Consider the following 55,931-nt stretch of genomic DNA (forward strand, 5'->3'; position numbering starts at 1 on the left):
AGCGCGGCCAGCGCCAGCCAGGCCACCGCGATCCGGCCGCACACGGCGGGCAGTTCGTCGAGGATCCCCGGCAGCGCGCGGCCGGAGCGCGGGCGCAGCAGCACCGACGCGGCCACCAGCAGGGCCACGATGAGGGGGCGGCGCTGGGTTCCGGTCAGCGCCAGGGCGCCCAGCAGGGCGGCGAAGGCGTCCGCGGCGAGCAGCGGGAGCGGCGAGGCGGGCCGGAGGGGAGGTCTGCGCGCCGGGAACCGGAAACCGGCGGCGGCGCGCGCCGGCATGACGGAGACGGGCGAGAATCCGGGATCCCGTGGCTGCCCGCCGGGCGGGGGGACGGTGCTTTCCGTGCTTTCCGCGGTCACGAGTGGAGGGACTCCCTGTACTCGGCAGGCACGACGGGCGTCACGGCAGGCGTCACGGCAGGCGTTTCGAGCCCGTCGTCGAGCAGTTCGCGGTACAGGTCCGCCACCGCTTCGGCCGCGTGCCGCACGTCGTGCGCGGACAGGACGTGACGGCGCCCCTGACGGCCGAGCGACTCGCGCAGCACCGGATCGAGCAGCAGTCCGGCGACGGCCCCGGCCAGCGCCACCGGGTTGTCCGGCGGCACCAGACAGCGCGGTGCGAGACCGGGCGGCAGGCTCTCCCGGGCGCCGTCCACGTCCGTCAGCACCACCGGCCGCCCGCACGCCATCGCCTCCAGCGGGGCGAGCGCCATGCCCTCCCAGCGCGAGGGCAGCACGACCAGATCGGCGGCCTGGTACCAGGGGGCGGTGTCGGCGACGGCGCCCGCGAACAGCACGGACCGCGGTGCGTGGGCGAGGAGTTCCTCCCGCTCCGGCCCGTCACCGACCAGCACGAGCCGGGCGTCCGGCACCCGCCCGAGGATCGCCTCCCATGCCGTCAGCAGGACGTCCTGCCCCTTCTGCCGGCACAGCCGCCCCACGCACACCACGAGCGGAGCCGCGGGGTCGGCATCCGGCAGGAGCGCGGCCCGTACGGTGGCGACGGCGGCGGGGTGGAAGCGCTCGGGTGCGATGCCGTTGGGGATCACGCTCCATCGCCCGGCGATCCCGGCGCGCACGCCGCTCGCGCGCTCCGCCGCGCTCACACACACCACCCGGGACGCCCAACGCGCCCCCCACCGCTCCCACCGCAGCGCGAGCGCCGAGGTGACCCCGCCGACCGCCTCGAACGACCAGGCGTGCGGCTGGAACACGGTCGGAATCCGCCCCCGCACGGCCAGTCGGCCCGCCAGCCCGGCCTTCGCGCTGTGCGCGTGCACCAGATCGGGCCGTACGTCCTCGATCAGACGAGCGAGCCGGCGTACCTCTCGAACAAGCGTCGGCCCCGGCGACCGCGTCGCCTGCCAGTGCCGTACCTCGGCGCCGAGCGCGCGCAGTGCGGGCGCGAGGGGACCGTCCGGGCAGCCGACCGTCACGTGCAGACCGGCCGTGAGCTGGGCCCGCGCCAGCTCCGTCACCACGCGGGCGACCCCGCCGTCCACGGGCTGGGTGAGATGCAGGATCCGCGGCGAAGGGCCGGGTGGTGACTGGTGCATGCGCGGTTTCCTCGCTCACGGATGACGCTCGGGTCGGGCGGGAACGCGCCTGCGTGCGGGCGTCCACGGCGACCAAGAGCGCACCGGCCATGCCGCGTCCCGCTGGGAAACGAGCCGGAAGGCCTGCTGGTCACCGCCGGTTCGCGGCACCTTGCCGAGATCGAACACATCGGTCGGCGTGATGAATGCGACTTGCTGGCTGAGGGTGCGTCAAGAGGTCCGCAACACTAGCCGCAATCCGTATTTATTCGTCGAAACCTGACAACTGTGTCGGAATGGTGAAACAGGACCACGGCGAGATCACCCCATTGGCGGCACAACTCGCGCGGATGGCGCGCGTTGACACAGCGCCGGGCATCCCCGCCCGGATGTTTGCGTCAACCCCAAGGAGCACCTCTCCATGTCGCGTATCGCGAAGGGCCTGGCCCTGACCACCGTTGCGGCCGCCGCCGTTGCGGGCACTGCCGGCGTCGCCGCTGCCGACGCCGGCGCGCTGGGCGAAGCCGCGCACTCCCCGGGTGTGTTGTCGGGCAACGTCGTCCAGGTTCCGATCCACATTCCGATCAACGTCTGCGGCAACACCGTCGACGTGATCGGTCTGCTGAACCCCGCGTTCGGCAACGAGTGCGAGAACGACTGACGTCGGACGGAAACCCCCTTTGCCGGCCGCCCGCCCGTGGTTCCTTCGCGGGAGGGCGGCCGGTTTTGTGTTGCCCCGAATGGAGGGAGCGGGCGGCGAACCGGGTGTCGGCCCTTGATATGCCCTCCCACCAGGCACGACGACGGCGGTACGGAGGTCGGCCGGTCACCTTGTGCGTGCGCTCGGTTGCAGAGCGCGGTGACCGCTTTCACGGTGGGCTCAAGATCCGACGCTCACCGAAAGGAACACCCATGCGTGGTCTGCCCGCACGGCGTATCGCCTCCTCCGCACTCTGCGCCACCCTCCTCCTCGGCATCGCCGGCCCGACCGCGGCGGCGGCCGAGCGGGACTCGGCCGGTGAGAGCACCCAGGCGGCGTCCCGTGCGCCCGTCCCCGACGCGGACGCGCTCCTCGCCCAGGTCAGCGGCTTGGGCGACCTGGGCGGGGTGCTCACCCCGGTCACCGATCTGCTGAACGCCCTGCTCAAGGCCGACGACGGCCAACTCCCCGCCGACGAGGCGACCAAGCTCGGCGACGCCGTGAAGGACGCCATCGCAGAGGCCACCGCGACGGCTCCGGCGGCTCCGGCGACCCCACCGGCGACCCCGCCCGCGACCACTCCGACGACGCCGAGCACCACCGCGCCGGCCACTACGTTGCCTGCCACTACGCCGCCTGCCACTACGCCGCCTGCCACCACGCTGCCGGCCCTGCTCGCGCTCATCGAGAGCGACGATGACGAGGGCGACGAGGGCGACGAGGGCGACGAGGGCGACGAGGGCGACGAGGAGAGCGACGTCGACAAGGCGTCGTCCGCGCAGGTCTCGGCCGACCTCACGGACGACGCGCTCACCGCCCTGCAGAAGGCCATCGACGCCCTGGTCGACGCGATCGTCTCCACGAACGCCGGCCAGGTGACGACGGCTGTCAACGGCACGCTCAGCGACGTCGTCAACCTCGTCGCCGCGACGCTGGTCGACAGCGGACTGCCGGCTCCGACCCTGGCGGGTCTGGGAGGGCTGCCGAGCGCGCCCGCTGTCTCTTAAGGGGCCCGGCGCAACGGCATTTTCATGAAACCCCATTTCTGCGGACGGAGTTTCCGCTCCGGCCGGGAATCGTTAGGCACGGCGTCAGAAATTCCCAGGAAAGGAACACGATGAAGTCCCTGAAGGCTGCCGCTGTAGTTGCCGGTTCCGTGGTCCTCGCAGGTGCCGCCGCGCCCGCGTTCGCCTATGACGCCGCCGACCTCACGCCCACCAGCCTCAACGGCGCCGTGAACACGCTCACCAAGGGCGACCTCCAGCCCGCCGACGTGATGCCGTTGCAGCACCAGTCGGACGCGCTCGACACCGAGAACAAGGATTCCGTGCTCAACACCGTGAAGGGCGCGACCACCACACTGAACTCCAGCGGACTTCTCGGTGGCCTTCCCCTGCAGAAGTGACAGCAGGCCGACATCAGTTCGACTGCCGTAAGGGCCGTTTTCGTACCGGCGGATGTGATGCCGTACGGAAACGGTCCTTCGCGCTGTTCGAGGCGCATCCCTCGTTCGTGTGGACAGGCCGTGGTCGATCGCCCGGTCGAGTGAGAACACGGTCGGCGGTATTCCGGTGCGTCGATAAGGTCACGCGGTGACCTCAACCCCAAGCGAAACCCGCCCTTTCCGCGCGACCGACCTCGGTACGCTCGTCGTGATGGCCTGGAGCGGCGAAGCCCCCGACGGCGACATGCCCTACCTCCTCGCCTACACCCTCGGGGACGGCGCGAACGGCCCGGAGGCATCCACGGCCGCCGTCGAGGCGCTGCTGGAGAACAACGGCCTGCCCGTCGGCGGAGACCTCGTCGACGGCAACGCCAAGCCGAGCCTGCCGGTCAGCCTCCTCGTCGAGGGCGACCAGGCCGTCGTCTACATGCCGGGCTCCAACGCCCAGTGCACCCCGCCCCCGGAGTGGCTCGCGGCCGTCGCCGAACGCGGCTTCGCCTACTTCGTGTTCACCACCCGCCCCTGGCCCGAGGCCGAGCCCGGCAAGCCGGTCGACCCGAAGGCGCTGGCCGCCTTCGCGGGCGCCGACGAGACCCTCGACGCGGCGGCGCATATCGTCCTCCCGGCCCGCAGTCTGCGCAGCTGAATGCCGATCTTTATGCATTGGTGGGAATTCCGGACGAGCCGACTGCCGTAGGTCTTACTACTGCGGCACTCGGGGGAATCTTGCGCTGGTGGCTGTCCCAGGATCGTTACGCGGTACGGGCGCTGAGTTCGCCGAATTGTCGAACCGCCAGAATCGCCGGAATTCTGAAAGGGACCGTACCTGACATGAAGTCGACCAACCGAGGAACCCTTGCCGCCGTCATCACGGGCGTCGCGGCCGCGATGGCAGCCACCGCGAGCCCTGCCGCGGCGGTGGACACGGTCCCCGTACCGGTGCCGCTTCAGGGCGTCGAGAACTCCCTCAACGTGGAGCTGCCGAAGCTCGGTGGGGAGATCCCCCTGCCGAAGCCGGGAGCGCCCGAGGGACCGCAGTACGTCGAGGGCCGCCTCATCCCCGAGCGCGTGATCCCGCAGCTGCCGGTCAGCGGCGGGCTGCCCGGTGTGGGAGTGCGCGCGCCCCTGCCGCACGTCCTCGGCGACGACTTCGACCACGTCGCTGTCGGCGCCCCCGCCTCCGACCTGCGCACGCTGGCGCCCGGCCTGAGCGTGGACGCCCCGCTGACCGCGCCGAACCCCGAGAACTTCGGCCTGCCGGAGCTGAAGCTCCCGCAGGCGGGCGTCCTCGCGCCGGTGCTCCAGACCGTGCCGGCGGCGGACCTGGGGATCGGGCCGGGCCTGTAGGGCGTACCGGAGCACCCTCTCGAGGGGCCCGGGCCGTGTCGGTGTCGGTCACCGCACGGCCCGGGCCCCCGGCTTTCCGGGTGCGGTTTTTCATCTCTTGGACCGCTGGACGGTGACCGTGCGGGTCGCCGGGCGGTTACCGCTGCGGACAACCGAAGCGGACGGAACGGGACGAGGAGCGGACGATGGTCGTGAGCACAGGCGGAGTACCGGTGGGTGCCAAGCCCCCAGCGGCAGGGCCTGGAGGGGGTCCCGCGCGCGGGACCCGGCGGGAACTTCTGCGCGGGCTGCTCGTCCCGGCCGCCGCGCTGGCGTTCGCCCCCGTCGTCGCCGCCTCCGGCCCGTCGCGCTCGGCCGAGCCGCCCGCGGACGTCGCGTTCGAGGAGACCTACCGGGGCCGCCGTATCCGCGGCATCAGGATCTCGGCCGCCGCCGCCGGACGAACCTTCGCCGACGACGGCCAGTGGCACGTCACCGTCGACGGCCGGCCGCTGCACCTGATGCGCCGGGCCGACGGCACCTGGCTGAGCATGGTCGACCACTACCGGTCGTATCCGACACCGCTCGAAGCGGCCCGCGCGGCCGTCGACGAACTCGGCCCCGGCGGGCAGCTGCGCGACCCGGGCCTGGCCGGCGGGGGCCCCGCACCCGAGGGGGGACCTCATGGCGTACACGCGTAAGGACGTCAGCACACTGACCGGCGCCGAGAAACGGCGGTTCGTGAAGGCGCTGCTGGAGATCAAACGGCGGGGTGAATACGACGAGTTCGTGCGCACGCACATCGAGTACTACGTCGCCGACGGCGAGAACGGACTGCGCGCGGCCCACATGACCCCGTCCTTCCTGCCCTGGCACCGCCGGTTCCTGCTGGAGCTGGAGCGGGCGCTGCGCCGGGTGGACTCGTCGGTGACCGTGCCGTACTGGGACTGGACCCGCGACCGTACGACGACCTCGGCGCCTTGGACGAAGGACCTCCTCGGCGGCACCGGGCGGCGCTCGGACCGCCAGGTGACGACCGGGCCGTTCGCCTACGCCGAGGGCAACTGGACCCTCAAGGAGGGCGTGACCGACGGGGAGTTCCTGACCAGGGACCTCGGACGGGTCCGGGACCCGATCACACTGCCGACGAAGAACGATCTGGAATGGGCCCTGAAGGACCCCGTCTACGACACCTCGCCCTGGGACTCGACGGCCGCCAAGGGATTCCGCAACAAGCTGGAGGGCTGGGGGACCGGGCGGGGCAGTGCCGCCTGGCGCAACCACAACCGGGTGCACCGCTGGGTCGGCGGGGCCATGGTCGGCGGCGCGTCCGTCAACGACCCCGCCTTCTGGCTGCACCACGCCTTCGTCGACCTGTGCTGGTCGCGCTGGCAGCGCCGGCACGACGGCGCCCGCTACCTGCCCGCGAAGCCGCCCGGACAGGGCAGCGACCAGCGCGGGCGGATCGTCGCACGGCACGAGAAGCTGCCGCCGTGGGACGTGACGCCGGACGAGCTGGAGGACGTCAGCAGGATCTACCGGTACGCGTAGGCCACGTCCTGGGCCGTACGGACCTGGTCCCGCACGTGCGAGAGCCCCGGCGCTCGGAGATGCCGGGGCTCTCTGGTGCGTACGACAGTCAGCTGCCGTAGCCCTTGCCATCGTCGTGGCCGCCGTTGTGGTCGCCGTTGTGGCCGTCGTCGTGGCTGTGGCCCGGGCCGGGGTTGCCCTTGTCGAGGTCACCCTCGTTGGTGCACTCGTTGCCGAACGCCGGGTTCAGCAGGCCGATCACGTTGACGGTGTTCCCGCACAGGTTGACCGGAATGTGGATCGGAACCTGGACGGCGTTGCCCGACAGGACGCCGGGCGAGTGGACGGCCGCAGCCTGGGCGCCGGAATCCGCCATGGCCAGACCGGCGCCGCTGAGGACCACGGCACCGGTCCCGAGGGCGACACCGGCTGCCTTCGCGATGCGAGACATCACGTTCTCCTTTGACTCGGTGAGCACGACGGCAGGGGGCGCCGTCGCACTTCCCGTTCAACGCCGCCGCTCACGGCTGGTAACGGTGACCATGCGCGGATCACCCTTTTTGAAGAGGGGGCCCGGCGGAAAATCACTTCGGGTGGGGGCGGGGCGTCCACTAGCCTCCCGGCATGGAATCCGACCCCATGACCCTGATCCGTCTGTTCGCCGAGGAGAACCGGGTGCGCGCCTTCGCGGCGGTGGCCCTGGGCGCGGGCAGTCCGGCGGAGGTCGCACAGGCCGCCGGTCTGTCCGCGAAGGAGACGGCCCTGGCGCTGTTGCGACTGCGGGAGCAGGGTGCGGTGACGGCGGGCGACGACGGGGAACTGCGCGTGGCGTACGGCCTGTTCAGGGAGCAGGCGAAGGCCGGACAGCGGGCGGTGCCGGCCGAGAGCCCCGGTACCGGGGACGAGCGGACCGACATGATCCTGCGGACCTTCGTCCGGGACGGGCGGCTGCTGCGGCTGCCCGCGCAGTGGACCCGCAAGAAGCTCGTGCTGCGGTACATCGCCGAGCGGACCTTCGAGCCGGGCGTCGCGTATCCCGAGCGGACGGTCGACGAGAAGCTGCGGGCCTGGTGCGAGGACGGCGACGGCGACCATGTGACGCTCCGGCGTTATTTGGTGGACCTGCGTCATCTGCGCCGGAGCGAGGGAATCTACTGGCGGCCGGTCGTGACGGCTGAGGCCGACATCGCCTGACTGCCGCCCTTCACGGCAGCTGTCGTACGGGAGAACCCGCCAGGAAGGCCTGGATGTTCTCGACCGCCTGGCCGTAGTACGTCTCGTAGTTGGCCCGTGAGACGTAGCCGAGGTGGGGTGTGGCGAGCAGGCGGGGGGCCGTGCGCATCGGGTGGCCGGCGGGGAGGGGCTCGGTGTCGAACACGTCGACGCCCGCGCCGGCGATGCGGCCTTCGTGCAGGGCCGCGAGGAGCGCGTCCTGGTCGACGATCGCCGCGCGCGAGGTGTTGATCAGATAGGCGGTCGGCTTGAAGAGGGCGAGTTCGGCCGGGCCGAGCAGGCCGCGGGTGCGGTCGCCGAGGGCGAGGTGGATCGAGACGAAGTCGCTGGTGGCGAGGAGGTCGTGCAGGGAGGGTGCGAGATCCGCGCCCACCTCGTCGGCGCGCTCCTTGGTGAGGTTCTGGCTCCAGGCGCTGACGTTCATGCCGAAGGCGAGTCCGACCTGGGCCACCCGGCTGCCGATCTTTCCGAGGCCGAGCAGTCCCAGGCGCCGGCCATGCAGGTCGGCGCCGACCGTGCTCTGCCAGGGGCCGTCGCCGCGCAGGGCGTTGCTCTCCTCGACGATCCCGCGGGCGAGGCCGAGCAGCAGGGCCCAGGTCAGTTCGACGGGCGGGGTGGAGGAGCTGGCCGTACCGCAGACGGTGACGCCGTGGGCCTCGGTGGCGGCGTAGTCGATGACGGTGTTGCGCATCCCGGAGGCGACGATCAGCTTCAGCCGGGGGAGACGGGCGATCAGCGAGCCCGGGAAGGCCACGCGTTCGCGCAGGGTGACCACGATGTCGACGTCCGCGAGGGCCGCGGCCAGTGCGTCCTCGTCGGCGAAGTGGGTGTCGTGGACGACCACTTCGACCTCGTCGGCGAGCGGCGACCAGTCGGCGAGCCCGGTCGCCACGTTCTGAAAGTCGTCGAGCACTGCACAGCGGAGGGGCACGCCGGTTCCTTTCGCTCGCTGTCCGGGCCAGATCGACTTTACGCGGCGTTCGACGGAGAGAACGGGGAGAGGGGAGTCAGGGTGCCTGCGGGCGGATTTGCCGAGTGGACACGGCGGTTCGAGGAGGAGCGCGAGCGCAGGGGTGCCGAGGGCGACCCGGACTGGGCACAGGGCGCGACCCTGCCGCCGGCGGTGTGGGCAGGTATCCAGCGGTTTCAGGTCGGCGAGGACGGCGACGGAGCCAACCTCATGGCCAAGGCGGACCGGGCCGGCGACCCCGACTACGCGCGGGCGGTCCGGCTGTTCGTCGCCGAGGAGCAGAACCACGCGCGCCTTCTCGCACAGTTGCTGGCCGCGGGCGGCATGCCCACGTTGGCCGGTCACTGGAGCGACGAGGTCTTCGTACGCCTGAGGCGCCTCATGGGCCTGCGCGTGGAGCTGCTGGTGCTGATGGTCGCGGAGGTGGTGGCGCTGCGCTACTACCGTGCCCTGCGCGACGGCAGCGACGACGCGCTGACCTCGGACGTGGCGGGCCGCATCCTGGCCGACGAGGAGCGCCACGTTCCGTTCCACTGCGAGCGCCTGCACGCCGCTCTCGGGGAGCTGGCCCGCCCATGGCGCCGCCCGGTCATGGCCCTGTGGCAGGTCCTGCTGTGCGCGGTCTCCGGCGTGGTCGCCGTGGACCACGGCCGGGGACTGCGTCTGCTCGGGGTGGGGCGTGTGCGCTTTCTGACCGATGTCGTGGTGTCGTCCGGTGCGGTGGTCTCGGCGGTGCTCGGGCGTCGGTGAGGTGCCGGTGAGGTGCCGGGGCGTGCGTGCTCAGACCTGCGGGGCCTGTTGGGCCTGCTTGTCGAGTGTGGTGCTGTCGCCGGATACGGCAGCGGGGTTCTCGGACGCCGTGGCCGCCGCCGGGGCGGAGCGGCGGAGCAGGTCGGGCAGCACGGTGGCCAGGCCGATCAGGGCCATGACGGCGCCGAGCCAGAGCGGGGCACGCAGGCCCCAGGTGCCGATCACGACGGCGCCGATGGAGGAGCCGAGGATGATGCCGAGGGTAATGAAGGAGGAGTGGATGGTGTTGACCAGCGGGCCGGCGTTGCCGGTGCGCTGGACGCGGGTCGCCATGGCCGGGTTCATGGTGACCCCGACCAGGCCGATGCCCATCATGCAGACGACGGCCAGGGCGGGCACGTCGGCGAAGAGGGCGAAACCGCTGAGGAAGACCACGTTGAGCACGAGGCCGATGGCGAGCACGGCGACGGTGCGGCCGTCGGCGAAGCGGCCGACGACGTTGTTGCCGACGACGGTGGCGGCGCCGTAGGCGATCAGGAGCAGGGGGACGGTGCCGGTGGAGAAGCCGGTGAGGTCGGTGAGGATGGGGTTGAAGTAGCTGAACGCGGAGAAGGTGGCGCCGATGATGAACATGCTGGTGGACAGCACCAGCCACAGCTTGGGCTGCTTGAAGACGCCGGCCTCCTGACGGAAGCCGCCGCTTTCGGCGCGCTCGACGCGAGGCACCCCGAACACGGTGGCCACAGCGGCGATCACGGTGATCAGGGTGATGATCCAGAACGCGGCACGCCAGCCGAACCGCTCGCCGACCAGGGTGGAGAGGGGCAGTCCGAGCAGGGTGCCGAGCATGAGGCCGTTCATCGCGGCGGCAATCGCACGGCCGCGGATCTCGGGACGGGTGAGCTGGGCGCACATCGAGATGCCCACGCCGAAGAAGGCCTGGGAGGCGGTGCCGGTGATGATCCGCGCGGCCATCATCGTGGCGTAGCCGGTCGCGGTGGCGGCCAGTACGTTGCCCGCCAGGAAGACGGCGAACAGCACCATCAGCGCCGTGCGTGGCGGGAGCTTCATGAGCGCCACGGTCAGTAATGGGCCGCCGATCGCCATGGCCGCCGCGAACGCGGTGATGAGGTATCCGATCTGCGGGATGGTCGCGTCCAGCCCGTCGGCCATCTGGGGCATCAGCCCGGCAACCACGAACTCGCTGGTCACCATGGCGAAGATGCCGAGTGCCAGGACGTATACGGCACGAGGCATGGTTGGTCTCCTTCTGTTGAGCAGTTATGGATTGATCGGTTCAAAACTGGGGCGTGCTGAAGTACCGCACGGGTGCGGTGCACCAGGTCAGTGGGTGAGCGCGTCCATGGTGACCTCGGCGATCGACTCCAGCGTGGTCCGGTCGGCGCCCCCCTGGCTGGAGATGCGCATGCCGCCGATCGCCGCGTTCACGAAGCGGGCCAGCGCTCCGGTGTCCCGGGGGGAGGTGATGCTGCCGTCCCGTCGGCCCGCCTCGATCGCCGCGCGCAGGGCGGCCAGCCGGCGGGCCGTGTCGCGCTCCAGCATGCCCGCCGCGCGGGCGTCGCGTGCGGCCAGCTCGACCGTGGTGTTCACGCCCAGGCAGCCGGGGCCGCGGCCTCCCGCCCGGTGTTCCGTCTCGCCGTCGACGACCATGACGAGCAGCGTGCGGATGCGGTCGGCGCCAGTGCGCTCCATGTCCTCCAAGACGGCCAGCTGGGCGGTCGTCATGGTGTCGATGTAGCGGGCCAGCGCACGCTCGAACAGGTCGTGCTTGCTCTTGAACGTGTTGTAGATGCTGCTGCGCCCCAGCCCCGTGGCCACGCACAGGTCCTGGGTGGAAGTGGCCTCGAAGCCCTTCTCCCAGAAGGTGTGCATCGCCGCGTCCAGGGCCCGGTCCTCGTCGAACATCCTCGGTCGGGCCATGAGGTGAACGTACCAGGTTTTGGATAGGTCGGTCTAATAGCTGATGCCCCGAGCAGTGCTTCGCCCGGCGGAATCGGGAAACGTGGAGGGCACTCGCATCCGTCAGTGATCAGTGAAGGGAGTGGCTGACATGGCCACACAACCGTCGCGGATCGAGCAGCACCCGGACCTCGTCGCCCTGCGCGCCCGCTACGCGCAGGCATCGGCGCGGCCGAGCGCCCAGGCCGTTGAGGGCTTGAGCCTGCTGGCCGGTTTGTACCTGGCGATTTCTCCCTGGGTGGTCGGCTTCAACGCAAGCCCCACGCTGACCGTGAGCAACCTCGTCACCGGTATCGCCCTCGCGGTGCTGGCACTCGGTTTCGGCTGGGCGTACGAGCGCACCTACGGCATGGGATGGGTCGCGGCCGCGATCGGCGTCTGGGCGATCATCGCTCCGTTCGCGGTGTCCGGCGCCCCCGACACCGCGAAGGTCGTCACCAGCAATGTCATCACCGGAGGCGTGGCCGTGCTGCTCGGTATGGCGACGACCGTCATGGGAAGGATGCAGCGCACCTGAAGAACCAACCGGTAGCGCACCTGAAGAAACCACCCGGTTGGCCGTAGCGCTCACCGGCCGTAGCGCTCACCGCTCGTCTGTGGCCGTCCGCCGCGCCGCCTCGGGTTCGGTGGCCCGAAGGATGACGCGGGCGAGCAGGTCGGGTGCGTCCAGCATGGGTACGTGGCCGCAGCCGGGCAGGGGCACCAGTCGGGCACCCGGGATCATGGCATGGGCCCGGGTCGCCTGTATGGGCGGCAGCAGACGGTCGCGGGTGCCCCAGGCGATGGTGACCGGCACATCCGGGATGTCGCCGGTGAACAGGTCCGGCGCTCGGCCGGCCCGCAAGGTGGCCTGGAAGGCGGTCGAGTCCCGCAGCATGCGCAGGGCGGAGGCCACCGCGTGCGGCGGGCACAGGGCGGCCTGCCCGTACAGGGTGCCGGTCAGGACGGCGCGGGCGAGCGCGGTGTCGACGAGCACCTCCAGGGCCCGGTCCGGCAGCAGACGTACGCTCTCGTGGGCCGCGGTCAGCAGCGCATAGGTGTACCGCCGCTCGACAGGCGTCCAGAAGCCCGCCGGGGCCAGCGCGGTCACACTGCGCGCGAATCCGGCCTGCCCCAGCCGCAGCGCGATCAGCCCGCCCAGGGAGTGGCCCACCACGTGCGGCCGTTCCACGCCCATCGCGGTGAACACCGAGCCCAGCCAGGCCACGGCCGTCTCGAGATCGTGGGGTACGTCGGGGTCGGGATCGGGGGACTGCCCGAAGCCCGGCAGGTCCATCGCGATGATCTCCCGCCGCTCGGTCAGCAGCGGTACCACCGCGTCCCAAGCCTGCCGGTGGCAGCCCAGTCCGTGCAGCAGGACCACCGGTTCTCCGGTCCCTTGCCGCTCGTAGGCCACCGTCACCGGGCCGAGGCCGGCCGCCCGTGCCTCGACGAACCAGGCCGCGCGTGGCTCGACGACCACATGTCCCCGCTCGCCGTCCTGCGTCGGGGCGGCCTCGCGCCGCAGTATCGGGCGGCCGCTCAGAACGGTCCGCAGACCGGCCACTGCCTGCGTGGCACTGGCGTTCCGGCCGACGGAGAGAAGAGCAGAGATCCAGGCCATCGTCGGACACCTCACATGCTCCGCGCCCGGGGCCGCCGAGCTACAGACGGTGCATCCGTATGAATCAACAGCCTACGAGCACCCCATATTTCACGCGCCTCGACAGGGGGAGGGCCACTGACCATGGATTGGCCCTTCCTGCTCGGAATCCTCGTCCCGGACCTGCGCCGACCGGGCGGCCCGGCGCTTGCGGTGGCACAGTGGCGGTATGTGCGGTCGGTACGTCGCCACCCGCAGCCCGGAGGACCTGGTCCAGCTGTTCCGGGTCACCGACTGGCGCCCGGAAGAGACGCTGGCGCCGAACTGGAACGTCGCTCCGACCGACGACGTGTGGGCCGTCATCGAGCGAGCCCCTCACGACGAGCGGGACACCGGGTCGGTGCGCAGGGAGTTGCGGCCGCTGCGCTGGGGCCTCGTGCCGTCCTGGGCGAAGGACACGAAGATCGGCTCCAGGATGATCAACGCGCGGGTCGAGACCGTGCACGACAAGCCCGCCTTCCGCCGCGCCTTCGTCAAACACCGCTGCCTGCTGCCGGCCGACGGCTTCTACGAATGGCAGCAGGTCAAGGCGGAGGACACGGGCAAGACCCGCAAACAGCCCTACTTCATCCATCCGGCCGACGAGCAGGTGATGGCGCTCGCCGGGCTGTACGAATACTGGCGCGACCCGGCGGTGCGGCGGGACGACGACCCCGCCGCCTGGTTGATGACCTGCACCGTCCTCACCACCGAGGCCACCGACGCGGCCGGCCGGCTCCACCCCCGCATGCCACTCGCCCTCGCCCCCGACCACTACGGCGCCTGGCTCGACCCGCACCGCCAGGACCCCGATGAACTGCGCGCACTGCTGACCCAACCCGCGAACGGTCACCTACGGGCCCGACCCGTCTCCACCGCCGTCAACAAGACCGGCAACAACGGCCCCCAGCTTCTGGACGAGATCGCCGTCTAGGGTCGGGCGGGCGCGAAAGCGCCCGCTGCACAGACAGACCTGAATCACTACCACCCGGCGGAGGGACAGCCGGCCGGTTGCCGAAGATCCGGTAAACCTGCACACCCGATCACTGACCGGCTGTGCGGAAACTCAACAGCGGCCGCGGCCGCGCCGAATTACGGCGGCCTCGGCGCGGGGCGTCCGTCTCGGGAATTGTTGGCAACCGTTGTGCGTGCAGCGAAGAAGCAGGCTTTGTGAAGGAGTCGGCGAGGTCGGGTCACCGCGCTGCCACACCGGTGAAGTCGGCCTCGCGGTGCGCCCCGTTCGCGCCTCGGACGGCTGGCCGCCCCTTGGCGGACGTGCTTTGATCCTGCGCGTGACGCAAGTCGCCGTAAGAGTTCCCGTTTTCGTGAATCGGGCGAACTCTGCCATTCCGAAGTACCTATTCGAAGGGAACCGCGCGCAATGAACCTTGCCTCCCCGGTTGAAACAGCCGAGATCTCCGACGCCGACCTGGACAACGTCTCCGGCGGCCTCGTGCTCGGCGGCTCCGGCAGCCTCTTCCTCCAGACGCCGCTCGCGACCGTCGGTGCCGACCTCACGGCCGTCGCCTCGACCGAGGGACTTGTGGCGGGAGCGGGCGTCAACGCCGCTCTGTGACGAAGGCGTGTGCCCACCACGGCCCCGGATCGGATGATCCGGGGCCGTGGCGCGGGAGACGGCCGTTCGGCATCGACTAGCCGGCGGCCCGGGCGGCCAGTGGACTCTTCGCCCCGCTCACCGCGAAGTAGATCGCCCCGGCGACCAGCACGCCGATGAACCAGGAGTACGGGCCGAGCGTCGCCCCGTACCCCGAGGGCCCGTACACCGGCAGGAGGCTGGAGAAGACGGCGCCGATGCCCCCTGCCACGAAGGCGCGGATGTTCCAGCCGCCCTGGAAGCGGAACTCTCCGTGCTCCTTGTAGAGCTCGGGGACGTTCAGCTGGGCCTTCCTCAGCAGGTAGTAGTCGACGACGATCACGCCGAAGATCGGGCCCATCGTCGAACCGATGGCGTTGACGAAGCTCGGCGCGTTGTCCCATGGGTGGAGGGGGTAGAGGCACAGCGCGATGACGGCGGCGATGAGGCCGCCGCGCCGGAAGGTGATGTGCTTCGGAGCGACGTTGGCGAAGTCGAAGGCCGGGCTGACGAAGTTGGCGACGACGTTGATGCCCAGGGTCGCCACCGCGAAGGTGAGGGCGGCGAGCAGGACCAGGAACGCGCTGTCGAACTTGGCGGAGATGGCGGCCGGTTCGAGGATGACCTCGCCGTAGACCTTGCTGGCGGAAGCCGTCGTCATGGCGGCGACCAGTGAGAACAGGATCAGGTTGACCGGCAGGCCCCAGACGTTGCCCTTGCGCAGCGCCTTCTCGTCGGGCGTGAACCGGGCGAAGTCGCCGAAGTTGAGGAAGAGCGCGGCGAAGTACGTCACCCAGGTCGCGGCGATGGCCGCTATCGCGGCGAACGAGCCCGGGGTCACGTCCAGGCCGGTGGCGTTCTTGGCCAGCGCGGCCAGGTCCTTGGCGGGCATGTCGACGGAGAAGGAGAGCGTGCCGGCCTTCACCGACAGGGCGACGGCCATGATCAGCATCATCACCCAGACCGCCGGGCCGGCGAAGTCCTGGAAGCGGCGGACCGTCTCCATGCCCTTGCTGATGATCAGCAACTGGGCGGCCCAGACGCCGAGGTAGCAGATCACCTCCAGGCCGCTGTGGTCGAAGAGGCGACTCGTCTCGTGCAGGTTTTTCGGGCCGTCGTAGCGGACGAGGAAGGCGACGATGGCTCCCGCGGCCGCGCTGGTCTGGGCGCCGTACCAGAAGGTGGCGACGACAGCCCGTACGAGAGCCGGGACGTTGGCGCCGAAGGTGCCGAAGGAGGCACGGGCGAGGACGGGGTAGGGCACCCCGGTCTTCACGCCCGCTTTGCCGATGAGGGTCATCAGCCAGTAGATGATCAGCGAGCCGACGCCGATGCCGATGAGGAACTTGAAGGTGTTCCCGGCGACGAGGAACAGGCTGGCGGCCAGGAAGTAGCCGTACAGACTGTGTACGTCGGAGGTCCAGACGTTGAAGATGCTGAAGGCGCCCCATGTGCGCTCGGTGGCCGGGGCCAGGTCCTCGTTGTAGAGCCGGGGTGAATACTCCTCGGGGACCGGCACGGCCGTCGTCCCTCTGTTCTCCGTGTCCGTCATCGCGTTCTCTTCCTGCGCGGGCCGCCACAACGGCGCTCGATCGCGTACAGAGAACGGGCAGGGCGTTGCTCCGTGATGCCGCGCAGGTAACGGGCTGGTCAACGGACATTCTCTTCCGCTTGGCGGATTCTGGCGTTCATTGGCGCGTGCAGTCGGCGCACACGCCTGCCCTCCAGCGGCTGGCGAACGAGGAACACGTCGAGCACCGCGGCTCGAAGAAACGCCCCAGGACAGGCAATCCGGGCAGGAACTCGGGTCCATAGGTCACATCGGAGGAAGGGACCGACCATCCCGGCGGCGAGGGACCACCGCCGGGGCCTGTCCTGAGGAGCCGGAGGCCACTTGTCGGACATCGGTGTCCTGGCCGGGACGGGTGACTTTCTGCGGTTCGGGGATCAGCAGGTCACCGATCTCGCAGCTCAGGACGACGCAGATCACGTCCAGGTCCTCCAGCTTGAAGGAGACCGGCTGCCCGGACCACAGCCCCGTGGCTTGGTCAGGAAGAGGCGCTGCTCGGGCACGTGCGCGGCCCGGCAGCGATCCTGATCGTCCGTCTATTCCCGCGGCAGGTACAACTCCCGGTCGATCAACGCCTGCCCCGCACCGGTGGCCCACGCGCACATCCGTCTGATCTCGGACGACGAAGAGGCGGCCCGGGTGACCGACACCCGCCTTCTGCGGGCCTGGACCCGGAAAGAGGCCGTCGCCAAGGGGATGGGAGTCGGCCTGGGCATCCCGCTGCCGTCTCTGCCGGTACGCCCCGAGTGCGACGGTCCCCTCGTGGTCCGTGTACCGCCGGGGCGCCGGCCCGGCGTCTGGCGCGTGGACGACCTGCGCTGCCCCCTCCCGGGAGCGGAGCGAACGACGGCGGCACTCGCCACGCCGCTGCGCTACTGACAGCGTCGGCGTGAGGCCGGCCGGAGGAACGGATACGGACGGTGCGTCCGTCCAGTGCGGTGCGACCGAGCCCCAGGTCGGGCCACCGCCGAAGGCGGTCAGCGGGATGCGGGTACCGGGCCGTACACGGTCTGTCGCGACGGCTGCGGCGAGGACGAGGGGGATGGACGCGGCGACCGCGTCGAGGACGCGCCGACTGGCCTGGTGGGCGATGAATGCCCCGAGCGTCGAGCCGGTCCGGCACACGCCGCGCGCAGCCGGTCGTCCGGCGTACGGCTTGCCCGTCCATCTGACGCCCTTTCCCGCGCGGGAAGGCGTGGACCGGGTCGACGGGAACCCCCGGCCTCGATGAGCTCCTCGTCCACGCGGAAGGGGGCCTCTCCGCGACCGGCGCGGCGCACTGGTTCTCACGGTGCGGGGCCGCCGAAAGTACTCACCCGATCGACGAACGTGGCACCGGGGCGCGGTGACGGCGGCCGAGCCGGCTCGGCGCGGCCACGGGGACTTCTGCGACGCTGCCGTGGAGATGCTCGGGCAGGTCGATCAGATGGACGCCCTCTTGCTCATCGGGGTCGGTGCGGGCGACGACAGCGATCATTTCCTGGTCGTTCCAGTTCACCGGAAGGTGAGGGGTGTCCGGGGGAATACAGATGTAGTCCCCCGCGACCAGCACCACCCGCTCCGACAGACCGTCGCTGTGCCACACCTCGACCTCACCCGCCGCGACGAAGATCGCGGCGGCTACCCGGCGGGTCGGCTGACGGAAAGGGGCTGCCCTTCGGCGGTCGGTCATCTCATTGAGTGCGGAACCGTCCCCAGGGCGCCGGGAAGGGCTCTCCAGGCCACGGGATCGCGCGGTCCCGAAGGTGCCCGGCAGTGCAGGGCCGCGTTCGAGTCGATGTCCAGGAGCCAGGAACCCGGTTCCTGGGCGGAGGGGCGCGGTGATTCCTCCAGGGCGATGCCGGCCCCTGGTGCGCACAGGTCACGGTCCGCCGCCGGGTGCCAGACGAAGCGGCGCACGCTCGGTTCGGCGAGCCAGTGTGGGCGGGCCGCGGTCCAGAAGTCCGTCAGTGCCGTCGGCGGCGCCGCCCAGAGGGCGTCCCGGTCCCGGAGGTCCCGCCACAACCAGTACACACACAGCCGGGTGGCGTCGGTGGCGTGGGTCAGGACCTGGAAGCGCAGCAGGCCCTCGGCGTCCAGCGCCTCGCCGAGCCGCAGGTTCAGCTCGGCGAGGCGCGGGTCCGCGCCGGGTCGGGCGGTCTGGAACCCCAGAACCGCGCAGGTCCGGAAGTCTGTCGGCATGGGCACCCCGGTCAGCCCGAGAAGCGTTCCAGCCGGCCGATGGGCTCCGTGGGCGCCCAGGACAGCAGCGGGATGTGGTAGTTGACGGTCTGTCCGTCCTTCAGATGGCCCGAGCTCGGATGGTAAAGGTGCAGCATCTGGTCGTCGTACTGGTCGAAGGCGGTGGCCAGTTGGATCCGGAGCGCGAAGTCGATGTCCTCCCGGCCCCAACCCTCGAACCGCTCGTCCATGCCGTTGACGGCGTCGAAGACATCGCGCCGCAGCCACACGCACAGGCCCGGCGATCGCTGCACCCCGAACCACCGCAGCCGGTCCGTGTCCGCCTCGGGCTTCCCTTCGAGGCAGCGGTCGCGCACCGCGGCGGCCGAAGCGGGCGCGTCCATGTACAGCAGGTCCCGGAAGCACATCAACGCGCCCGACCCGGCGCGCCGGAACCGCTCGGTGTTGCGCCGTACGAAGTCCCGGTCCACGAGCGCGTCGGCGTCGAGCAGGCACAGGTAGGGCGCCTGGCGCCCGGCGCGCAGCACCCCGCAGTTGGTGCCCCAGGACTTGTTGAAGGGGCGGTCGGAGAACGCGAAGAGCCAGTCGTCCGCGTACTTGAGGACCGTCTCGCGCCAGCGCGGGGTGGTGTCCGACTCCACGACGGTCACGTGATACAGCTCGCGCGGCAGGGTCTGGTCGCTGAGGGCGGCCAGGCAGGCCACCAGGTTGCGGGCGCGGGTGCCGTCCGCGCTCTGGTCCCGGAACGTGATCACGATGTGGGCGACCGGCTCCACCGAGGTGGGCGCGGGCGGATTCGCGGGCCAGGACCGCCAGTCGGCATCGGCGGTCACCTCGCGGTCGTACGCGTCCCCGACGTGGTAGCCGAAGCGGGACCTGTCCCTGATGTCGAACGCCACGTCGACGAAGGGGGCCTGCGCCGCCTTGGCCGCCAGGTCCCGAACTCGCCGCCATCCCCGGGCACTTCCCGGGTCCTTCACCAACTCATCTGAGGCCGCGATGAGTTGGGAATCGCCGTGGGCCTGGATCTCCTTGAGCAGTTCGGCTGTCCGCTCCTGGGCGCGGTGCCAGTAGTAGGGGTTCGCCTCGCGGGCGCCGTGATCGGCGTGGATGACGAGCGCGTCGGCGACGGCACTTCCACACGCGGCGGGCTCTTGGCTGGGACGGGTCATCATGGGCGTACGGTCCTCACGTCTTGGGCTGGGACTTGGTGTCGACATGACGGGGGAAGCGGGTGCGCAGTGCGGCGAAGACGAGGGCGGCGGCCAGCATCAGCGCGGCGAACGCCCCCCACAGCACGAGCAGCGACTTGCTGAGCAGGTAACCGATCAGGGCCGGGCCGGAGACGGCCGACAGGGCCCAGGACATCTGGAACACCGAGACGTACCGGCCCTGGGAGCCGTCGGGTGCGGCGGCGACGGCCAGGCTGGTGGTGGCCGGTGCGGCGAGCATCTCACCGAGGGCCAGGAATGCGACGCCGGCGATGACCGCCGTCATCGCGAGGACGTCGGACGACGGCCCGGCGGCGCAGGCCAGCAGCAGGACGGCGATGACGAAGCACGCGGTGCCCGCGAGCGCGGTCGACGTTCTGCGCAGGTGGTACAGCTGGGCCGCGACGGTCGTCTGGAACAGCATGGTGAGCGTCATCTTGAGCATCAGCGCGAAGGCCGCGGTCCAGCTCGCCAGATGGATGTACCGGACCAGGTAGACCGGCAGGACGAGGGTGGAGATCAGCCAGCCGTAGGTCAGCAGCGTGTTGCCGAAAGTGAGGGTGAGGTACGGGCGGTCCGATCTGAGGGCCCGCCAGCCTCCCATGGGTGCCGCTTCCTTGGGGGCCGGCGGGGCAGCGGGGCTCTTGAGTGAGACGAACAGCAGTCCGGCGGTGACCGAGGTGGCGACGTTCAGGGCCAGCATGGCTTGGAGGCCGCCGGTGCCGCCGACCGCGAGTGCGATGGAGGCGATGCCTGAACCGGCGGCCAGGCTGGCGCTCTTGGCCGCGTTGACGATCGCGTACCAGCGGTCGAGGCTGTCGCTGTCGGCCACCTGCTCGCTGACGAACACCGGCCACGCGGCCCAGTAGGTCCGGTCGGCCACTGTGACGACGATGATGCCGACGAGCAACGGCCATAAGGACTGGACCCAGAAGTACAGCGTGTACCCGACCGCCGCCGCCACGGTCTGGGCCACCAGGACGCGGCGCGCGCCCAGCCGGTCGACGAGATGCCCCACGAACAGCGGCACCGGAAGCCCGGCCAGGCTCGCCGTCGTGATGATCACCCCGAGTTCCGCCACGGGGAGGTCGGTCGCGGTCGACAGATACAGGAACGTCAGAGGTATGAACGCGCCGTAGCCGACGGTGTCCACCACGACGGCGATCACCAGCCGCCGGTGCATCGAGGTGCCCGCCAAGCCCGCCTTCCGCATCAGGGACTGACGGCCGACGGTCCACCTCCGGCCCCGCCGCCCCGATGGAATGCTCACGCGCCTCGGTATGGTCGGGCCCGCCGGGGCGGGCAATGGATGAAGCGGAATAATCATGATGATTTACGTTAACAGTGGCGAACCGGTCGCCGCAGCACCGCGAACACGCTGGCGTGGATCAGTTCGAGCTCCGCGTCGGGCCCGCCCAGCGCTCCCTGAAGGAGTTCCAAGGCCCGTTCCCGCCGTGGTGGGTCCGCCTGCCAGGGGCCGCCGCTGGCCAGCCACCAGGTGACGTACGCCGGGACGGACACTGCGGATCGGCGCTCGACCACGAAGACATCGTCCACGACCAGGCCGTTGCGTTCGCAGACCGCTGCGAGTTCGGCGGCGGTCATCCGGCGTCGGGTGAAGTCGTCGGCCGTGTCCTGGCCCAGGAGGCGGCGCACCCGCGCGCCCACCTGCTGGTCGAAGTCGTCGGTCGCCGCGCTGCGTCCGGCCGTGGCCGCGCAGAGCAGGCCGCCCGGGACCAGGAGCTGCCGCATCCGGGCGAAGCAGTCGTCGTAGCGCGGATACATCCAGTGCAGGGCGGCGTTGCTGAACACCGCGTCGAACGGACCCGTGACCGCCTCCGGGTCCAGGAGGGAGCCGAGCCGGAACTCCACCCGCCCGGCGCCCTGTTCGTCGGTGCGGGCGAGGTGGAGCATGTCGGCGGAGACATCGAGCCCGGTGATCCGGGCCGTCGGCAGCCAGGTCAGCAACTCCTCGGTGAGCGCGCCCGTTCCGCAGCCGACGTCCAGGGCATGGCGCACGGTGTCGGGTGTCGGGTGCAGCCTGGCCACGACAGCGGCGTTACGGCGTTGGAGGCGGGCGGTGGCCTCGTCGTAGGAGTCGGCCGCGTGCCAGCGGTGCCGTCGGACCGTCGCGATGTCCTGCGTCATTCGCGGGTCACCGGCTTCAGCCCGATGATCGCCCGTGTCTCCTCCGGGGTCGCCGGTTCACGCCCCAGCTCACGGCCGATGCGGACGGCGCGCTCCACCAACCGTGCGTTGGTGGCGGGGGACTTGCGGCTCCAGTCCTCGTACGGATTGTCCTCGAGGCCGACGCGCACATGTCCGCCGAGCGCGGTGGCGAGCGTGTTCGCCCGGGTCTGGTAGCGGCCGATGCCGGCCAGGGCCCAGGTGGCGCCCTGGGGCAGCGCGGCCAGGACCGCGGCCAGGTTCGCCGCGCTGACCGCGGCCGTACCCAGGGAGCCGAGGAGGATGTTGGCGTAGAACGGCGGTTGCAGGACGCCCTTGTCGGCCAGGAAGGACGCGTAGTCCGCCATGCCGACGTCGAAGATCTCCAGTTCGGGAACGACCTCATGCTCCCGCATGGCGCCGGCCAACTCCTGAATGGTCTGGGGAGAGTTGACCGAGGGGCCGGTCGGGAAGTTCATCGAACCGAGGGTCAATGAGGCCATCTCCGGTTTCCCGGGGCCGGTGACCGTGAGCGAGGCGGACCGCTTCGGTGTCTCGGACCAGTTGCGGCCGCTCGTGGTCACCACGACGACGATGTCGGGCGCCTCGGAGACGACCGCGTCGCAGATCTCCTGGAACCGCTCCGGCCGCCAGGTGGGTTCCTCGTCGATATCGCGTGCGTGCAGGTGGACCATGGAGGCGCCGGCGTCACGGCAGCGGCGCACGTCCGCCGCGATCTCGGCCGGTTCGACGGGAACGGCCGGGACCTTGGCGCGGCGCGGGATCATTCCGGTGGGGCAGAGGTTGACGATGAGCTTGTCGGCCAAATCCATGCGGAGCCTGCCTTCAAGGGATGAGCTGCAAGAAGCAAGTGGTACGGGGCCGTTGGTCAGCTGCGCGGCTTGCTGGGTTCCGGCATGGGCCCGAGGCTCCCCAGGTGGCCGAGCACATAGTCCTTGGTCTCCAGGTAGCCGGAGTTGTGCGGGGTGACGAAACCGCCCCAGGGGACGCGCTGAACCTCAAGGCCGGCGGTCTCCAACGCGGCGATCTTCAGGGGGTTGTTGGTGGCCAGCCGGAGCCGCGCGACACCGAACTCGTGCAGCACCGCGGCCGCGTCGGTGTAGTCACGGTCGTCCACCGGCAGACCGAGCGCCAGGTTGGCCTCGGCGGTGTTCATGCCCTGCTCCTGGAGGGCGTAGGCCCTGATCTTGTTGGCGAGGCCGATCCCGCGGCCCTCGTGATCGAGGAGGTACAGCAGGATGCCGTGGTCGCTCTCCAGGACGGCGTCGAGGGCGGCGGACAGCTGGCTGCCGCAGTCGCAGCGGAGCGAGCCGAGGATGTCCCCCGTCGCACACGCGCTGTGCAGTCGGACGAGGGGATCGCAGTCCTCGGCGCGCTCGGTCCGGTGTACCGCCGCAATGATGCTCTCGGGACCGTTTCTCCCCCTGCCGAAAACGTGCAACCTCACCTCTCCGCTGGAAATCGGCAATGTGCAATTGGCCTGGCTGACGATATGCGGCATCGGATTCCCTTAAGGGCGCGCGAAAGGTCACGGCGTACGGATCGAGCGCTGCACGTCGTCCCACGTGCACGGCGCCGGGCCATCGTGAAAAACTTCCGCATCCAGGTTACAAGCGGTTTCCTGCAAAAGAATATGACTCGGGTTTCTGACGCGAAACCGCCCGCCGCTGCGGGTGATAAGGAAGATATATCGGGACAGATCTGGCTCGCTTCGCGTAAGTGCCCTCGGTGTGGGGGTATGTTGTTCGGCCAAGATCCCGGAAGCGCTTACCTCGAACGAGTGGTGGCAGTCCGCCAGGTTCCTTCATAAGGTCGTGGTGCCCACCGTCGTTCGACCGAAGAAGGTGGACGTGACCGCCATTCTTCTGCCCCGCCACAGAGAATCAGGTCGTCCGGTTTTCCAGGCCCTCGACCACGCATCGGTGGTGTGGCCATGCGAGTGATTCTCCGGGACCGTCAGCAGTGGGGAAACCGGGGCCTGGTCTCGGCCGGCTCCTCCGCCGCCACCCTGGCCGCGCTGCGCGTGCTGGACGAGGGCGGTACGGCCTTCGACGCGGCGATCACCGCCTCCGCGATGCTGACCGTCTGCATGCCGATGGCCTCAGGTCCCGGAGGCGACGCCGCGGCCGTACTGCACCCGCGGGGCGAGAACAGGCCGTTCGCCCTGCTCGGCCTCGGCCGCGCTCCGCTCGCCGCCGACCCGCAAGCCTTCGAGGAACGGGGGCTGGACGGCGTACCCCGCACCGGCATCCTGTCGGCCACCACGCCCGGACTGCTGGACGCCTGGTACGAGGTCCACGAGCGCTTCGGCACCGTCCCGCTCGAACGACTGCTGCGCCCGGCGGCGCGCGCCGCGTCGGAAGGTGCCGTGATCACCGGCCAGTTCCAGCGCTGGACCAGGGAGAACCTGCGGGTCCTGGAGCAGCCGGAGTTCCACGACCTGTACCGGCGGGCAGCCGAACCGGAGTCCGTGGGCAGCCGACTGCCCCAGCCCGGCCTCGCCCGCTTGTACGACAGGGCGGGGCGCTCGGACCGGGCCGCGCTGCGCGACTGGATCGCCGGGCTGACCGACGAGGTGAGCGAGCGGTACGGGGGCATGGTGCGCGGCGCGGATGTGACCGCCACGACCACCCGCCTCGTCCCCGCCCTGGTCGCCGAGGTGGTGGGGCGGCAGGTCGCCGTGGTGCCCGCCCCCACCCAGGGGCCGCTGATGCTCCAGAACCTCGCGCTCTACGCGGCATTGCGCACCGAAGGCGAGCGCAGCGACTCGGCCGCCGGGGTACATCTGCTCGCCGAGATCGTCCAGCAGACCTTCGGCTGGCGCCTCGACCACCTCAGGGACCCGGAAGCCGCCGGGCCGCCCCCGCCCGACCCCCTCGGCGAGCGGACCCTGGCCGAACTCCGGCGCGGCGTCGACCCGGACAAGCGCAGTCCCTGCCGCTACGCCGGCCACTACTCGCACGGCGACACGACCCACTTCGTCATCGCCGACGGCGCGGGCAACGCCGTGACCTGGGTGCAGAGCCTCGGCCTGGGCTTCGGCGCCGGGGTCGGCCCGGCCGAGGCGGGGCTGCTGCTGTGCAACCGGCTGGGCCGCAGTACGACGCTGGATCCCCACCATGCCAACCGGGTCAGGCCGGGCGCCCGGCCCGTCAACACCATCTTCCCCTGGATGATCAGCGAGGGGTCCTCCGTCCGATGGCTGGGCGGGACGCCCGGCGGGGACGGCCAGTGCCAGTGGAACACCCAGGTGGCGGCGGCCCTGCTGTTCGACGACAGCACCCCGCTGCGAGCGCTGTCGGGGCCGCGCTGGACGTACTACCCGGGCAGCGACCGCATCGAGGCCGGCCGTCCCGAGCAACTGCACGTCGACGAGACGATGGCCGCCGAGACCGTGGCAGAGCTCGTGCGCCGCGGCCACGACGTCGTGCGCAAGGCGAGCGTCGGCGGCGTCAACCGCGTGGTGACCTGCGACAGCGGCGCGCTGTACGGCCTGGACGACGGACGGCAGGAAGGGCTGACGGCAGCCCTGTGAGCAGCTCGTACAAGATGACCGACAAGGAGATCTCGTGGACCGAATCGGAGTGGTGGACACCATGTTCGCGCGGATCGACATGGGGTCGATCGCCGAAAGCCGGCTGGCCGGGATGGAGGGATTCGGTGAACATTTCGAGGTGGTCCGGCGGACCGTGCCGGGCTTCAAGGACCTGGCGGTGGCCGCCCGCCGGCTGATCGAGCAGGAGTCCTGCGAGATCGTCATCGCCTGTGGGATGCCGGGCGGCGCGGAGCTGGACCAGGTGTGCGCGCACGAGGCGGCGCAGGGAATCATGCTCGCCCAGGTGCTGACGGGGAGGCACATCCTCGAAGTGTTCGTGCACTCCCAAGAGGAGCCGGATCCGGCCAAGTTCGCCGAGCTGTGTCGCAACCGGGTCGGGTCGCACGCCGTGAACGCGTACTGGTTGCTGTATGCGCCCGAGGAGCTGCGCAAGCGGGCCGGCCAGGGAATCCGGCAGGGCGGCGCGGACGCCGGACCTCTCCCGAGGTGATCGTGGAGCGTCGAATTCCGGTTCCGCGCACGGAGTTCACCCTGTCGGAAACTCACTCATTGCTGACCCTTATCGCGCGCTTGTGCGCTAAACCTTCCTCGGGAGGCGCTCCCGTAATTCACGCCCCCCTTCAGCCTCAACTTCGCTGGTCCGCAAACCGGGTTGCATGACCGGTTTCTTTCTCCCTGGGATATTCGTTGCGAGTATCCGGATGGTGGACTAGTTTGCGTGGAGCGCAACTCAGGCCGAATCCGCCCTGCGCGGTAATTGCGGGGCGTGCCGAAGGGGAACGTCCAGGGGCGGTTGAGTGTTCCGACAAGGTGCCATGCGTGACACGCCACACTCCGAAACAGACGACCGGGAGATCACCGTAGCCGGTGACTTCGAAGGCGCTCGATCCGCAGCGCGAGAGAAAGACACCGAGAAGCGGCAATCACGGCGGCGGCGTTCACGGAGCGGCGGCATCGGCATCCTGGCACCGGCCGCGCTCGGATTGTTGCTCGTCGCTCTCTGGGACGCCGTAACCCGTTTCGGAGCCGTCTCCACGTTCTTCCTGCCCACTCCCCATTCCATTGCGAAGGAGCTGGTAAGCCAACTACAGGACGGTTTCCTGTTCGACTACATCGCCCGGACCGTGGCCGAGAGCACCGCCGGAAGCGCGCTGGGCCTGGCCGTCGCCCTCCCGCTCGCCTATCTCATCGCCCGCAACCGCGTGGCCGCCGCCGCGCTGCAACCGTATGTGGCGGCTTCCCAGGCGGTACCCGCGGTGGCGCTCGCCCCGCTGCTCGCCCTCTGGTTCGGCTACGGGCTGTTGCCCATCGCCGTCCTGTGCGCCCTGCTGGTGTTCTTCCCGATCCTCGTCAGCGCGGTGGTGGGACTGCGCCAGATCGACTCCGACGTGATGAACGCGGCACGCGTCGACGGAGTGGGCCGAGTGCAGATGCTCCGGTACATCGAGTGGCCGCTCGCCCTGCCGAGCACCCTCGCGGGCATCCGGGCCGGCCTCACCCTCTCCATCACCGGAGCTGTCGTCGGCGAGTTCGTGGTCGGCGGCGATGGCCTCGGCCAACTGCTCACCGTCCAGCGCAGCGAGGCGGACACCGTCGGCATGTTCGTCACGCTGCTCGTCCTGGTCCTCCTCGCCGCCTGTCTCTACGGCCTGATGCTGCTGCTGGAGAGGTGGGCACGCTGGTGACCCACCAACACCCTCCCTGTGAGCCCACTTGTCCCTGAAGCCGAATTGACGTGTTATCAGAAAGAGCCTTGTCCATGAGAGTTGTCACCGGAGCCTCCGCCCCACGCCGTACCGCCAAGACGGCCGTCGCCGCCGCCCTGCTGGCGGCGACCCTGATGTCCTGCGCGGAGGAACCGAACGCGAGCGATGAGAGCGACGGAGGTGACGGGAGCACCACCGAACTCACGCTCGGACTCACCTACATACCGAACATCCAGTTCGCGCCCTTCTACGTGGCCGAGGAGAAGGGCTACTACAAGGACGCCGGACTGAACGTGACGCTGCATCACCACAGCGCCAGCGAGGATCTGTTCGGTGGCCTGAAGGCGGGCAAGGAGGATCTCGTCATCGCCGGCGGCGACGAGATCGTGCAGGGCCGGGCCGGCGCCATCCCGGCGGTCAACGTCATGACGCTCTACAAGAGATACCCCGTGGCCCTGCTGGTCCCGGCCGACTCCTCCATCCGCGACGCCTCCGGCCTGAAGGGCAAGACCGTCGGAGTGCCGGGGCCGTACGGCGAGACCTACTTCGGCCTGCTGGCGCTGCTGGCCGAGGGCGGGCTCACCACCGAGGACGTGGAGGTGAAGTCCATCGGCTACACCCAGCAGGCGGCCCTCTCCGCCAAGCGGGTCGACGGAGTGATGGGCTTCGTCAACAACGACCAGGTCCAGTTCGAGCAAGCGGGCCTGGACGTACGCGCCGTCCCTCTGGCGGAGGAGACCGACGGCGCCCCCCTGATCTCGTCGGGCATCGGAGCATCCGAGAGCTTCTTGAAGAAGCGGCCCGACGACGTACGGCAGTTCGTGGCGGCCACCCTGCGCGGTGTCGAATTCACCCTGGCCAACCCCGAGGAAGCGGTCGAGCTCAGCCGCGCCCACATCCCCACGCTGAAGGACGCCAAGAGCAAGGCCTCGGCGCTGGCGGTGCTGGAGGCGTCGGCGCCCCTCATCCGCGGTTCGGGCGGGCGGCTCGGTGAGAGTGACCCGCAGACGTGGAGCCGCATGGCGGACTTCATGAAGGAGAAGGGCCTGATCAAGAAGGAGATACCTGCCGAACAGGCCTACACCAACGACTACCTGCCCGAGGAATGACGGCGAGCCACGCCCTCATTCCGTGAAGTCGAACCAGTCGCAACGGGAAGGATCGAGAAGAATGGCTCTCAAGGCTCTCATTCTCAACACCACTCTGCGCCGGTCACCCAGCCGCTCGCAGACCCAGGGACTCATCGACAAGGCGGTCCCCCTCTACGAGAAGGAGGGGATCGAAACCGAGGTCATCCGCGTCATCGACCATGACATCGAGCAGGAGTACTGGGACGACTTCGACGACTACAACGCCGGTGAGAAGGCGCGCCGCGAGGACGAGTGGCCCTGGCTGCTCGGGAAGATCAGGGAGGCCGACATCCTGGTCATCGCCACCCCGATCACCCTCAACATGTGCACGTCCGCCGCGCACGTCATCCTCGAGAAGCTCAACCTCATGGACGAGCTGAACCCTGACACCAGGCAGTTCCCGCTGTACAACAAGGTCGGCGGGCTGCTGATGTGCGGCAACGAGGACGGCGCCCACCATGTCGCCGGCACGGTGCTGAACAACCTCGGACGGCTCGGCTACAGCGTGCCGCCGAACGCCGCGGCCTACTGGCTCGGCCCGGCGGGTACCGGCCCCGGCTACATCGAGGGCAAGGGCGACCGGCACTTCCACACCAACAAGCTGATCCGCTTCATGGTGGCCAACACCTCCCACCTGGCCCGCATGCTCCAGGAGACCCCGTACACCACCGACCTGGAGCAGTGCGCCCAGGCGGCCCGGGAGGAGAGCGACGACGTGTTCGCGATCAGGGTCAACACGAACACCCCCGCCATCCGCTACAAGCGGTTCCAGAAGCTCGGTGAGGTCAAGGTCGAGGACGGCCAGCTGAGCGGCTGAGGACCCGAGGGCTGGGTGACCGCACCCAGCCCTCACGGCTGGTCCGGACCGGGGGAGGCGAATGAAGATCATCGAGGTACGTGATCTTCGCAAGGAGTACCGGATCCCGGAGAAGGAACCCGGGCTCGCGGGCACGGTGCGAAGTCTGGTGCGCCCTCGCTACCGCACCAAGGTGGCACTCGCCTCGGTCGGCTTCGATATCGAGACCGGGGAGTCGGTGGGGTATCTCGGCTCCAACGGTGCCGGCAAGTCCACGACCATCAAGATCCTCACCGGGGTGATGTCCGCGACCGGCGGATTCGTCCGAGTGAACGGCTTCGAACCCCATCGCGACCGCAAGCGGCACGTCCGTGAACTCGGCGCCGTCTTCGGCCACCGCACCGGACTCTGGTGGGACCTGCCCGTCATCGACTCCTTCCGGGCCTTGAGCAGCATGTACGAGATCCCGGAGGCGGCCTACCGCACCAACCTGGAGGTCTTCACCGAGCTGCTCGAACTGAACGACTTCCTCTCGGTCCCGGTACGCCAGCTCTCGCTGGGCCAGCGCATGCGCGCCGATCTCGCGGGCGCCCTCCTGCACAATCCCCGCCTGGTCTTCCTGGACGAGCCGACGGCCGGACTCGACCTCAACTCCAAAGCGGCCGTACGGCAGTTCGTCCGCCATCTCAACCAACAGCACGGCACCACGGTCTTCCTGACGAGCCATGACATGGCGGACATCGAGGGGATCTGCGACCGGCTGATCATCCTGGACCGGGGCAGCAAGATCCTGGACGACGGCATCGACCGCGTGAAGCACCGGCTCACTACCAGCAGGCACCTGATCGTGACGGTGCCCGACACCGTGGACGTGAACGAGGTGGTCCGCACGGTCCACGACGGCACGGCCGCCTCTTGCACAGTCCTGGGCCGACAACAGATCTCCTGTGAGTTCGACCGGGCGTCGGTGAGCGTTCCACACCTGGTCGGGGTGATCATGCGGCAGCACGAGATCGTCGACTTCGAACTCCGGGAGCCCGACCTCGAAAGCATCGTCCAGCGCATCTTCCAACAGCGTCCGACCATGCCGTAGGAGCGAATTGAGGACTTTCGTCACGCTCGTCGGAACAGCGGTCCAGGAAGCCTTCATGTATCGCGGCCGCTATGTGGTGGGCGTGCTCATCAGCCTGCTCCAGATATTGGTTCTCTTCTCCGTCTGGCGTGCCGTCATGGAGAACCGGGAGAACCCGGCGGGATACACCTGGCCGGAGATGCGGACGTATTTGCTGCTGTCCTTTCTGCTCTCACTCCTGCTGTCGTTCGGCACGGAGGAACGGGTTTCGGCCAGCATCCGGGACGGCAGTGTCTCGATGGAGCTGCTGAAGCCCGTCCATTACGTGACGCTCCGTCTCACCGAGCTGCTGGCGGCCCTCCTCCTGGAGCTGCTGTCGGCCGGGCTCTGCCTGCTGATCGCCGCCCTCACTCTGGTCCGGGCGGTACCGCCCGAGTCCGGTATGGGGGCGGCCCTGGTGCTCTCGCTGCTCCTCGCCGTGGCGCTGAAGGGCGCCCTCGCCGTCGCCACCGGGATCCTCTGCTTCTGGACGACCAACGCCCTCGGCCTCATCTGGTGCCGCCAGGCCATTGCGCTGCTGCTCTCCGGGGCGATGTTCCCCTTGCCGATGCTCCCTGAGTGGCTGCGGGCGTTGGCGTACGCCCTGCCCTTTCAGGGCACCTTCCACACGCCCGTCCTCATCTACTTCGGCCGGGTCGACGCCGACGAGGCCGCCGGTCTCATCGCCGTTCAGGTGCTGTGGCTCGGCATCCTGTGCGCCACGGCCATGCTCCTGCTGAACCGCGGCTTCCGACGGCTGGATACCTATGGCGGCTGACCGAGGGACACCTCACTTCGTGCTGCTCCTGGGCCTCCAGTACCGGGCGAAGTCGGCCTACCGCTCGGACCTGTTGCTCCAGATCGTCGCCGCGCTGCTACGACAGGGCACCTGGCTGGCCTTCCTCCTGGTGCTGCTGCGCCGTGTCCCGGAGGTCCAGGGGTGGAGCACCTGGAAGATGATCCTGCTGTACGGCCTGGCGACCGCACCACTCGGCCTGAACGTCCTGTTGTTCAACGGGGTCTGGAAGCTCGGCGAACTCATCCGCAAGGGGGAGCTCGACACCCTGCTGCTGCGCCCCGTCGACCCGGTGCTGCACCTGTTCACCAGGGACGTGAGCCTGCACGGCCTTGGTGACCTCACCATCGGTGTCACCTCGCTGACCCTCGCCGCCTGTCACCTTCCGCTGCCCTACGGCATCTGGTCGGTGCCGCTGCTGCTGGTCTTCGTCCTGTCCGGCAGCCTGATCTACGGCTCGGTCAACCTGGCGTCGGCCTCCCTCGGGTTCTGGTTCCGGGAAGTGCACAACATCCCTTTCCTCGTCCACCAGTTCACCGACCTGGCCCGGTTCCCGCTGAACATGTACCCGCGCGCGCTGTTCCTGGTCTTCCTCTTTCCGCTGCCCTTCGCCTTCGTCACCTACCTCCCGGCCGACCTGCTCACGGGCGGCGGCTCCCTGTGGGCGGTCCTGGCCGCACCGGCCGCCGCACTCATCACCCACGCCTTGGCCAGGACGGTCTTCCAGTGCGGGCTGCGCCGCTACGAAAGTGCCGGAAACTAGTCAACTCCCAAGGAGGAGTGACCGGATGAAGTTCACCGACGGCTACTGGCTGCTCCGCGCAGGGGTCGTGGCCGCCCACCCCGCCGAGGCGTACCAGATCGTCCCCGGCACGGACTCGCTGACCGTGCGTGCCCCCGTCCAGAGGATCGAGCGCAGGGGCGACCTGGCGATGGGCCCCGTCGTCACCGTCCGCTGCTCCAGCCCGCTGCCCGATGTGATCGGCGTGGAGATCACCCACTTCGACGGGGTGCAGGCGCGCGGACCGGAGCTCGCGCTGAGCGCCGACAGCGGGGCCGGTGTCGAGGTGTCGGTGGACGCTGAGGCGGCGGTGCTCACCAGCGGTTCCCTGTCGGTCCGGTTCGCCCGGGACGACGACTGGCGCATGGACTTCGTCGCCGACGGGCGGGTCCTGACCGGCAGCAGGTCAAAAGCGATGGCGTTCATCGAGGCCGAGGGCCGCCACTATGTGCGCGAACAGCTCGACCTCGGCGTGGGACACCATGTCTACGGGCTCGGCGAGCGCTTCGGCCCGCTGGTCAGAAACGGCCAGAGCGTCGACATCTGGAACGAGGACGGCGGCACCTCCACCGAACAGGCATACAAGAACGTGCCGTTCTACCTCACCGACGCCGGCTACGGCGTCTTCGTGCACCACAGCGGGCGGGTCTCCTTCGAAGTGGGCTCGGAGGCGGTGGCGCGCACCCAGTTCAGCGTCGAGGGCCACAAGCTGCGCTACTACGTCATCCACGGCCCCACACCGAAGGACATCCTGCGCCGCTTCACCGCCCTGACCGGCCGCCCCGCGCGGCTGCCGGCCTGGTCCTACGGCCTGTGGCTGTCGACGTCGTTCACCACCTCGTACGACGAGGAGACCGTCACCTCCTTCATCGACGGCATGGCCGAACGGGACCTGCCCCTGTCGGTGTTCCACTTCGACTGCTTCTGGATGCGGGAGTTCCACTGGTGCGACTTCACCTGGGACCCGCGCACCTTCCCCGACCCGGCGGGCATGCTCGCGCGCTTGAAGGCCCGCGGGCTGAGGATCTGCCTCTGGATCAACCCGTACATCGCCCAGCAGTCGGCCCTGTTCGCCGAGGGCAAGGAACGCGGCTATCTGCTGCGCAGACCGAACGGCGATATCTGGCAGTGGGATCGGTGGCAACCCGGCCTCGCGGTGGTCGACTTCACCAACCCGGCCGCCCGTGACTGGTTCGCCGAGCACCTCGGGGCCCTGCTCGACATGGGCGTGGACTGCTTCAAGACGGACTTCGGGGAGCGCATCCCGCTGGATGTGGAGTACTTCGACGGCTCCGATCCCGAACGCATGCATAACCACTACGCCTACCTCTACAACCAGGTGGTCTTCGAGCTCCTGGAGAAGCGCCGAGGCCGAGGGGAGGCAGTGCTGTTCGCCCGCGCGGCCACCGCCGGCACCCAGCGCTTCCCGGTGCACTGGAGCGGCGACTGCGAGGCGGCCTTCGCGGGCATGGCGCAGAGCCTGCGCGGCGGACTCTCCCTCGGGCTGTGCGGATTCGGCTACTGGAGCCACGACATCGGGGGTTTCATCGGCCGACCCGACGCAGCGGTGTTCAAGCGCTGGATCGCCTTCGGCCTGCTGTCCTCGCACAGTCGGCTGCACGGCGGCTGGTCCTACCGGGTTCCCTGGGAGTTCGACGAGGAGGCCGTGGAGGTGCTGCGCTCCTTCACCCGGCTCAAGATGCGGCTGATGCCGTACCTGAGCCGGATCGCGGAGGAGGCACACACCGACGGACTGCCCATGATGCGGCCGATGGTGCTGGAGTTCCCCGACGACCCGGCCTGCGCCCACCTGGACACCCAGTACATGCTCGGCGACTCTCTGCTGGTCGCGCCGGTGTTCTCGGCCGACGGGCAGGTCCGCTACTACGTGCCCGAGGGCTGCTGGACCAGCTTGCTGACCGGAGCGACGGTCGAGGGCCCCCGCTGGGTCGAGGAGCGGCACGGCTTCGACAGCCTGCCCGTGCTGGTCAGGCCCGGCGCGGTGATCCCCGTCGGAGCCGTCGACGACCGGCCCGACTACGACCACGCCGCCGGAGTCACCCTGCGCGTCCACCCCGGGCCCGGGGCGGCCACCACGCGGATCATGTCCCCCGACGGCCGTCCGTCCGTGGACTTCTTCGTCGACCGGAGCGACGGCCGGACGCGCGTCACGGCGGACCGGCCGGTGCCCGGCTGGTCCGTGCTGCTCGTGGGCGCGTCCACGCCGTCCTCGGTGCACGGTGCCGTGCCCGAAGCGGTGCCGGAGGGGACACTGCTGCGGACCCTGTCCGGCGCGCTCACCGTGGAGGCCGTCGAGTGAGCTCTCAGGGGCAGGTCCGCCCCATCGCGTAGGCGGACGCCGCCTCCTACGACCACACCGAGGCATGATCGTCGACGAAGCCGCGAGCTGAGCCGGGGCAGGACGTGGCGGATACGACCAAGGTCTGTGGCCGGCTCCACTTCATCGCCCGGCGCATGGACTGGGAGTTCCTCGGGCCCGTCTGGGCGGGAGACACCAGCGAGGCGAAGGTCACCGTGCGGTCGCTCGGGGAGGCCAGGGCGGGTGTCGCGGGGGAGTTGGAGCTCGTCATCGAGAAGCACGGCGAGCCGGTGATGCGGGGCGAGAGCACCGGCGTCATCCGCCGCTGACCGTCGTCACAGCGGCCCGTCGTCGAGCCCTCCGGCGACGGCCGCCCGGGCTGCGTTCGCCACCGTGTCGCCGTCGAGCAGGATGTCCGCGACGAGATCGTCGTCGGAGTCCAGGCCCAGCCGCTCGGCGATGAGGAACGAGATCTCCACGGCGGCCAGCGAGTCGCCGCCGAGCTGGTGGAAGTCGTCGAACCGGCCGACCTCGTCGAGGTCCAGGACATGCGCCCAGACCCCGGAGATCAGCAGCTCCAGCCGGGTCGCGGGCTCCTCGAACGCGGTCGCGAGGCCGGGGCGCCCGCGCCCCGGCCCGGGCAGCCGCGCCCGGTCGGTCTTGCCGTGCTTGCCGACCGGCAGCTCCTCGACGACGCTGATCCGCGCCGGCACCGACCGGCTGGGGATCCGCTCCCCCAGGTGACCCATGAGCGCACCGAGCGGATCGAGCAGCTCATGGCCGGGCCGCAGGACCACATGGGCGGCGAGCGACCAGCGTCCCGACCCGCTCCGGTACGGCACGACGCAGGCGTCCAGCACCGCCTCGTGGTCCCGCAGCGCGCTCTCCGCCTCGGCGGGCTCGACGCGCTGCCCCCTGATCTTCACCTGGCCGTCGAGGCGTCCGCAGAACTCGATCTGCCCGTCCGGGGTGTACCGGCCGAGGTCACCGGTGCGGAAGGTGCGCCAGCCCGCGGGCGGTTCGGGCGGGAGCGGCGAGAAGCGGGCCGCCTGCGCCGTATCGGCGTCGAGGTAGCCGGAGGCGACGCCGATGCCCTGGAGACAGATCTCGCCCACCTCCCCGACCGGGCAGATCGTCTCGTCCCGGTCGAGGAGGTACACGCGGGTGTTGTCGATGGGCCGGCCGATCGGGACCGGGTCACGCGGCGCCAGGTCCGCCCGGGCATGGGTCACGTCGATGGACGCCTCCGTCGGGCCGTACAGATTGTGCAGCTCGGCGTCCGACTGGCGGGCGAACTCCTTGACGAGGTCGGTGGTGAGCGCCTCGCCGCTACAGAACACCAGCCGCAGGTCGGGGCAGCGCCGGGCGCCGTCGGCCCGCAGCCACAGGCGCAGCATGGAGGGCACGAAGTGAGCGACGGTGACCCGGTGTTCGGTGAAGTGGGTGATCAGCGCCTCCGGAGAGGTGTGCTCCTCCGGCGGGATCACCACTGCGCGAGCGCCCGCGTACTGCGGCCAGAACAGCTCCCAGCCGGCCACGTCGAAGGTGACGGGAGTCTTCAGCGCCACCCGGTCGGCCGGGGTGAGCGGAAAGGCCCGTTGCATCCACCGGACCCGGTTGGCGAAGCCCTGGTGGGTGCAGACGACCCCCTTGGGCCGCCCGGTGGAACCCGAGGTGAAGATGATCTGGGCCGTGGCATCGGCGTCCATCGTCACCGGCTCGCGACCGGCGTCCGCGGCATACCTCGGCCGTACGTCGAAGGTCGTGAGCGTCGGGAAGTCCTGAGTGTCTCCGGCCACCAACACCGCGGTGGCGCCTGCGGCTTGTGCCGCCGACTGCCGCCAGGCCGGTGGATCGGTCACCCCGAGCGGGCAGTAGGCGCTCCCGGACAGGGCGACGGCCTGGACCGCGGCGACGAGTTCGGCCGAGCGGTCGATCGCCACGCCGAAGACCCCGGCGCCGAACCTCTCGTCGAGCGCCGCGCGCAGCCCGAAGACCCACTGCCCGAGTTCGTCGTACGACCAGTCACGGTCGCCGTCGGTCAGCGCGATCCGGGAACCACCCTCGGCGTACCGGCGTTCCAGCTCCCGGAGCACCTTGTCGGGCCGGACGGGCACGACCTCGCCCTGGAGGCCCTCGATGACCGCCCGGTCGGCGGGGTCGCAACGGGCCCACGGATCGTGATCCGACGGCATGGTCACACCTTTCTGGCGCCATTATCGGAAATCGGGGGGACGCCCGGTTTTCTTCGGCCGGCGGAGATTTCGCGAACTGTTCTCGGCGAGGGCCGGCGGTGACATCCGGAAAACCATTGGATTCGCAGGGGATTGGCGGAGCCTAACCCCGCCCTCCCGGGCCTGACAAGGCCGGATCAGGGCCAACTCCGAGCGCGCCGTACGCCGTTCACCTGGAACGCACCTGGATGACAGGGCCAGTTTCGGACAACCTGGCCGGTGTTGATTGAGGAAGATCCGGCAGGGATTTAGGGTCGGAGAGCCTCCCCGACTGCCATCCGACAGTCGCTGTGGAAATTGCAGTCCCTCTTCTCGTCCGATGGCCGTAAGAGGTGCGAATGCAGGATTCCGAATCAGCGTCCGCCATCGCCGTGGACGACCTCACCCGAACCTTCCGCGGACCCCAGGGCCGAGTGAAGCGTGCGGTCGACGGACTGTCGCTGCGCGTGGAGCGCGGCGAGATGGTCGGACTGCTCGGGCCCAACGGCGCCGGCAAGACCAGCACCGTCAAGATCCTCATGACCGTGCTGCTGCCGACCTCCGGCCGGGCCCGCGTCCTCGGACACGACGTCGTGGCGCAGGCGCAGACCGTGCGCCGCCTCACCGGCGTCATCCTCGGGGGCGACCAGGGCCTGTACGCGCGCCTGTCGGCCCGGGACAACCTGCTGCTCTTCGCCGACCTGTACGGGCTGCCGTACCGGGAGCAGAAACGGCGCGTGCCCGAACTGCTCGACATGGTCGGGCTGTTGGGGGAGGAGCGCAAACGGGTCGAGTCCTACTCCCGCGGGATGAAGCAGCGGCTGCACATCGCGCGCGGCCTGCTGCACGACCCGGAGGTGGTCATCCTGGACGAGCCGAGCAACGGCATCGACCCCGTCGGGGCCCGCGAACTGCGCGCCCTCGTACGCGAACAGGTGCACCGGGGCCGGACCGTACTGCTCACCACCCACTACATGTTCGAGGCCGACGAACTGTGCGACCGCGTGGTGGTCATGCGCGAGGGCCGGAAGATCGCCGAAGGCACCCCGGAGTCGCTGAAGAAGCAGACGGACGGCCAGGTCGTGCTGACCGTGCACCTCAACGGCGCAGGGGAGGACGACCTGGTCCGGCTGCGCGCCCTGCCCGGCATCCAGTCGGTGAGCCTGTCGGACCGGGACGCGGGCCAGGTGCTCGACGTGCACAGCGGCCAGGAGACGGACGTGACCGCCGCCGTACTGGCCGAACTGCGCGGGCTGTCCGTCCTCCAGGTCTTCAAACGCGAACCCACTCTGGAGGACGCCTACGTCTCCCTCATCGCCGGAGCCGCGCGGTGACCGCGTCACCGATGACCCCCGGCCCCCGGGCGACGGCCGGCTATCTGCTGCGCGCCTGGCGGCTGGAGCTGCGCCAGCTCGTCCGCACCCGCCTGTACGTCTTCCTCGCCGTCTTCCTGCCGCTGATCTGCGCCTCGCTGGCGTTCTACATGCTCGACGGCTCGGACCGGGACCTCGCCCCCGTCTCGGTGGCGATCAGCGCCGGACTCATGGGCATGTGGTCCTCCACCCTGCTCGGCTCCGGCAACGCCATCAACCGGCTGCGCTGGATGCAGGTCCTCGAACCCCTGGTCGCCAGCCCCCGCTCCACCTTCCTGATCACCCTGCCGTTCGCCCTCGCCACCGCCACGCTGGGCGTCTACGGCCTCGCGGCCACCCTGGTGTGGAGCGCCCTGCTGTTCGACATGCCCCTGCACCTGGCCGACCCGGCGCTGTTCCTGGCGGCCCTGCCGGCCACCGTGCTGGCGCTGGGCATGCTCGGCCTGCTGCTGTCCTCGGCGTTCATCCTGTATCCGACCGCCCAGTCGCTGGCCAACTTCTTCGAGTACCCGGTGTGGATGCTCAGCGGCATGCTCGCCCCCATCTCCACGCTCCCCGGCCCGGTGCGCACCATCTCCTGGTGTCTGTCGCCCACTTGGGGAGTGAAGGCCCTGGAAGGGGCGGCCCTCGGATCCGCCGGGGCGGGCCGCGCTGTCGGGATGTGCGTCCTGCTCTCCGCCGTCTACGGCGCCCTCACGCTGCTGTTGCAGAGGAGGTTCGAGTGGATGGCACGCTCCAGCGGCACGCTGGCGCTTCAGTGACCCTGCGGCTGTTCCTCGTGGCGGGCTGGCGCTCGCACCTCGCCCTGTTCCGCTGGCTGCGGCCCTCCGCGTTCATCCCGACCGTCATCGGCGTGCCGGTGGTGCAGCTGGTGTGGTTCGCCCATCTCGGCCGCTACCTGGGCACCCACCCGGTCGCGTACTACGTGGTGGGCAACGCCCTCATCTCCTGCGCGATGGCCGGTCTGTTCGCGCCGTCCATGTCGATCCAGGGCGAACGCCACAGCGGCACCCTCAACGCGCTCCTGGCCACCCCGGCCAACCGTGCGGTCATGTTCGGCGGCCGTATCGTGCCCGCCGTCCTGATCGGGGCGTTCACCTCGACGGTCATGCTGGGCTTCGGCGTCGCCGTGGGATGGGTGGTCATCCCCGCCGCCGCCCTGCCCGGACTGGCCGCCGCCGTCCTGGTCGCCGCCCTGTCGTGCAGCGCCTGCGGCCTGGTCATCGGGGCGATAGGACTGCGCACCCGCGAGGCGACCTTCGTCTCCAACGTGGTGCTGTACGCCATTCTCCTGCTGTGTGGGGTGAACATCCCCCTCGACCGACTGCCGAGTTGGCTCGCCCTCATCGGCCGGGCGATGCCCATGACGCAGGGCATCGAGGCGGCCCGGCGAGCCCTCGCAGGGCACGGCGGAGTGCCGGGCCTGCTCGGCTGGGAACTGCTCAAGGCCGCCGTCTACATCCTGCTGGCCCTGCTCCTGCTGCGGGTCCTGGAACGGATGAGCCGTGCCACCGCCGCCCTCGACGACGTATGAGGAAGACGTATGAGGAAAGGGACATGACCACGAAGCCGGCCGCCGACCGCGCCCCCCTGACCTACGGCCAACTGTCCGTCTGGCGGGTCATGACCGACTGGCCGCCCGACCGCTGGCCCGAGACCTACCTGAGCACCGTGGTACCGGTATCGCCCGACTGCTCGCTCACGTCGGTGACCACGGCGCTGCACACCCTGTGCGCCCGCCACGAGTCGCTGCGCACCCGGTTCGCCGACACCCCGCACGGACCCGAACAGCACATCATGCCGGTCGCGGACACGGTGGACGTCGCCGTGGACGAGCGGCCCGGTGCCACCCGGGCCGAGGCCGAGGCGGCCGGCCGCGAGCGGGCGGGGCAACCCATCGACCGGGAGAAGGACTTCGCCCGCCGCTTCACCGTGGTGACCGACGGCGGACGCCCGGCCTACGCCGTCATCGTCGTCGACCACATCGTCGCCGACGGCTACGGATTGGCCAGATTGCGCGCCGAAGCCGCCGCCCTGATGGGCGCGGACGACCCCGACGGCAAGCGGCGACTCGACGAAACCCCGCCGCAGCCAAGGGACTTGGCCCGCCTTCAGCGCTCCGAAGCTCAGCGCCCGCGCCGCGAGGCCGCCCTCGGCTACTGGCGTGGCCTGCTACGGACGCTGCCTGCGGATCTGTTCCCGGTGCCCGACCGGGACGGCCACCACCCCGGCCGTATCGAGGCCGTCCTGCAGTCGCCGGGCGCGCGGGCCGCACTCGGTACCGCCGCCAGGCGGCTGGGCGTGCCGCCCCAGGGAGTCCTGCTCGCCCTCACCTCCCTGGCCACGGCGGCGGTGACCGGAACCGGGCAGGTCGTCCACACCCTCCAGTCGAGCAACCGCTTCACCACACCCTGGCGCACCATCGTCAGCTCCATGAACCAGTACGTGCCGCTACCGCTCGAACCCGGTGCCGTCCCCTTCGCGCGGTACGCCAGACACGTCCACGGAGCCGCCCTCAAGGCCTACCGCTTCGGTACGTACGACATCGACGCGGTGACCGACCTGGTGCGCACCGAACGGGGCATCGTGCTCGGCTTCGACCACTTCTACAATTTCATGGCCCATGACGTCCCCACCGGTCCCGAGGAGTCCGACCCCGGACCCCGCCGGATCGAGGCCACCCGCCCCTACCGCCAGATCGGCCCCCGGTTCGACGTCAAGGTCCGCGGCGGCCCCGACATGCCGCTCGTCGTACGGGCCGACCCCGCGCTTCTCCCACAGCCCGGCCTGCACGCGCTGCTGGCCTGGTACGACGACGAACTGCGCCGCCTGGCGGCCGATGGCGGGACCATGACCGACGCCCTGCTCGCCACCTGCCGGTCCGCTCTGTCTGCCGAGGCCGCGCGATGACGGGGCTCCCCATGTCCCATGCCCAACGGCGACTGTGGTTCCTGGAGCACGTGGGAGCCGGGGGAACGGCCTACCACCTCGCCGCGGGGGTACGACTGACAGGACCCCTGAACGTGCCGGCGCTGGACACGGCGCTGGCTGACGTGGCGGAACGGCATGAGCCGTTGCGCACGGTCTTCACCGACGAGCCCGGCCAGGAGATCCTCGAAGGCTTTCGACCCGAGTTGACGGTGACATCCGTGTCCGAGAGCCGGCTCGACGCGGCAGTGCGCGCCGCGACCGCGGCGCCCTTCCGGATCGACGAACGACCCCCCTTCCGCGCTGCCCTGTTCCGGCTCGGCCCCGAAGAGCACGTTCTCGTCCTGATGGCCCATCACATAGCCGTCGACGGATGGTCGGTCCCCATCCTGATGCGCGACCTCGGCACGGCCTACCGACAGCGCGCCGTCGGGCTCGCCGGCCCGGGGTGGGACGAACTCCCCGTCCGATACAGCGACTACACCCTGTGGCAGCGTGACCTGCTCGGCGACCCGGCGGATCCGCTGAGCCTGCGGTCCCGCCAGACGGACTTCTGGCGCCGCGCCCTGGCCGGCCTCCCGGACGCGCCCGCCCTCCCCACCGACCGACCGCGCCCGGCGACCGCCCGCCACCACGGCGCCCGCACGCCCGTGACCTGCGACCCGGAGCGGTACCGGGACCTCGTCCGGCTCGCCCGCGAACACCACTGCACGCCCTTCATGGCGGTGCACGCCCTCCTCGCGGTGCTGCTCAGCCGCCTCGGAGCGAGCGACGACACGGTGCTCGGAGCCGCCGTCTCCGGACGCACCGAGGAACCCATGGCCGACCTGGTCGGCTTCTTCGTGAACACCCTGGTCCTGCGCACGAACCTGTCCGACGACCCCTCCTTCCGCCAGGTGCTCGACCGGGTCCGCCAGACCGACCTGGACGCCTACGCCCACCAGGACCTGCCCTTCGACCTGCTGGTCGAGGCGCTCAACCCCAGCCGCTCCCTGGCCCACCACCCCCTGTTCCAGGTCCTGCTCGCCTTCGAGAGCCACGGCCCCGAACAGCCCGACTTCGGTGTCGTCCGGGCCGCCCGGCTCCCGGTGGACGGCCCTCCGGCAGCCAAGGTCGACCTGACGTTCCAGCTCGTGGAGGAGCAGGCCGAGGACGGCACGCCTCTGCACCTGACCGGCTACCTCGAATACGACACGGACCTGTTCGAGGCGGACACGGCCGACGCGATCCCCGCCCGCCTCGACCAGCTCCTCGGTGCCGTCGTCACCGATCCGGACCGCCCGGTGGCGGAGATCGACCTGCGCACACCGCAGGAGCGCAAGCTGATCACCACGGCCGACTCCCCGCGCCGCCCGGTCACGACCCTGCCGCAGTCCCTCGCCGACCAGGCCGCCCGCACCCCGGACGCGCCCGCCGTCGTATGTGGCGACACGACACTGACCCACGCCGACCTGCACACGCGCGCGGACCGGCTCGCACACCGCCTGACCGCGTCGGGCGCCGCACCCGGCGGAATTGTCGCGGTGGCCCTGCCGCGGTCCGTCGACTTCGTGGTCGCGATCCTCGCCGTCCTCAAGGCGGGCTGCGCCTACCTCCCCGTAGACCCTGAGCTGCCCACCGCGCGGGTCGACGACATGCTGGCGGAGGCGCGGCCCGTGTGTGTGCTGACCGAGGACGGCATGCTCGCGTGGGACTCGGACCAGGGCGCCGCTTCGGGGCCGCGCCCCGAGCACCCCGCCTACGTCATCCACACCTCCGGCTCCACTGGACGCCCCAAGGGAGTTGTCGTCTCGCACGCCGCGATCGACAACCGGCTGAGGTGGATGCAGGACGCCTACCCCCTCAGGCCGGGCGACCGAGTCCTGCACAAGACCCCCGCCGGATTCGACGTATCCGTCTGGGAGCTCTTCTGGCCCCTGCGCGAAGGCGCCGTACTGGTCGTGGCCGGACCCGACGAGCATCGCGACCCCGCGCAACTGGCCCGCACGATCCGCGAACAGTACGTGACCATCGCGCACTTCGTGCCGTCCGTGCTGGACCTGTTCCTCACCGAGCCGGAGGCGGCCGGCTGCACCGGACTGCGGCGGGTGTTCGCCAGCGGCGAGGCACTGCCCGCGGAAACGGCACGCCGGTTCCACGCGACGCTGCCCGAGGTCTCGCTGGTGAACCTGTACGGCCCCACGGAAGCGGCCGTTGACGTCACGCACCACCCCTGCCGACCCGGCGACGACGGGCCGGTGCCGATCGGGCTGCCGGTGGCGAACACGCGGACGTACGTCCTCGACACATGCCTGCGCCCCTGTCCCCCCGGCGTCCCGGGGGAGTTGTACCTCGCCGGTGCGCAACTGGCCGACGGCTACCTGCACCGACCGGCCCTGACCGCCTCCCGGTTCGTCGCCGATCCGTACGGCCCGCCCGGCGCCCGGATGTACCGCACCGGCGACATCGTCCGCCAGCGGCGCGACGGGGTGCTGTACTACCTGGGCCGCGACGACCAGCAGGTCAAGTTCCACGGCCGGCGGCTGGAACTGGGCGAGATCGAGAGCCTGTTGCGTGCCGACGACACCGTGGGAACCTGCTGCGCCGTCCTGCGCGTGGCCGACGACGGCGAACAGCGGCTGATCGCGTACGTCACCCCCGCCCAGGGAAAGCAACTGCCGCCCGATCCGGACGAGTTGCGCCGACGACTGGCGCAGCGGCTGCCGGAGGCCGCAGTGCCCGGTGCCGTCGTCGTGCTCGACCGTCTGCCGCTGACCCCGAACGGCAAGCTCGACCGCGCGGCCCTGCCGCTCCCCGCGCCGCCGATCCGCGCGGCGGGAACGGACAGCGCACCCCGGACCCCACAGGAGAAGGCCGTCGCCCGGGCCTTCGCGGACGTTCTCGGACTGCCCTCCCTGGATCGCGACTCCGACTTCTTCGCCAGCGGCGGGCACTCCCTCCTCGCGGTCCGTCTCGCGCGCCGTCTGCGCCAGGAGTTCGGTACGGACGTACCGGTGCAGGCGGTGTTCCGCCGGCCCATGGTCGCGGCACTGGCCGCCGACCTCGAGGTCACCTCCGACGGGACGGAGCCGCTGCTGACGCTCCGCTCCCGGGGCACCGGCGCGCCACTGTTTTTCGTCCACCCCGGCACCGGGCTGAGCTGGTGCTACCACCGGCTCCTGGATCACCTGGACACGGCCCGTCCGGCCTACGCGCTCCAGGCAATCGGGGTTTCGGAACTGCCGGGCAGCGTCGAGGAAATGGCCGACGACTACATCCGCCGGATCCGGGAGATCCAGCCCGAGGGGCCGTACCACCTCCTCGGCTGGTCCCTCGGCGGCCAGATCGCCCACGCGATGGCCGTCCGGCTGCGGCGCGCGGGACAACGGGTCGATCTCCTGGCGCTCTTTGACAGCTACGCCACGAGCGACCCGGCCGACGAGGAGGAACTGGCCCGTCAGGCCCTGCACAACCTGTGCGACGGCCGCGCGCCCGCCGCTGTACTCGACGACGCGACCATGGCCGAGGTACGGGCGCACGTCCCGCTGCTGGCCGACGCCGAACCGGAACGCGTACGGGCCGTCCTGCGGGCCGGCAGGAACAACCTGCGCCTGGCACAACGCTTCGTCCCCGACCGCTTCGACGGCGATCTGATCCTGCTGACCGCCCGCGAGGCGGCCCCGGCGGACCTCGGCTGGGCCAGGTTCGTCACCGGGCGAGTGACCGTCGTACCCGTCGACTGCGGTCACTACGACATGTTCACCACGGCCGTCGAGAAGGTCGGCCGGTCGCTGGTCCCGTTTCTGGCCGCGCCCGCATCACCCGAGGAGTCCTCGTGAGCAACCCGTTCGACGACACCGAGGTGCCGTTCCACGTCCTCGTCAACGACGAGGGACAGCACTCGCTGTGGCCGGCCCGGCTGCCCGTCCCCGACGGCTGGCGGGTCGTACTCGCCGACCGCGACCGCGAGGAGTGCGTCACCTACGTCGACACACACTGGACCGACCTGCGGCCCCTCGGCCTGGTCCGGGCGATGGCCGCCGACGCGGAAAGGCGCAACTCGTGACGACTCCCGCGCAGCTCTGCGAGGAACAGGCCGCCCGTACCCCCCACGCCGTCGCCCTCCGGTGCGGCGACGAGACGCTGACCCACGCGGAGCTCCACGTCCGCGCCGACCGGCTGGCCCGACGGCTGCGAGAGCAGGGCGTGGGCCCCGAAAGCCTGGTGGCTGTCTCGCTGCCGCGCTCCCCGGACCTGGTCGTGGCCCTCCTGGCGGTGGCCAAGACAGGCGCCGCGTATCTGCCGCTGGACCCCGACCACCCGGCCCCGCGCACCGCGAGCATCCTGGCGGACGCATCCCCGTCAGTGCTGCTGACGGAGTCCTCGATACGGCCCCTCTGGGACGACGACGAGCCGTCCGGTCGGCCGCCGACCATCCATGCGGACAACACCGCGTACGTCATCTACACCTCGGGCTCCACCGGCCGGCCCAAAGGCGTCGCCGTCACCTTCGGCAACATCGCCCATCTGCTGCGCACGTTCGCCGAGCGGCTGAAGCCGACCCCCGACGACCGGCTGCTCGCGGTCACCACCGTCGCCTTCGACATCGCCGCCCTGGAGATCTTCCTGCCCCTGCTGACCGGTGCGCGCCTGATCCTGGCCACCGACGACGAACACCGAGACCCCGTACGGCTGTCCCGAGCCGTCGAACGGCACGGCATCACCCTGCTTCAGGCCACCCCCGCCCTGTGGCAGTCACTGCTGGAATCCGGTCCCGTGGACTTGTCCCGGGTCCGCGCCCTCGTCGGCGGCGAGGCCCTCCAGAGCGGCCTCGCCCGTGAACTGCACGCGCGCACCCGCGAGGTGACCAACGTCTACGGCCCCACCGAGACGACCGTCTGGTCCACCGCGGCGACCCTGGACCGCGAGGACCGACTGCACCGCCCGCCGATCGGCGAGCCCCTGGGGGACACGTGCGTGTATGTGCTGGATGGGGTTCTGCGTCCGGTGCCCGCGGGTGTGTGGGGGGAGTTGTATGTGGCGGGGGCGGGTGTCGCGCGGGGGTATGGGGGGCGTGGCGGGCTGACGGCGGTCCGGTTCGTGGCGGACCCGTTCGGTGGCGGGGGTCGGATGTACCGGACCGGTGACGTGGTGCGGTGGGGGGTGGACGGCGGTCTGGAGTTCCGGGGGCGTTCCGACTTTCAGGTGAAGGTGCGCGGTTTTCGGGTGGAGTTGGGCGAGGTCGAGGCGGTGGTGGGCGGGGTCGACGGCGTAGGCCGGGCCGTGGCGGTGCTCCGTGAGGACCGGCGGCTGGTGGCCTACGTGGTCCCGCTGGCCGGGCACCGGGTCGTGGGTCCTGAGGTAAGGCGTGTGGTGGCCGGGGTGTTGCCGGAGTACATGGTGCCGTCGGCGGTAGTGGTGCTGGCGGACGGGCTGCCGTTGACGGTGAACGGGAAGGTGGACCGCGCCCGGTTGCCGGTACCGGACTACGGGGCGGGCGCGTCTGGTGGGGCACCCGCGGATGAGCGGGAGGAGGGGCTGTGCCGGTTGTTCGGTGAGGTGCTCGGCGTGGAGGGCGTGGGGCCCAAGGACGGGTTCTTCGATCTGGGCGGCCACTCTTTGCTCGCCGTGCGGCTGGTGGCGCGGGTGCGTGCCGAGTTGGGCTGCGAGGTGTCCGTACGGGACGTCTTCGACCACCCGACCGCACGGAAGCTGGCCGGATGTCTGGACCGCCCCGCCGCCCCACGCCCCGCCCTGGTCTCCGCACCGCGTCCCTCGCGATTGCCGCTGTCCCACGCACAGCGCCGCCTGTGGTTCCTGGGCCGCCTGGAAGGCCCGACGGCCACCTACAACATGCCCCTCGCCCTCCGCATGCGCGGACCGCTCGACACCGCCGCGCTGCACGAGGCGCTGGCTGACGTCGTGGCCCGGCACGAGGCACTGCGGACCGTCTTTCCGGAGACCGACGGAGAACCGAGGCAGGAGATCGTCGAGGCCCAACTCCCCGTCGTCGACATGCGCAACGCCGAGGAAGCGCTCGCCTTCCTTGAGCGGGGGTTCGATCTGGCCGCCGAACTCCCCATGCGTGTAGGACTGTTGCGTAATGCTCCCCAGGACCACACCCTCCTGCTCGTCGTTCACCACATCGCGTGCGACGGATGGTCCATGGCCCCGCTGGCCCGCGACCTGCTCGACGCCTACGCCGCCCGCACTGGCGACCGCCGACCGTCCGCCGCGCCCCTGTCGGTCCAGTACGCCGACTACACCCTCTGGCAGCACCGTCTCCTCGGCGACCCGCACGACTCCGACTCCCTGTACGCGCGCCAACTCGACTACTGGCGCACGGCGTTGCGCGGTCTTCCCGAGCAACTGGAGCTGCCCTTCGACCATCCCCGGCCGATGCGCGCCTCCTACCGCGGCGCCGCCACCACGCTGACCGTCGGCGCGCCGGAACACCGCGCCCTGCACCGCCTGGCCAGGGAGTCGGGCGCCACCGTGTTCATGGCCGTACGAGCGCTCGTAGCCGCCCTGCTCACCCGCCTGGGCGCCGGAACCGACGTTCCTCTCGGAGTCCCCGTCGCCGGCCGAACCGACCCGGCACTGGACGACATGGTGGGCTTCTTCGTCAACACCCTGGTGCTGCGTACCGACACCTCCGGGGACCCGAACTTCCGGGAGCTGCTGACCCGGGTTCGCCACGCCGACCTCGACGCCCTGGCCCACCAGGACCTCCCGTTCGAATGCCTCGTCGAGGACTTGGCCCCGCCGCGCTCGACGGCCCGGCACCCTCTCTTCCAGGTCCTTGTGGTGAGCCAGAACAACGACCGGGCACGGTTCCGGCTGCCCGGCCTCGACGTCGACGCCGAGGAACCCCGGCTCGGCGTGGCCAAGTTCGACCTCTCCTGCAGCCTCGACGAGCGGTACACGCACGACTCGGAACCGGACGGCATCGAGATCACCGTCGAGTACGCCACCGACCTCTTCGAATCGGCCACGGTGGAGCGGATGAACGGGTATCTGCGCCGCCTGCTGGACGCGGTGCTCGCCGACCCCGAAGCGCCGCTCGGCAGCCTCGACCTCATGCCCGCCGAAGAGCGCCGCCGCGTACTCGTCGACTGGAACGCCACGGACCGCCAGGTCCCTCCGCACAGCCTGCCGCAGATGATCGAGGCCCAGGTCGCCCGGACCCCCGAGGCCGTTGCCCTCGTCCACGAGGACGAGTCCCTCACCTATGCGGAGCTCAACGCCCGTGTGAACCGGATGGCCCGGCTGCTCGCCGGGATGGGCGTGGGGCCGGAGCAGACGGTCGCGCTGTTCCTGCCGCGCTCCGTCGAACTGCTGGTGGCTCTGCTCGGCGTGGTCAAGGCCGGAGCCGCCTATCTGCCGCTCGACCCCGACTACCCGGCCGAGCGCATCGCCTACATGCTTCAGGACGCACGGCCCATCCGCGCCCTGACGGTGACCGGCATGAGCGAACGGCTCCCGACCGTCGCGCGGACCGTGGTGATCGACGCGCCTGCGGTACTCGACACCCTGGCCCGCCAACCCGACACCGACCTCACCACAACGCATCGGCCCGATCACCCCGTCTACGTCATCTACACCTCCGGCTCGACCGGGCGGCCCAAGGGCGTGGTGTTTCCCTCGGGCGCGCTGGTCAACCTCATGGCCTGGCACGCCGAGACCGTCGGCGGCGGGCCGGGCACGACGACGGCACAGTTCGCGTCACTCAGCTTCGATGCCGCCGCCCACGAGATCTTCTCCGCGCTGACCTCGGGCAAGACCCTCGCCGTCCCACGGGACGAGGTCCGCAAGGACACCCGGTCGCTGGTCCGCTGGCTCGCACACCACGACGTGAACGAACTGTTCGCGCCGACCCCGGTCGTCGAGACCGTCGTCGACACGGCCCGCGAACTCGGCCTGGCCCTCCCCGCCTTGACCGACATCGTCCAGGCGGGCGAGGCCCTCACCCTCCAACCGCCCCTGCGCGACTTCTGCTCGGCAGTCCCCGGCCGCCGTCTGCACAACTTCTACGGTCCCACCGAGACCCACGTCGTCACCGCGCACACCGTGACCGAGGAGGAGATCCGCTCGGGCGTCACGAGCGTCCCGATCGGAGGGCCGATCTGGAACACGTGTGTGTACGTGCTGGATGAGGCATTGTCTCCGGTGCCGGTGGGCGTGTGGGGGGAGTTGTATGTGGCGGGGGGTGCCGTGGGACGGGGGTATTGGGAGCGTGGCGGGCTGACGGCGGCCCGGTTCGTGGCGGACCCGTTCGGTGGTGGAGGGCGGATGTACCGGACGGGGGATGTCGTGCGGTGGGGGGTGGACGGCGGTCTGGAGTTCCGGGGGCGTTCCGATTTTCAGGTGAAGGTGCGCGGTTTTCGGGTGGAGTTGGGCGAGGTCGAGGCGGTGGTGGGCGGGGTTGAGGGGGTGAGCCGGGTGGTGGCGGTCGTGCGTGAGGACCGGCCGGGGGACCGGCGGTTGGTGGCCTACGTGGTGCCGGAGGCCGGGCACCGGGTCGTGGGTCCTGAGGTAAGGCGTGTGGTGGCGGGGGTGTTGCCGGAGTACATGGTGCCGTCGGCGGTAGTGGTGCTGGCGGACGGGCTGCCGTTGACGGTGAACGGGAAGGTGGACCGCGCCCGGTTGCCGGTACCGGACTACGGGGCGGGCGCGTCTGGTGGGGCACCTGCGGATGAGCGGGAGGAGGCGCTGTGCCGGTTGTTCGGTGAGGTGCTCGGCGTGGAGGGCGTGGAGGGCGTGGGGCCGGAGGACGGGTTCTTCGATCTGGGCGGCCACTCTTTGCTCGCCGTGCGGCTGGTGGCGCGGGTGCGTGCCGAGTTGGGCTGCGAGGTGTCCGTACGGGACGTCTTCGACCACCCGACCGCACGGGGAGTGGCCGGACGTCTGGACGACCGGCCCGCCACCCCGCGCCCCGCCCTCCGCCGCAGGGTGGTCACGTGATCAAACGCATTATCGGCCGAGAACCTGTGTTTATGAGCAGAGGTGTATGGAAGGGCCTGGCGCGTCAGATAGGGCTGTGGCAACATAGAGCTGCCAAATTTAATCCACACAACGCAAGCGGGGTTCGGTGCAATTCCGAACCGGCGGTGAAAGCCCGCGACCCGGTCGAAGCCAGCGGCCGGTTGACCCGATGAAATTTCGGGGCCGACGGTTAAAGTCCGGAAGGGAGTTTGCGTGTAGTGGCATTCTGGCGTTCACCGGCGAATATCCGACCGGTGCGCCCTGGGCTGTCGCGCTCTTCCGCTCCCGACCTCGCTCGTGCTTGGTGCATGGCCATGCCGGAAGAGGAGATGGGGATGTTCCCACTCGAGACCGTCGAGGAAGCCATCGACACTGTGCGGGCCGGAAGGCCGGTGGTGGTGGCCGATGACAATGACCGGGAGAACGAGGGCGACCTGATCTTCGCCGCCCAGTACGCCACCCCGGAACTGCTGGCTTTCATGGTGCGCCACACATCGGGATATGTCTGCGCGCCATTGACCCCGCAGGACTGCGACCGCCTTGAACTGCCACCGATGTGCTCCACCAACCAGGACCGGCGCGGCACCGCCTACACCGTGACCGTCGACGCCCGCGACGGCGTCACCACCGGTATCTCGGCCGCCGACCGCGCCCATACCATCCGGCTGCTCGCCGATCCGGCCACCTCGGCCGGCGACCTGTGCCGGCCGGGCCATGTGGTCCCGCTGCGCGGCGTCCCCGGCGGTGTGCTGCGCCGTACCGGACACACCGAGGCGACGCTCGATCTCGTGCGACTGGCCGGCTGCCGCCCCGCGGGCGTGCTGTGCGAGCTGGTCAACGACGACGGGACCATGAAGCGCCTGCCCGATCTGCGCCGCTTCGCCGACGAGTTCGAGCTGCCGCTGATCACCGTCGCCCAGTTGGTCCAGTACCGCCGCAAGATCGGCGACACGCACGACGACCCCCGCAAGAACGACCTGGCCATCGGTGCCGCCCGGTGATCCGGCCGACCGCCTGAGGAAGAACCCGTCTGGAGGTACCGTGGAGCTTCGCCATCGTGACGTCGGCCCGGGAAGGCCGCAGAGCCCTCTTGAACCCGAGGGCCTGCATATCGCCCTGATGGGCATCGACGGGGCGGGGAAGAGTACGATCGCCGTCGAATTGGCCGATTCCCTGCGTGCGGCCGGCCACAAGGTGGAGATCGTCAATTTCAAGCGGGCCATGGCGGGAGCGGAACCGGCCACCGCCGGCGTGCTGTTCCATGTGGCGTTCGCCGCCCTGCGGGCTCAATACGCGGAAGCCGTTCCGGCAGATCCCCTGAGCGACCTCGCCACGCTGCTGACCGGTGACGACGACAGTGCGAAGTTCTCCGAGATCGAGGACGGGCTGCGCGCGGTGGATGTCTCGGGCAACGGCGCGCGGCCCCTGCTGTCCTCGGCGGTCCTGGAGATCGTCGGCGGCTTCTGGGTGCACAGCTATGTGGAGTCGCGGCTGCGCGACGGGGTCGTCGTCGTGAACGACAGCTTCGGGTACAAACACGCCCTGAAGAACGTGCTGTTGGCCCAGCGGTTGTCCGGTCCCGGTTCCTCCGTGCATGCCGAAGCGCAGCGCGTGCTGGAGGCCGCCAGATCGCTCTTCCACGCCCTGTTCCGGCCGACGTACGGCTACTGGGTCGACACCGATCCGCGGCTGGCCCTGCGCTGGCGGGCGACCACGGGCGATGTCACCACCCCGTTCGAGAGTTACGGCCTGGCCGGGGAGCACGGTGAGGCGTCGTTCCTCGCGATGCAGGATCACTGCCGTCAGGCATTCGGGGAAGCCGCGCGGGAGTGGCAGTGGCAGAGCATCGCCCTGGCGGACGTACCGCGGGAGGAGAACATCGGGCGAGCCGTCCGGCTCATCGAGCAGGACGCTCTGCGGCACCTCGAGCGGGCACGGGCAGCGCGGTAGATGCGGAGCGGATACGACACCGAGAGCAGAGGACTCGCCTGGCTGCGTCAGTGTCTGGCCGAGGAGCGGGCGGAGTCCGGGCTGGCCTTCAACCCGCTCCGCGACGCCTTCCAGCGCGCTCCCGAAGAGGTCTACGCCGCGTTACGGCACCGCAGTCCGGTCCACTACAGTCGGCTGCTGGACTGCTGGGTGGTCACCCGGTACGAGGATGTCGCCCGCCTGTTGCGCGAGCACGGTGTCTTCCGCAGCAGCCCGGATTCGACCACTCAGGACCTCGTCGATCCCTATGTGACGCTCGACCCCGACCGGCCGTCACTGTTCATGCTCGACCCGCCCGACCACACGCGGCTGCGCGGCGCCGTCCGGGACGCGTTCGGGCCCGAGGCGATACGGCGGCTGACCCCGCGGCTGGAGGACTGCGTGCGCCGGGTCATCCGGTCCCTGGGCCGTTCGGGCGACCAGGTCGATCTGGTGACGCGGTTCGCCGACGTCATCCCGCTGCGCGTGTTCGACCTGATCTCCGGACTCGATCTTCACACCGTGGACGAGGTCACCGGCTGGGTGGACCAGATCGTGCGCGGACTTGAGCCCATCGCCACAGCACGGACCGCCCAGCAGGCGCTGACGGCCTATCAGGCGCTGGGTGCCTGCCTCGACGAGCGGCGCTCCGGGCCGGCCCGGGAGGGGTCGCTGCACTGGTCACTGCTCCGCGGTGTCGAGGCGGGCGAGCTGACCGACGCGGAGGCCCGGCAGTTGCTGATGTTCCTGGTGCTCGCCGGGACGAAGACCGTCTCCGACTTCCTCGCGAGCGCCGCCCGGGAGCTGAGCGCGCTGCCGCCCGGGGCCCCCGACCGGCGGTACGTCGACAGTGCCCTGGTGGACGATCTGATCGCGCGCGCCTCGCCCGTGCAGATCGTGGCCCGGACGGCGGCGGTGTCGACGGTGGTGGGTGGCCGCCGTATCCGAGCGGGGCAGAGGACCCTGCTCGTGCTCGCCTCCGCCAACCGCGATCCGGCCCGTGCCGGACGGGTGCGACGCGATGTCGCGTTCGGAGGCGGGATCCACTACTGCCTGGGGGCCCATCTGGCCCGCATGGAGGGGCGGTTCGCGCTGTCCTGCCTGCTGGAGACTTTCCCCGGCATCCGGCTGACCGACGCGAAGCCCTCGCGCCGGTGCGTCACCCTGCGCAGTTGGGACAGCGTCATCGTGCACCTATGAGACAACCCGGGAGGGATCGTGCTGGATCAGGCACACGAACTCGAGATCGCGCGGACGGTGTCCGCCCGGATGAGGAAACGGGGCCAGTTCGCGGACGATGACTGCGTGATGCTCATCGGCTCCTCGGTGTCGGGCTTCGGCCACGCGCGTTCCGACCTCGACCTGCTCGTCTCGGGCAGTACGAACGGCCGCCTTCCGCTGCACGCCTTCCACGACGGCCGCCGGGTCGACGTCGACTTCCTCGACCCTGTCGCGTGGGAGGAGACCAAGGGCTGGGTGAACACCTGGGCGCGCTCGGTCGACGAGCCGTACGAGGGCCGGACGCCGCAACCGGTGGACGACCGTGAATGGTGGGCCGATCATCTGTGGCTGTACGACCGCGTGGTGAACAGCGTCCCGATCACCGAGCGTACAACTGCCGAGTTCCTCAAGGACAGTTCGGCGGATCTCCTCTCGGCCGCCATCCACAACTACTCGCGCGCCCTCTGCCTGCGGATGGCGCGGCGCGCGGGAGTGCACCTGCGGTCGGACAACCTCGCGGCCGGTTCCCAGTACCTGGCCGAGGCGCTGCTCGCCGCCGTGGAAGGGGTGGCGGCGGCGCGCGGGATCACGTTCGTGAGCGACCGGACCGTACTGGAGAAGGGGCGGCGGGTGCAGACCCCCGAGGACCCGTGGGACTCGGCCGACATCGAGTTCCTGTTCAACGACCTGATGCGCCGGGCCTGGGGCACCGGACCCGACCGGAGCGCCGAAGTGCCCGCGGTCCTTCAGACCCTGCTCGGCCCCGAGTTCGGCGAGCAGGTGAACGCCACCACTGCCGACCTCCCGCCGGACGGACATCTGCGGCTCGACCTGGTGCCGGGCTGGAAGGCCCAAGTGGCGGGCGGCGAGGGCTTTCTGCTCCGGCCGGACCGCTCGCTGTACGCCACCAGCCCGGCCGTCGCACGCTTCGTGATGGACCTCGGCGCGGTCCGGACGCTCGGCCGGCCCGTCGCCGCCGAACTCCTCGCCACCGGCGCCGTGGTGATCGAGCCGGACGGCCGGACTGTACCCACCGTCCACCGCACCGCCGAACACCCGCCCCTGTCCGAGGTCTGCACGACTCCGGTCGCGCCCAGCCCCGAGGCATGGGTGTCGTGCCGTATCGCCGCCCACTGGTACGCGATGACGGTGTGGAGCCTCTCCGACGATCTGTACGGCGCCGTGGAGAGCGGTCACCGCAACCGCGTGATGCCGATCCTGCGCAAGGCCGAGATCTACCTGAGGATGATGGCGGTCTCGCTCAAGAGCGTGCGCAGCGACGTGGGCCGCAACGTCGCGATGGACCTCCAGGGCAGCGCCCTCGGCGACGGCTTCCACGAACTGCTCGACCTCGTGGCCGGCGAACGGCCCGAGGACTTCCGGCTGGTTCCGGAGCGGGCGGTCGCCGTCTTCGGTGCCGTGATGGAGGCATGGGGCATGCCCGCGCGGGCCGACATGTTCGAGACCAGCCGGGGCTTCATGAAGCAAGTCGCCGATGTACGCGTGTGGTTCAGGGTCTCCGACGGACTCGGTATCCCCGTCGAGGCGCCCGCCACCCTCCTGGCCAAGGGCGGCGATGCCGGGCCGGGGAAGTCTTCGGTCTACGCGGACCCGTCCTGATCAGCCAGAGCAGAGGGAGACACAGTGTGACTACCGTTCTCGACCGTGTGACGCAGATCCTCGTCTCCCATCTCGGCGTGGACGAAGGCCAGGTGACGGCGGACACGGGCTTCAAGGAGCTCGGCATGGACTCCCTGGACCTGGTGGAGATCATCATCCGCTTCGAGGAGGAGTTCGCCGGGGAGGCCGACGCCGGCGCGGAGTTCGAGATCAGCGACGACCAGGCCAAGAAGATCACGACCGTGGACGACGCGGTCGCCTACCTCAAGTCCCGTGGAATACAGGACCGATAGCCCCCAGAAGGAGTCGACACATGGGCAGTCCGGGCGACACGGCGGAGTTGACGGAGTTCTTCACGAGGGTGCTCGGCGGGGAGTGGCACCTGTACTCCTCCCACATCCTCGGCCACGAGTCGGAGACCGAGAACCAACAGGCCAAACTGGACCTGCTCGCGGACCTGATGCACCTGCGGCCCGGCGCCCGGGTGCTCGACATCGGCTGCGGCTGGGGCGGTTCGCTCACCTACCTCGCCACTCGGTACGGCGTGACAGGCGTGGGGATCTCGCTGGTCCCGCAGCAGTGCGCGTACGCCGACCGGCGGGCGCAGAAGCATGGCGTACCCCTGGAGTTCCGGCCCAGCCACTGGCAGGACTTCGAGACGGGCGAGCCGTTCGACGCGGTGATGACCACCGGCGTCGTCGTCCACTTCCCCAGCCTGCTGGACTACTTCGTGCGGGCGAGGCAGTGGCTGCGGCCCGGCGGGATTCTCCTCAACGAGGAGATGCACCTGCTGTCGGCCGACGCGTCGGTGTCCCGGGCGAGCCGGGCGCTGGCCGCCCTGGACGACGTACGCAAGAAGGGCCGCGAGGCCGGGGGCAGGCTGGTCGTCGACGAGGAGGGCAACTACGTCACCCTCGACCAGGAGACGGAGTTGCTGCGGAAGGCGGGCTTCGAGGTCGGGCGGGTGGTGCCGCTGTCCATGGCGGACTACCAGAAGACTGTGGAGGGGTGGGTGGCCAACTGTGAACGCAGGGAGGCAGAGCTGACCGAGCTGGCCGGCCGGGACGTCTACCGCTGGTACCGGCTGTACTTCCGGCTCTTCCGCAGGCTGATCGACGAACGGGCGATGCAACTGGACGTGGTGACGGCCCGGGTGCCGAACGACGGCCCGTGACCTACGACATCCCGGAGCCGGTCCGCGCCGCCTTCGCGACGACCTTCCGCCTCGCGGAGCCCGACGGCGTCCTGAGCGTCGAGCGGGTGGCACGGCCCGGGCGGATGTCCGAGAGCGCTCGGGTCCGGGTCCGGGAGGCGGACGGCGGCACGCGGACGGTCTTCGCCAAGTGGCCGTCACGGCAGGCGAGGATCCGCCGGATCGCCCGGCTCACCGGCGCCTATCAGCGGGAGGTGATGTTCTACCGGGACCTCGCGGGACAGTGCGGGGCGAGCGTGCCGCGGGTGCACCACGCGGCCCACGACTCCGGGACCGACGAGTTCGTCCTGCTGCTGGAGGACCACGGTGAGGCCCGTCCGGGGGACGATGGGCATGGCTCGGTGGCGGATGTGCGGCGGGCACTCACGACCATCGCCGGGCTGCACGCGCGATGGGCGGGCGAG

At 70.3% G+C, this 55,931-nt stretch carries 54 protein-coding genes, 2 pseudogenes and 1 riboswitch (2 of these 57 cut by a window edge); of the genes and pseudogenes, 37 read left to right on the forward strand and 19 right to left on the reverse strand.

Annotated features, from left to right (window positions below; translation table 11 throughout):
* The 3 genes and pseudogenes from AB0I77_RS00500 to AB0I77_RS00510 form a co-directional block, all read right to left on the reverse strand.
* Window positions 1-278, reverse strand: partial view of an exopolysaccharide biosynthesis polyprenyl glycosylphosphotransferase gene (locus AB0I77_RS00500; RefSeq protein WP_363280535.1) — the beginning only. The gene continues 1,069 nt to the left of window position 1, outside the view; the window shows 278 of its 1,347 coding nt (coding positions 1-278); it begins with the start codon at window positions 276-278; its stop codon lies beyond the left edge, outside the window.
* A gap of 77 nt (window positions 279-355) precedes the next feature.
* Window positions 356-1,555: a glycosyltransferase gene (locus AB0I77_RS00505; RefSeq protein ID WP_363280045.1), complete on the reverse strand. Its 1,200-nt coding sequence runs from the start codon at window positions 1,553-1,555 to the stop codon at window positions 356-358.
* Window positions 1,556-1,610: 55 nt separating this feature from the next.
* Window positions 1,611-1,729, reverse strand: a pseudogene (locus AB0I77_RS00510) (DUF3344 domain-containing protein); the annotation flags it as partial.
* A 226-nt stretch (window positions 1,730-1,955) separates the two neighbouring features.
* On the opposite strand from AB0I77_RS00510, the gene chpG reads away from it, so the two are divergent.
* The 7 genes from chpG (at window position 1,956) to AB0I77_RS00545 (ending at window position 6,555) form a co-directional block, all read left to right on the forward strand.
* Complete coding sequence (gene chpG / locus AB0I77_RS00515; RefSeq protein ID WP_363280046.1) at window positions 1,956-2,195, forward strand: chaplin ChpG; 240 nt, start codon at window positions 1,956-1,958, stop codon at window positions 2,193-2,195.
* Between the two features lie 251 nt (window positions 2,196-2,446).
* On the forward strand, window positions 2,447-3,241 hold the full coding sequence (locus AB0I77_RS00520) for a hypothetical protein (RefSeq protein WP_363280047.1): 795 nt from the start codon (window positions 2,447-2,449) through the stop codon (window positions 3,239-3,241).
* A 110-nt stretch (window positions 3,242-3,351) separates the two neighbouring features.
* Window positions 3,352-3,639: a hypothetical protein gene (locus AB0I77_RS00525; protein ID WP_363280048.1), complete on the forward strand. Its 288-nt coding sequence runs from the start codon at window positions 3,352-3,354 to the stop codon at window positions 3,637-3,639.
* A 187-nt stretch (window positions 3,640-3,826) separates the two neighbouring features.
* On the forward strand, window positions 3,827-4,324 hold the full coding sequence (locus AB0I77_RS00530; protein ID WP_363280049.1) for a DUF5949 family protein: 498 nt from the start codon (window positions 3,827-3,829) through the stop codon (window positions 4,322-4,324).
* A gap of 185 nt (window positions 4,325-4,509) precedes the next feature.
* Window positions 4,510-5,025, forward strand: a complete 516-nt coding sequence (locus AB0I77_RS00535; RefSeq protein ID WP_363280050.1) for a hypothetical protein — start codon at window positions 4,510-4,512, stop codon at window positions 5,023-5,025.
* A 185-nt stretch (window positions 5,026-5,210) separates the two neighbouring features.
* On the forward strand, window positions 5,211-5,705 hold the full coding sequence (locus tag AB0I77_RS00540; RefSeq protein WP_363280051.1) for a tyrosinase family oxidase copper chaperone: 495 nt from the start codon (window positions 5,211-5,213) through the stop codon (window positions 5,703-5,705).
* Entirely contained in the window at window positions 5,689-6,555 is an 867-nt protein-coding gene (locus tag AB0I77_RS00545; protein ID WP_363280052.1) for a tyrosinase family protein, read from the forward strand. The genes AB0I77_RS00540 and AB0I77_RS00545 overlap by 17 nt, the downstream gene beginning before the upstream one ends.
* Window positions 6,556-6,643: 88 nt before the next feature.
* Here the strand turns inward: AB0I77_RS00545 and AB0I77_RS00550 are convergent, their stop codons facing one another.
* On the reverse strand, window positions 6,644-6,985 hold the full coding sequence (locus tag AB0I77_RS00550; protein ID WP_363280053.1) for a chaplin: 342 nt from the start codon (window positions 6,983-6,985) through the stop codon (window positions 6,644-6,646).
* Window positions 6,986-7,158: 173 nt separating this feature from the next.
* Here AB0I77_RS00550 and AB0I77_RS00555 point away from each other — a divergent pair, with 173 nt between their 5' ends.
* Window positions 7,159-7,728, forward strand: a complete 570-nt coding sequence (locus tag AB0I77_RS00555) for a DUF2087 domain-containing protein (protein WP_363280054.1) — start codon at window positions 7,159-7,161, stop codon at window positions 7,726-7,728.
* A 10-nt stretch (window positions 7,729-7,738) separates the two neighbouring features.
* On the opposite strand, the gene AB0I77_RS00560 is transcribed toward AB0I77_RS00555, so the two are convergent.
* The gene (locus tag AB0I77_RS00560) at window positions 7,739-8,698 is read right to left on the reverse strand and encodes a D-2-hydroxyacid dehydrogenase family protein (RefSeq protein WP_363280055.1); all 960 of its coding nucleotides are present in this window, start codon (window positions 8,696-8,698) and stop codon (window positions 7,739-7,741) included.
* Window positions 8,699-8,779: 81 nt separating this feature from the next.
* Here AB0I77_RS00560 and AB0I77_RS00565 point away from each other — a divergent pair, with 81 nt between their 5' ends.
* Window positions 8,780-9,487, forward strand: a complete 708-nt coding sequence (locus tag AB0I77_RS00565) for a ferritin-like domain-containing protein (protein ID WP_363280056.1) — start codon at window positions 8,780-8,782, stop codon at window positions 9,485-9,487.
* A 30-nt stretch (window positions 9,488-9,517) separates the two neighbouring features.
* On the opposite strand, the gene AB0I77_RS00570 is transcribed toward AB0I77_RS00565, so the two are convergent.
* Window positions 9,518-10,744 carry an MFS transporter gene (locus AB0I77_RS00570; RefSeq protein ID WP_363280057.1) on the reverse strand — a complete coding sequence of 409 codons (1,227 nt, stop codon included), beginning with the start codon at window positions 10,742-10,744 and terminating at the stop codon, window positions 9,518-9,520.
* An 87-nt stretch (window positions 10,745-10,831) separates the two neighbouring features.
* Window positions 10,832-11,428: a TetR/AcrR family transcriptional regulator gene (locus AB0I77_RS00575; RefSeq protein WP_363280058.1), complete on the reverse strand. Its 597-nt coding sequence runs from the start codon at window positions 11,426-11,428 to the stop codon at window positions 10,832-10,834.
* A gap of 130 nt (window positions 11,429-11,558) precedes the next feature.
* Here AB0I77_RS00575 and AB0I77_RS00580 point away from each other — a divergent pair, with 130 nt between their 5' ends.
* Window positions 11,559-11,984 carry an SPW repeat protein gene (locus AB0I77_RS00580; RefSeq protein ID WP_363280059.1) on the forward strand — a complete coding sequence of 142 codons (426 nt, stop codon included), beginning with the start codon at window positions 11,559-11,561 and terminating at the stop codon, window positions 11,982-11,984.
* A 66-nt stretch (window positions 11,985-12,050) separates the two neighbouring features.
* Here the strand turns inward: AB0I77_RS00580 and AB0I77_RS00585 are convergent, their stop codons facing one another.
* Entirely contained in the window at window positions 12,051-13,070 is a 1,020-nt protein-coding gene (locus tag AB0I77_RS00585; RefSeq protein ID WP_363280060.1) for an alpha/beta fold hydrolase, read from the reverse strand.
* 208 nt (window positions 13,071-13,278) lie between these two features.
* Here AB0I77_RS00585 and AB0I77_RS00590 point away from each other — a divergent pair, with 208 nt between their 5' ends.
* Together AB0I77_RS00590 and AB0I77_RS00595 are read left to right on the forward strand one after the other, a co-directional pair.
* On the forward strand, window positions 13,279-14,022 hold the full coding sequence (locus AB0I77_RS00590; RefSeq protein ID WP_363280061.1) for an SOS response-associated peptidase: 744 nt from the start codon (window positions 13,279-13,281) through the stop codon (window positions 14,020-14,022).
* A 447-nt stretch (window positions 14,023-14,469) separates the two neighbouring features.
* Window positions 14,470-14,664 carry a hypothetical protein gene (locus AB0I77_RS00595; protein WP_363280062.1) on the forward strand — a complete coding sequence of 65 codons (195 nt, stop codon included), beginning with the start codon at window positions 14,470-14,472 and terminating at the stop codon, window positions 14,662-14,664.
* Between the two features lie 76 nt (window positions 14,665-14,740).
* Here AB0I77_RS00595 and AB0I77_RS00600 read toward each other — a convergent pair whose 3' ends face one another.
* Both AB0I77_RS00600 and AB0I77_RS00605 read right to left on the reverse strand, forming a co-directional pair.
* On the reverse strand, window positions 14,741-16,234 hold the full coding sequence (locus tag AB0I77_RS00600) for a cytosine permease (protein WP_363280063.1): 1,494 nt from the start codon (window positions 16,232-16,234) through the stop codon (window positions 14,741-14,743).
* A 264-nt stretch (window positions 16,235-16,498) separates the two neighbouring features.
* The gene (locus AB0I77_RS00605; RefSeq protein ID WP_363280536.1) at window positions 16,499-16,855 is read right to left on the reverse strand and encodes a helix-turn-helix transcriptional regulator; all 357 of its coding nucleotides are present in this window, start codon (window positions 16,853-16,855) and stop codon (window positions 16,499-16,501) included.
* On the opposite strand from AB0I77_RS00605, the gene AB0I77_RS00610 reads away from it, so the two are divergent.
* On the forward strand, window positions 16,841-17,131 hold the full coding sequence (locus AB0I77_RS00610; protein ID WP_363280064.1) for a 4'-phosphopantetheinyl transferase superfamily protein: 291 nt from the start codon (window positions 16,841-16,843) through the stop codon (window positions 17,129-17,131). The genes AB0I77_RS00605 and AB0I77_RS00610 overlap by 15 nt on opposite strands.
* 111 nt (window positions 17,132-17,242) lie before the next feature.
* On the opposite strand, the pseudogene AB0I77_RS00615 reads toward AB0I77_RS00610, so the two are convergent.
* The 8 genes and pseudogenes from AB0I77_RS00615 to AB0I77_RS00650 form a co-directional block, all read right to left on the reverse strand.
* A pseudogene (locus AB0I77_RS00615) lies at window positions 17,243-17,542 on the reverse strand (hypothetical protein); the annotation flags it as partial.
* A gap of 22 nt (window positions 17,543-17,564) precedes the next feature.
* Window positions 17,565-17,924, reverse strand: coding sequence for a cupin domain-containing protein (locus AB0I77_RS00620; RefSeq protein WP_363280065.1), 360 nt, complete (start codon window positions 17,922-17,924; stop codon window positions 17,565-17,567).
* Complete coding sequence (locus tag AB0I77_RS00625) at window positions 17,921-18,433, reverse strand: hypothetical protein (RefSeq protein WP_363280066.1); 513 nt, start codon at window positions 18,431-18,433, stop codon at window positions 17,921-17,923. Before AB0I77_RS00625 ends, AB0I77_RS00620 begins: the two co-directional genes overlap by 4 nt.
* Before the next feature lie 11 nt (window positions 18,434-18,444).
* Window positions 18,445-19,608 carry a galactosyltransferase-related protein gene (locus AB0I77_RS00630; RefSeq protein WP_363280067.1) on the reverse strand — a complete coding sequence of 388 codons (1,164 nt, stop codon included), beginning with the start codon at window positions 19,606-19,608 and terminating at the stop codon, window positions 18,445-18,447.
* 13 nt (window positions 19,609-19,621) lie between these two features.
* The gene (locus AB0I77_RS00635; protein WP_363280068.1) at window positions 19,622-20,914 is read right to left on the reverse strand and encodes an MFS transporter; all 1,293 of its coding nucleotides are present in this window, start codon (window positions 20,912-20,914) and stop codon (window positions 19,622-19,624) included.
* Between the two features lie 68 nt (window positions 20,915-20,982).
* Complete coding sequence (locus AB0I77_RS00640) at window positions 20,983-21,792, reverse strand: class I SAM-dependent methyltransferase (RefSeq protein ID WP_363280069.1); 810 nt, start codon at window positions 21,790-21,792, stop codon at window positions 20,983-20,985.
* Window positions 21,789-22,643, reverse strand: a complete 855-nt coding sequence (locus AB0I77_RS00645; protein WP_363280070.1) for a 3-keto-5-aminohexanoate cleavage protein — start codon at window positions 22,641-22,643, stop codon at window positions 21,789-21,791. Before AB0I77_RS00645 ends, AB0I77_RS00640 begins: the two co-directional genes overlap by 4 nt.
* A gap of 56 nt (window positions 22,644-22,699) precedes the next feature.
* Window positions 22,700-23,332 (reverse strand): GTP cyclohydrolase II, encoded by a 633-nt coding sequence (locus AB0I77_RS00650; protein ID WP_363280071.1) that lies wholly within the window; start codon window positions 23,330-23,332, stop codon window positions 22,700-22,702.
* Window positions 23,333-23,764: 432 nt separating this feature from the next.
* Here AB0I77_RS00650 and AB0I77_RS00655 point away from each other — a divergent pair, with 432 nt between their 5' ends.
* The 10 genes from AB0I77_RS00655 (at window position 23,765) to AB0I77_RS00700 (ending at window position 34,356) form a co-directional block, all read left to right on the forward strand.
* Window positions 23,765-25,366, forward strand: a complete 1,602-nt coding sequence (locus AB0I77_RS00655) for a gamma-glutamyltransferase (protein WP_363280072.1) — start codon at window positions 23,765-23,767, stop codon at window positions 25,364-25,366.
* 34 nt (window positions 25,367-25,400) lie between these two features.
* The gene (gene ribC / locus AB0I77_RS00660; RefSeq protein ID WP_363280073.1) at window positions 25,401-25,877 is read left to right on the forward strand and encodes a riboflavin synthase; all 477 of its coding nucleotides are present in this window, start codon (window positions 25,401-25,403) and stop codon (window positions 25,875-25,877) included.
* Window positions 25,878-26,511: 634 nt separating this feature from the next.
* Entirely contained in the window at window positions 26,512-27,072 is a 561-nt protein-coding gene (gene ribX, locus AB0I77_RS00665; protein WP_363280537.1) for a riboflavin ABC transporter permease RibX, read from the forward strand.
* A gap of 74 nt (window positions 27,073-27,146) precedes the next feature.
* A complete protein-coding gene (gene ribY / locus AB0I77_RS00670; RefSeq protein WP_363280074.1) occupies window positions 27,147-28,202 on the forward strand; it encodes a riboflavin ABC transporter substrate-binding protein RibY in 1,056 nt (351 codons plus the stop codon).
* 61 nt (window positions 28,203-28,263) lie between these two features.
* Entirely contained in the window at window positions 28,264-29,040 is a 777-nt protein-coding gene (rosB, locus tag AB0I77_RS00675) for an 8-demethyl-8-aminoriboflavin-5'-phosphate synthase RosB (RefSeq protein WP_363280075.1), read from the forward strand.
* A 61-nt stretch (window positions 29,041-29,101) separates the two neighbouring features.
* Window positions 29,102-30,112, forward strand: coding sequence for an ATP-binding cassette domain-containing protein (locus AB0I77_RS00680; RefSeq protein WP_363280076.1), 1,011 nt, complete (start codon window positions 29,102-29,104; stop codon window positions 30,110-30,112).
* A 7-nt stretch (window positions 30,113-30,119) separates the two neighbouring features.
* A complete protein-coding gene (locus AB0I77_RS00685; RefSeq protein WP_363280077.1) occupies window positions 30,120-30,908 on the forward strand; it encodes an ABC-2 family transporter protein in 789 nt (262 codons plus the stop codon).
* Window positions 30,909-30,927: 19 nt separating this feature from the next.
* A complete protein-coding gene (locus AB0I77_RS00690; RefSeq protein WP_363280078.1) occupies window positions 30,928-31,689 on the forward strand; it encodes an ABC-2 family transporter protein in 762 nt (253 codons plus the stop codon).
* A gap of 25 nt (window positions 31,690-31,714) precedes the next feature.
* Window positions 31,715-34,027: an alpha-xylosidase gene (yicI, locus tag AB0I77_RS00695; protein ID WP_363280079.1), complete on the forward strand. Its 2,313-nt coding sequence runs from the start codon at window positions 31,715-31,717 to the stop codon at window positions 34,025-34,027.
* Between the two features lie 104 nt (window positions 34,028-34,131).
* Window positions 34,132-34,356 (forward strand): hypothetical protein, encoded by a 225-nt coding sequence (locus AB0I77_RS00700; RefSeq protein ID WP_363280080.1) that lies wholly within the window; start codon window positions 34,132-34,134, stop codon window positions 34,354-34,356.
* 6 nt (window positions 34,357-34,362) lie between these two features.
* On the opposite strand, the gene AB0I77_RS00705 is transcribed toward AB0I77_RS00700, so the two are convergent.
* Window positions 34,363-36,222 carry a non-ribosomal peptide synthetase gene (locus AB0I77_RS00705; RefSeq protein ID WP_363280081.1) on the reverse strand — a complete coding sequence of 620 codons (1,860 nt, stop codon included), beginning with the start codon at window positions 36,220-36,222 and terminating at the stop codon, window positions 34,363-34,365.
* Window positions 36,223-36,599: 377 nt separating this feature from the next.
* Here AB0I77_RS00705 and AB0I77_RS00710 point away from each other — a divergent pair, with 377 nt between their 5' ends.
* From AB0I77_RS00710 to AB0I77_RS00775, 14 genes are all read left to right on the forward strand, one after another.
* On the forward strand, window positions 36,600-37,574 hold the full coding sequence (locus AB0I77_RS00710; RefSeq protein ID WP_363280082.1) for an ABC transporter ATP-binding protein: 975 nt from the start codon (window positions 36,600-36,602) through the stop codon (window positions 37,572-37,574).
* Between the two features lie 11 nt (window positions 37,575-37,585).
* Complete coding sequence (locus AB0I77_RS00715; protein ID WP_363280083.1) at window positions 37,586-38,374, forward strand: ABC transporter permease; 789 nt, start codon at window positions 37,586-37,588, stop codon at window positions 38,372-38,374.
* Window positions 38,335-39,147, forward strand: a complete 813-nt coding sequence (locus tag AB0I77_RS00720; RefSeq protein WP_363280084.1) for an ABC transporter permease — start codon at window positions 38,335-38,337, stop codon at window positions 39,145-39,147. The genes AB0I77_RS00715 and AB0I77_RS00720 overlap by 40 nt, the downstream gene beginning before the upstream one ends.
* A gap of 23 nt (window positions 39,148-39,170) precedes the next feature.
* Window positions 39,171-40,523, forward strand: a complete 1,353-nt coding sequence (locus AB0I77_RS00725) for a condensation domain-containing protein (protein ID WP_363280085.1) — start codon at window positions 39,171-39,173, stop codon at window positions 40,521-40,523.
* Window positions 40,524-40,534: 11 nt separating this feature from the next.
* The gene (locus tag AB0I77_RS00730; protein ID WP_363280086.1) at window positions 40,535-44,359 is read left to right on the forward strand and encodes an amino acid adenylation domain-containing protein; all 3,825 of its coding nucleotides are present in this window, start codon (window positions 40,535-40,537) and stop codon (window positions 44,357-44,359) included.
* Window positions 44,356-44,586, forward strand: coding sequence for an MbtH family protein (locus AB0I77_RS00735; protein WP_363280087.1), 231 nt, complete (start codon window positions 44,356-44,358; stop codon window positions 44,584-44,586). The genes AB0I77_RS00730 and AB0I77_RS00735 overlap by 4 nt, the downstream gene beginning before the upstream one ends.
* Window positions 44,583-49,484 carry an amino acid adenylation domain-containing protein gene (locus tag AB0I77_RS00740; protein WP_363280088.1) on the forward strand — a complete coding sequence of 1,634 codons (4,902 nt, stop codon included), beginning with the start codon at window positions 44,583-44,585 and terminating at the stop codon, window positions 49,482-49,484. The genes AB0I77_RS00735 and AB0I77_RS00740 overlap by 4 nt, the downstream gene beginning before the upstream one ends.
* A gap of 109 nt (window positions 49,485-49,593) precedes the next feature.
* A riboswitch (FMN riboswitch) is annotated at window positions 49,594-49,722 on the forward strand.
* A 118-nt stretch (window positions 49,723-49,840) separates the two neighbouring features.
* Window positions 49,841-50,506: a 3,4-dihydroxy-2-butanone-4-phosphate synthase gene (ribB, locus tag AB0I77_RS00745; RefSeq protein WP_363280089.1), complete on the forward strand. Its 666-nt coding sequence runs from the start codon at window positions 49,841-49,843 to the stop codon at window positions 50,504-50,506.
* 40 nt (window positions 50,507-50,546) lie between these two features.
* A complete protein-coding gene (locus AB0I77_RS00750; RefSeq protein ID WP_363280090.1) occupies window positions 50,547-51,455 on the forward strand; it encodes a hypothetical protein in 909 nt (302 codons plus the stop codon).
* A complete protein-coding gene (locus AB0I77_RS00755; protein WP_363280091.1) occupies window positions 51,456-52,673 on the forward strand; it encodes a hypothetical protein in 1,218 nt (405 codons plus the stop codon). It abuts the gene before it with no gap.
* An 18-nt stretch (window positions 52,674-52,691) separates the two neighbouring features.
* The gene (locus AB0I77_RS00760) at window positions 52,692-54,314 is read left to right on the forward strand and encodes a hypothetical protein (RefSeq protein ID WP_363280092.1); all 1,623 of its coding nucleotides are present in this window, start codon (window positions 52,692-52,694) and stop codon (window positions 54,312-54,314) included.
* A 26-nt stretch (window positions 54,315-54,340) separates the two neighbouring features.
* A complete protein-coding gene (locus AB0I77_RS00765) occupies window positions 54,341-54,607 on the forward strand; it encodes an acyl carrier protein (protein ID WP_363280093.1) in 267 nt (88 codons plus the stop codon).
* A gap of 20 nt (window positions 54,608-54,627) precedes the next feature.
* On the forward strand, window positions 54,628-55,488 hold the full coding sequence (locus AB0I77_RS00770; RefSeq protein ID WP_363280094.1) for a class I SAM-dependent methyltransferase: 861 nt from the start codon (window positions 54,628-54,630) through the stop codon (window positions 55,486-55,488).
* A protein-coding gene (locus AB0I77_RS00775; RefSeq protein ID WP_363280095.1) for a phosphotransferase crosses the window boundary here: on the forward strand, window positions 55,485-55,931 show its beginning. The gene runs 546 nt beyond the window's last position; 447 of the gene's 993 nt are visible here — the first part of the coding sequence; it begins with the start codon at window positions 55,485-55,487; its stop codon lies off the right edge, out of view. Before AB0I77_RS00770 ends, AB0I77_RS00775 begins: the two co-directional genes overlap by 4 nt.

It is taken from the genome of Streptomyces sp. NPDC050619 (assembly GCF_040654815.1).
Classification (GTDB): Bacteria; Actinomycetota; Actinomycetes; order Streptomycetales; family Streptomycetaceae; genus Streptomyces.

Excerpts from the sequence above, each read along its gene's own strand:
- AB0I77_RS00505 (WP_363280045.1), bottom strand. The coding sequence starts at position 1,555 with ATGCACCAGTCACCACCCGGCCCTTCGCCGCGGATCCTGCATCTCACC.
- chpG (WP_363280046.1), top strand. The coding sequence starts at position 1,956 with ATGTCGCGTATCGCGAAGGGCCTGGCCCTGACCACCGTTGCGGCCGCC.
- AB0I77_RS00520 (WP_363280047.1), top strand. The coding sequence starts at position 2,447 with ATGCGTGGTCTGCCCGCACGGCGTATCGCCTCCTCCGCACTCTGCGCC.
- AB0I77_RS00525 (WP_363280048.1), top strand. The coding sequence starts at position 3,352 with ATGAAGTCCCTGAAGGCTGCCGCTGTAGTTGCCGGTTCCGTGGTCCTC.
- AB0I77_RS00535 (WP_363280050.1), top strand. The coding sequence starts at position 4,510 with ATGAAGTCGACCAACCGAGGAACCCTTGCCGCCGTCATCACGGGCGTC.
- AB0I77_RS00540 (WP_363280051.1), top strand. The coding sequence starts at position 5,211 with ATGGTCGTGAGCACAGGCGGAGTACCGGTGGGTGCCAAGCCCCCAGCG.
- AB0I77_RS00545 (WP_363280052.1), top strand. The coding sequence starts at position 5,689 with ATGGCGTACACGCGTAAGGACGTCAGCACACTGACCGGCGCCGAGAAA.
- AB0I77_RS00550 (WP_363280053.1), bottom strand. The coding sequence starts at position 6,985 with ATGTCTCGCATCGCGAAGGCAGCCGGTGTCGCCCTCGGGACCGGTGCC.
- AB0I77_RS00555 (WP_363280054.1), top strand. The coding sequence starts at position 7,159 with ATGGAATCCGACCCCATGACCCTGATCCGTCTGTTCGCCGAGGAGAAC.
- AB0I77_RS00570 (WP_363280057.1), bottom strand. The coding sequence starts at position 10,744 with ATGCCTCGTGCCGTATACGTCCTGGCACTCGGCATCTTCGCCATGGTG.
- AB0I77_RS00575 (WP_363280058.1), bottom strand. The coding sequence starts at position 11,428 with ATGGCCCGACCGAGGATGTTCGACGAGGACCGGGCCCTGGACGCGGCG.
- AB0I77_RS00580 (WP_363280059.1), top strand. The coding sequence starts at position 11,559 with ATGGCCACACAACCGTCGCGGATCGAGCAGCACCCGGACCTCGTCGCC.
- AB0I77_RS00585 (WP_363280060.1), bottom strand. The coding sequence starts at position 13,070 with ATGGCCTGGATCTCTGCTCTTCTCTCCGTCGGCCGGAACGCCAGTGCC.
- AB0I77_RS00590 (WP_363280061.1), top strand. The coding sequence starts at position 13,279 with ATGTGCGGTCGGTACGTCGCCACCCGCAGCCCGGAGGACCTGGTCCAG.
- AB0I77_RS00595 (WP_363280062.1), top strand. The coding sequence starts at position 14,470 with ATGAACCTTGCCTCCCCGGTTGAAACAGCCGAGATCTCCGACGCCGAC.
- AB0I77_RS00600 (WP_363280063.1), bottom strand. The coding sequence starts at position 16,234 with ATGACGGACACGGAGAACAGAGGGACGACGGCCGTGCCGGTCCCCGAG.
- AB0I77_RS00620 (WP_363280065.1), bottom strand. The coding sequence starts at position 17,924 with ATGACCGACCGCCGAAGGGCAGCCCCTTTCCGTCAGCCGACCCGCCGG.
- AB0I77_RS00625 (WP_363280066.1), bottom strand. The coding sequence starts at position 18,433 with ATGCCGACAGACTTCCGGACCTGCGCGGTTCTGGGGTTCCAGACCGCC.
- AB0I77_RS00630 (WP_363280067.1), bottom strand. The coding sequence starts at position 19,608 with ATGATGACCCGTCCCAGCCAAGAGCCCGCCGCGTGTGGAAGTGCCGTC.
- AB0I77_RS00640 (WP_363280069.1), bottom strand. The coding sequence starts at position 21,792 with ATGACGCAGGACATCGCGACGGTCCGACGGCACCGCTGGCACGCGGCC.
- AB0I77_RS00645 (WP_363280070.1), bottom strand. The coding sequence starts at position 22,643 with ATGGATTTGGCCGACAAGCTCATCGTCAACCTCTGCCCCACCGGAATG.
- AB0I77_RS00650 (WP_363280071.1), bottom strand. The coding sequence starts at position 23,332 with ATGCCGCATATCGTCAGCCAGGCCAATTGCACATTGCCGATTTCCAGC.
- AB0I77_RS00655 (WP_363280072.1), top strand. The coding sequence starts at position 23,765 with ATGCGAGTGATTCTCCGGGACCGTCAGCAGTGGGGAAACCGGGGCCTG.
- ribY (WP_363280074.1), top strand. The coding sequence starts at position 27,147 with ATGAGAGTTGTCACCGGAGCCTCCGCCCCACGCCGTACCGCCAAGACG.
- rosB (WP_363280075.1), top strand. The coding sequence starts at position 28,264 with ATGGCTCTCAAGGCTCTCATTCTCAACACCACTCTGCGCCGGTCACCC.
- AB0I77_RS00680 (WP_363280076.1), top strand. The coding sequence starts at position 29,102 with ATGAAGATCATCGAGGTACGTGATCTTCGCAAGGAGTACCGGATCCCG.
- yicI (WP_363280079.1), top strand. The coding sequence starts at position 31,715 with ATGAAGTTCACCGACGGCTACTGGCTGCTCCGCGCAGGGGTCGTGGCC.
- AB0I77_RS00705 (WP_363280081.1), bottom strand. The coding sequence starts at position 36,222 with ATGCCGTCGGATCACGATCCGTGGGCCCGTTGCGACCCCGCCGACCGG.
- AB0I77_RS00710 (WP_363280082.1), top strand. The coding sequence starts at position 36,600 with ATGCAGGATTCCGAATCAGCGTCCGCCATCGCCGTGGACGACCTCACC.
- AB0I77_RS00715 (WP_363280083.1), top strand. The coding sequence starts at position 37,586 with ATGACCCCCGGCCCCCGGGCGACGGCCGGCTATCTGCTGCGCGCCTGG.
- AB0I77_RS00725 (WP_363280085.1), top strand. The coding sequence starts at position 39,171 with ATGACCACGAAGCCGGCCGCCGACCGCGCCCCCCTGACCTACGGCCAA.
- AB0I77_RS00730 (WP_363280086.1), top strand. The coding sequence starts at position 40,535 with ATGTCCCATGCCCAACGGCGACTGTGGTTCCTGGAGCACGTGGGAGCC.
- ribB (WP_363280089.1), top strand. The coding sequence starts at position 49,841 with ATGTTCCCACTCGAGACCGTCGAGGAAGCCATCGACACTGTGCGGGCC.
- AB0I77_RS00755 (WP_363280091.1), top strand. The coding sequence starts at position 51,456 with ATGCGGAGCGGATACGACACCGAGAGCAGAGGACTCGCCTGGCTGCGT.
- AB0I77_RS00770 (WP_363280094.1), top strand. The coding sequence starts at position 54,628 with ATGGGCAGTCCGGGCGACACGGCGGAGTTGACGGAGTTCTTCACGAGG.